This window comes from Pseudomonas sp. H3_D04 (assembly GCF_054669175.1).
Genome location: NZ_CP162801.1, coordinates 4910120 through 4967790, shown reverse-complemented (window position 1 = coordinate 4967790; position 57671 = coordinate 4910120). Strand labels below are relative to the sequence as shown.

Sequence of the window (57671 nt, the reverse complement as noted above, 5' to 3'; positions counted from 1 at the left end):
CTGGCAATGGCTGGATCAAACCTTCAACTACGGCATCAACACCGGGATCGGCGTCGAAGTGCTGGGCGGTGACGAATTGGCCCTCACCGTTGGCTACCAATCCGCGCCACAAGGCGGGGACGGTCAGGCGGGCGGAACACTGGGTGTGAGCTACGGCGTGCGATTCGGACGCTGATCATGAAATGTTTACGGGAGAAAAACTGATGCAAGCAATTCGTAATCTGAGCCTGGCTCTGGCAGTCCTGTTCGTCGCCGGTTGCGCCAGCTTCACCGGCGACACCAGCCCGAACTTTGCGCGTACTGCGAAGTGGGGCACCGTGCCGATGATCAACTACTCGCAAACCCCGCAAGCCGGCGAACGCGCCGAGCAGATCCTGCTCAGCGTGCTCAGCAGTCACGGTCTGCAACCACGGGTTTACCCGGTCAGTACTCAGGGCGAACAAGCACTGATGGACGACAACGAACGTTTGGCCGGCGCCCTCGATTGGGCACGTGATCAGAAGCTTGATTACGTGGTCGCTGGCAGCGTTGAAGAGTGGCAGTACAAGAACGGTCTGGACGGCGAACCGGCAGTGGGCATCAGCCTGCGCGTGCTCGAGGCCAGCAGCGGTCGTGTGCTCTGGAGCAAGAGCGGCGCGCGTGCGGGCTGGTCCCGTGAAAGCCTCGCCGGCACCGCGCAAACGGTGCTCGACACACTTGTTGGCGCCCTTCGGTTCGAGTGAATGCAATGAATTCTCCTCACATGGATTACAGCCTCGCGCCGCGTGCCAGCGGCCCGGTGTCTTGGCTGGAAACGCTGTTGGTCACCGGCGCGGCGATTGGCCTGGGCTTGTGGCTGACCCCGCAAGACCCGTTGCAAATGCACGCCGGTTTCCCTTGGCCGGTGCTGGCGCCGCTGCTGTTGGGTGTGCGTTATGGTTTTGTGCGTGGCCTGCTCAGTGCGGGCCTGTTGGTGGCGGCGCTGTTTGCGCTGCGCTATATCGGGCATGAAGCCTACGCGCAGCTTGATCCGTCGTTTATTGTCGGCGTGCTGGTCAGCGGCATGCTGGTGGGCGAGGTTCGCGATCTGTGGGAACGGCGCTTGCAGCGTCTGCAGATGGCCAACGATTACCGCCAGTATCGACTCGACGAATTTACCCGCGCGCACCAGATTTTGCGGGTCTCCCACGACCTGCTGGAGCAGCGCGTGGCGGGCAGCGATCAAAGCTTGCGCAGTTCGTTGCTGGGCTTGCGCGACAAACTGCGGGTGATGCCGGACGAAGGCGATGCACTGGCCGCGCTGGCCGACCCGATCGTGGCCATGCTCGGTCAGTACGGTGCGCTGCGCGTGGCCGGGCTGTATCGCGTCGATGAACGCGAAGAGAACGTGTTGCCCGAAGCCCTGGCGACCATCGGCGTCATGGGGCCGTTGGGCACCGAAGACGGTCTGGTCAAGCTGTGCCTGGAACGTGGTGAGCTGGTCAGCGTGCGTCAGGAACTGATTGATGCCGGCAGCTCGGCGCAATTCTCGTCATTGCAGGCCTGCATTCCGCTGATCGATGCCGAAGGTCGTTTGCTGGCGATTCTGGCGGTGCGGCAGATGCCGTTCTTCGCCTTCCAGGATCGCACGCTGAGCTTGTTGGCTTTGCTCGCCGGGCACATCGCCGACCTGCTGCGCCGCGACCCGCAAGTGCTGCAACTGGCCGACGCCGATGCGCAGCAGTTCACGCTGCAACTCAAGCGTTCGCTGGTGGATGTCGAGCAGCACAAACTGGCGGCCGGCCTTTTTGCCTTCGAATTGACCCGCCCCAACGATGAGCTGTCGCGCCTGTTCGAGCGCAGCCAGCGTGGCCTCGACCTGCAATTGCCGCTGCGTAATAACCGCGATCATCAGCTGTTGCTGGTGCTGTTGCCGTTGACCAGTCCGCAAGGCACCGAAGGTTATCTGGCGCGGATGAACCTGATGCTGCACGAGCACTTTGGCATTGAAAGCAGCCTCGACAGCCTCGGCGTGCGCGTGTTGCCGTTCAACCTGGAGCCTGGCTGTGAACGCAACGGGCTGCGTAATTTCCTGTTCAACGAGTGTGGCCTGAATGATCAGCAAGTGGCTGTTTAGCGGAGCCTTGTTGTTAGAGGCGGGCAGTTGGGCCAGCTTGTGGCTCACCGCGCCCGAGTTGCAACAATTGCTGGTGTTCACCCTCAGCCACGGCCTGGCGTGCGTGATGTTGTGCGCGGCCGTGTGGCTGTTGCTGCCGGCGCGCTACCGTTCGCCGCTGCCGTGGAGCCCGCTGTTTATCTTCAGCCTGGCGTTCTTCGTGCCGGTGCTCGGCGCGGTCGGCGTGGTGGCGGCGATTTTCCCGGCGCTGTACCTGCCGCGCAAACGCGACAAGCAAGCCTGGCAAGCGGTGGGCATCCCGAAACTGCCGTTCCGCGCGCAATTGCAACTGCACTCGCCGATCTTTGCCGATGGCGGTTTGCAGGACGTGTTGCGCCATGCCCCGGATCCGGATCAGCGTCTGGCCGCCCTCTTGGCGACTCGGCGCATGCCCGGCAAAGAAGCGGTGCCGATCCTCAAACTGGCCCTCGGTGACCCGAGTGACGATGTGCGGCTGCTGGCGTATTCGATGCTCGACAAGCAGGAAAGCGACATCAACCTGCACATCCAGATCGCGCTCGGCGAACTGGTCAACGCCAACGCCAAAACGGCGGGTGCGCTGCACGGCCGGCTGGCGCGCTGGTATTGGGAGCTGGCTTATCTGGGCCTGGCGCAAGGCAGCGTACTTGATCACGTGCTGACCCAGGCCAGCGAACATGCCGAGCAAGGCTTGAAAGCGGGCGAGGGTGGTGAGCTGTTCCTGCTGGCCGGGCGCATCGCGCTGGAGCGTGGCGATGTCGAGCGTGCCGAAGTGCTGCTGAGTCAGGCTCAAGAGAACGGCATGGGCGCGGCGCAGGTGCTGCCGTTTCGCGCCGAGCTGGCGTTCGAGGCCGGTCGTTACCACGAAATTCCCGGTTTGCTCGCCCGTCTTCCCGAGGAAACCCGTCAGCGGCCGCCGTTCGCCGCATTGGTCAGGAGCTGGACATGAGTCACAAGGAACAGGCACCGGTTGCCGACATCTGTCTGCTGCTCGAAGGCACCTGGCCTTACGTGCGTGGCGGCGTTTCCAGCTGGATTCACCAGATGATCCTCGGCCTGCCGGAACTGACCTTTTCGGTGATGTTCATCGGCGGCCAGCGTCAGGCCTATCCGACCCGGCGCTACGAAATACCGGCCAACGTGCTGCACATCGAAGAAGTGTTCCTCGAAGATGCGACCCATCCGACCAACACGCACGTAGAGCCGCGCGAGGCTGACCCGCAGCAATTGCAGGATTTGTATCGCTTCCTGCATCACCCGGATGCGCCAGACCCGGCCCTGGGCGAACGCTTGCTCGACTGCATCGCCCAGGGCCACATGACCCTCGACGACGTGCTGCGCAGCCGTGCCAGTTGGGAGTCGCTGAGCGAAGGCTATCGCCAGCATTGCGCCGATCCGTCCTTCGTCAATTATTTCTGGACCTTGCGCGCGATGCAGTCGCCGTTGCTGATGCTCGCCGAAGCCGCGCAACGGATGCCGAAGGCGCGGGTGCTGCATTCGATTTCCACCGGGTACGCGGGCTTTCTGGGTTGCATCCTCAAGCAGCGTTGGAATTGCACCTACTTGCTCAGCGAACACGGGATCTACACCAAGGAACGCAAGATCGACCTGGCCCAGGCCAGCTGGATCGCCGAGAGTTCCGGTCAGGCGCTGAACCGCAGCCTCGATGCCGGCTCGGGTTATATCCGAACCTTGTGGGTGCGATTCTTCGAGCGCATTGGTCAACTGACCTACAACAGCGCCGACAACATCATCGCGCTCTACGACGGCAACCGTCAGCGCCAGATCAAGGACGGCGCCCTCGCGACCCGCACCCAGGTCATTCCGAATGGCATCGACCTGCCGATGTGGACCGCAGCGCTGGAATCCCGCGCTCACGGCATTGCGCCTGTGGTCGGTTTGATCGGCCGTGTAGTGCCGATCAAGGACGTGAAAACCTATCTGCGTGCGATGCGCGGCGTGATCAGCGCGATGCCGCAAGCCGAGGGCTGGATTGTCGGCCCGGAAGAGGAAGACCCGGAATACGTCAGCGAATGCCGCAGCCTGATGGCCAGTCTGGGCCTGGAAGGCAAGGTGCATTTCCTCGGCTTCCAGCGCATTCAGGACATCCTGCCCAAACTCGGCCTGATGGTGCTGACCTCGATCAGTGAAGCGCAGCCGCTGGTGATCCTCGAAGCCTGGGCCGCCGGTACGCCGGTAGTCAGCAGCGACGTGGGTTCGTGCCGCGAGTTGATCGAAGGCGGCAGTGCCGAAGACCGTGACCTCGGACACGCCGGCAAAGTGGTGGCGATTGCCGACCCACAAGCCACGTGCGCCGCGATCCTTGAACTGTTGCGCAGCCCGCGACGCTGGCAGGCCGCCCAGGCCAGCGGCTTGTTGCGGGTCAATCGTTATTACACCGAAGCCTTGATGCTGCAGCGTTACCGCGACCTGTATCAAGCCGCCATGGAGAACAGCTAAATGGCCGGTATTGGCTTTGAACTGCGAAAAATCCTTTCGCGTGATTCCTACACGGCGACCTTGCACGCCTACGTCTACGCCGGGCTGATCAGCTCCGGGCCGTGGGTGTTGTCGATCATCAGTGTCATGCTGGTGGGCATCATCAGCATCGGCCTGTTGCTGCCGAACATGCTGGTCGGGCAGTTCCTGGTGACGGTGACGTACCTGATGGCCACTTCGTTGATCCTGACGGGCGGCTTGCAGCTGTTCTTCACGCGCTTCGTCTCCGACCGTTTGTTCGAGCACAAGTACGATCAGATCCTGCCCAACCTGTTGGGGGTGTTGTTGCTGGTCACCCTCGGCGCCGGGTTGTTGGGGATCGTCGTGTTGGGCTTGTTGTTCGATGAACCGCTGATTTACCGCGTACTGGTGTTGGCGAACTTCGTGGTGCTGTGCAACTTGTGGCTGGTGATCATCTTCCTCTCGGGGATGAAGGCCTATAACCGCATTCTGCTGGTGATGCTGGTGGGTTACACGCTGATGGTCGCGAGCGCCTACCTGTTGAGCTTTTTGCAGATGCCGGGCTTGCTGCTGGCGCTGTTGATCGGGCACAGCACGCTGCTGTTCCTCTTCCTCTACGACATCCTGCGCGAGTACCGCGCCGAGAAACTGATCGCCTTCGATTTCCTCGACCGGCGCAACGTGTTCCTCAGCCTGCTGGCCACCGGTTTCTTCTACAACCTGGGGATCTGGATCGACAAGTTCCTGTTCTGGTTCAATCCCGGCACCTCCAACGAAATCGTTGGCCCGCTGCGCGCTTCGATCCTCTACGACTTGCCGATCTTCCTCGCGTATCTGGCGATCATCCCCGGCATGGCGGTGTTTCTGGTGCGCATCGAGACCGACTTTGCCGAGTGGTACGACCGTCTGTTCCGGGCGATCCGCGAAGGTGAAACCCTGCAACACATCGGGCAACTGAAAACCGAGATGACCTTGTCGATCCGCCAGGGCCTGCTGGAAATCTGCAAGGTGCAGGGGCTGACGGCGGTGCTGTTATTCCTGTTCGCGCCGCGCCTGCTGGAATGGCTGGGTATCTCCAGTTATTACCTGCCGCTGTTCTACATCGACCTGATTGGTGTGAGCATCCAGGTGGTGTTCATGGCGTTGCTCAACGTGTTCTTCTACCTCGACAAGCGCACCGTGGTGCTGGAGCTGTGTGTGCTGTTTGCGGTGTTGAACGCGATGCTGACGTTGTTCAGCATGTACCTGGGGCCAAGCTTCTTCGGGTATGGGTTTACGCTGTCGTTGCTGATTTGTGTATTGCTGGGTTTGCACAGGCTTTCGACGGCGCTGGAAGATCTGGAGTACGACACTTTCATGCTGTCTCGCTGACGTTACGGTTCAGGCAAAAAAAGGCACTGGCGATCATCGCCAGTGCCTTTTTTTTGTCCGACTGACGTCACTTGTCAGCCGGAGTTGCGCTGCTAGGCTTGTTCAGCCGGACCTTTCCGGCATGCCCATTATCTGCTTCAGACTGTAGAACGTTGTTCGCGGGGACCACATGTTTTTCAACTGGAGGTTTTCCCATGAGACTGCAGCTATTCAATGCCGCGATCATTGTCGCCAGCATGGCGGCCACCGACCCGTCTCTCGCCGGTGAAGCATCGACCGCATCCGCTTCACCCGACAAGACCCCGTCCACCCACGCAGCAAAACAGGAGATCAAGCTCACCCGCCTCACCCCCGAGTATTGGCGCGTCACCTTCCACAACCCGCCGTACAACATCTACGGCCCCGAGACCATGCCGCAACTGAATGAGGTCGTCACGGCCATCGAGACCGATCCGAAAGTGGTGGTCGTAGTCTTCGACAGTGACGTTCCAGACTTCTTCCTCACCCACTACGACTTCGTCCCGCCGCTGACCGACACCACCAGCCTGCCCAACGGCCCCACCGGCCTGCCACCGCTGCCCGATATGCTGGTTCGCTTGAGCAAGGCGCCCGTGGTCTCGATAGTGTCCATTCGCGGTCGCGCCACCGGCGTCGGTAGCGAACTGGCCCTGGCCAGCGACATGCGCTTCGCCAGCCGCGAAAAAGCCATCCTCTCGCAATGGGAAATCGGCGCCGCCCTGGTGCCCGGCGGCGGTCCGATGGCGCGCCTGCCACGGCTGATGGGCCGTGGGCGCGCGCTGGAAGTGCTGCTCACCGGCAACGACATCAATGGCGAACTCGCCGAACGCTACGGCTACGTCAACCGTGCGCTGCCCGATGCCGAACTCGATGCATTCGTCGACACCATGGCCCGGCGCATTGCCCGGTTCGACAAACAGTCGATCGCCGACATCAAGCGCCTGGTCGACGCCGCCAGCCTGCCACCCAACGAAGCCATCGCCGCCGAATGGGACGGTTTCATCGGCTCGGTCAAACGCCCGGCGGCGCAGCAACGCATCACCCAACTGATGGAGCTTGGCCTGCAGAAAAAAGCCGATGTCGAAAAACGCCTGGCGCACTACACCGGCACCCTGGGCGAGGCCTCGAAATGAGCTCGCCGTCGTTCAATCCTGATCAGGAGTCACTGTCATGAGTGCTGCACTGGAAACCGTTCTCTACACCGCAAAAACCCACACAGTCGGCGGCCGCACCGGCACCGGCAAATCCAGCGACGGCGAGCTGGACGTCAAATTCAGCTCGCCCGGCTCGGGCAAGCCGGGCACCAATCCGGAGCAACTGTTTGCGCTGGGGTATTCCGCCTGCTTCATCGGCGCGATACAGGTGGCGGCGGGCAAGATGAAGATCAAATTGCCGGAAGACACGTCTGTGGATGCCGAAGTGGATCTGGGCAAAACCGGCGCTGGGGACTTTCAGTTGGCGGTCCGGTTGAACGTCAACTTTCCCGGGTTGGAAGAGAGGGTGAAACGGGAACTGGCTGAGGCTGCGCACGAGATGTGCCCGTATTCGCGGATGACGCGGGGGCATGTGTCGGTGGATTTGAAGGTGCTTTGAGTCCCGCCACCCACCGGACTAATGTGGGAGCGAGCCTGCTCGCGAATACGGTTTGTCATTCAACAACAATGTCGACTGATTCGCCAATTTCGTGAGCAAGCCCGCTCCCACAGGGGGATCAACTGCGTGGTGAAGATCTCGGCACTTCAACGTTATCCAGCATCCGATTCACCGCCAGTTCAGCCAGCATCACAATCTGCTGAATCGCCATCGCCGTGTGTCGATGCGGACCTTCCAGATACCCCGCAAAATCACCCGCCATCACACTGGCCTGGGCCAACGATTCACAGGTATGGGCGAGCAGGTCTTCGTCCTTGATATCCGGCGCAACGAGAAACATCGTGCTCGGCTTGCGGGCCATGGGGGATTTCAGGGCGCAGGGGTTCAGGTAGTGATCGAGCGCACGGTCGGCGGCTTCGTGGAGTTTTTTTGAATCGATGGATTCGTAGGGGGAAACGTCGTCCGGGGCGGGCGGGTTTGGTGTTTCTTTGATCATGGTGTAACTCCTTCTGCGTAATGGAGCTACCAATCTTTCGTTCCAAGCGAAAGGGTGGCAGCTATGCGCGGGCTGGAAACCGAGGCAGAAGGAGCCCGGCAGACCCGAAGGTCTCCCTCGCACAGCCGCCATAATGGAGAACTGCAATCAAAAAATCGCCGCAGTATCCCATTTGTTGAGCTGTTACGCCTTCAATACCTCGGGTTTCCAGGCCCGGTCGCTGATGTGCAGCGACCCACAAAGCCTATCCGCTGCGCTTCCTACCCGACAACCGCCGGAACCCGTCGGAAACGTCCCTGAAAATCACAGCGTCTGTAGGACCCAACCCGGATTTTTGTTTAAAAATGCTTCCAGGGTCAGAAGTTTCTGTCGGCCCCTGGCCTGGTTCGAAGCCCCTGCGCGAAATTTCAACCCGCCCACATTCCAGCACTCCCACGACTTCGTATAACTGCCAAGCGAAGGCGAGCCGCTTATTCGGCTTATGATCCTGCGTAAACGTCGTTTAATAAGGAGGTCCCGATGGCCACTGCACATGTTTTCATCGCCGTCAGTCTGGACGGCTTCATCGCCCGGCCAGATGGCGACATCGACTGGCTCCTGCAACGTGATGATCCAACTGAAGATCATGGCTACTCTGCCTTCATCGCCGACAAGGAGGTCATCGTGATGGGGCGGGGAAGCTATGAGAAGGTGCTGACCTTCGACACATGGTTTTACGACCGGCCCGTCGTGGTGCTTTCTGCACAGCTGGCCAATTCGCCGGTGCCCGAGGCCCTGAAGGGCAAGCTGCGTTTCTCGAACCTTGCCCCCAGGGACGCGATGGCGGAACTGGCGAGGCAGGGCGTGCATCGGGTCTATGTCGATGGCGGGCGGTTGGTGCAATCCTTCCTGCGCGATGGATTAGTCGCCGATATGGTGATTACCACCGTACCCGTGCTGATCGGATCGGGAAGGCCATTGTTCGGAGCCCTTCAGCAGGACATTGGATTGAAACTGGTATCCAGCCGCAGCTTTCCTTCAGGTCTGGTGCAGTCCACCTATCGGTTGGCGCCATGACCCGCTCATAGTGCTAACGAGGTGGCAGGCACGCGTTTCAGGTCGCTTCGCAGCCGCCACCGCCCATCCGACAGGTCCACAGGCAGGGAGTGCACTGATTCTCGCGGTGTTGACGGGACAGAACGAGAACTGGCGTATACGAGCGCATGAGCATGTGACGCGCTGGATTTTCAGGCACAAAAAAAGACGTCCGTGGACGTCTTTAGATGTTGAAGTGGTGGGCCGGGGTAATTTGAATTCGTTCGGTAGGCTATTGATTCATAAAATTAATATCGAGTTGATTTTCTTAGTTGGAATACCAATTGGAATACCGTGCGAATTCAGTTTGCATTCGATCTAATCACCGATTGCATTGGAGTTGACCTGCACGCTTCGTAACCAAGGTTGGCATCGAACTGCTCGAGACGCGACCAGCAAGGGCCACCAAACGTCGACAACGTTTCTGGAACAGCGGTGCTTCTGACTGTGCGTTTCGGCCCATTTGCCAGCGTCCATCTTTGGCCGACTTTGTTTAGAAAGTCGGCTTGTGGTTAGCTTTTTATTGGCCTGTGTTTTTAAAAAAAATGATTTAGGTTTTTTGAAAAGCGTTCTGACCCCCCATTTTCTCACCCACTTTTTGCGCTTTTCACCTGATTTTTTCCGGCAAAAAACCGGCTTTTTTTGGGGTTCAGCCTACGGCTTTTTCGTGAGGCTGAACCCCGAATAATGACATTCAATCCGCAGGGGTGTCAGTCGCTGCTGTACTCGGCAAGTCGGCTCTCAAAGTATTGCGCGGTCTCTTGATCGGTACAGTGCAGGTAGCAGCCTTTCATCCCGCGGGTCATCAGTGTTCGATACGTGTTTTTGATGATCAGATCTGTCTCCTGCTGCGCCAGAGCAGGTTGCTCTTTCATTAACTTCTTCCAGCCACGAATCGATTTGTCGTACTTGTCTCGCTCATGCGGTGACGTCACCACCTGGCCATCACGCACGATCAAATCCGGTCCTATGATCACTCCAATATAATCCACCTCTAGCCCTTGGCAGGTGTGGATGCAGCCGACCTGCTCAATGGAGTTTTCCGCAATGATCCACAAGCTGCCATCCTGATCCAGGTTCCATTGGCGTGCGTAGTCATCGCCGATAACGATGTCGGCGGCCTTGGAGTCTTTCTTGCTAAGCCAAGGCCAGCAGTAACCCGCGACAACGCGAGCCTTGTTTCCGTGGTTCTTCTGCTCGATAGCCGTGTGCATCGCTTGAGCGGTGTCGAACACCTTGAACTCATACTCGCTGGTATCGAGTAGCGGGTTGGCTGTCGCGTGAATCCCCAGTACGTCATCCAACCACGCCAAGTAGCCATCAGAGCCACTGCAACGGAACTGGGAAGACAGTATGTATTCCTCCACGGTTGCGCCTTTGGCTTTGGCAAAGGCGCGGATAGCCTGCTTACTGCCAATGTCGTTCAAGGTTACGCGCTGGTCTTCGTCGATGAAGAAAACCGAGCATTTTGCTGATTCGATCAGCTCCTTGATCTGGTTCTCACCCAGGTTTCCGTAAAGCCCGCTTTTCTCATTGAGCCTGTGAGCTTCGTCAATGATGAGTGCGCCATACGTATTGGGCTCGGTATCGATGAAGGCTCCCGAGCCGGAAAAAAAATTGGAGAAGTGGCTACGTTTGACAGTACCAACCAATTTGCTCTCGTATACCTTGCGTGGCGCAGCATTTTTCGAGACGTATTTGCTGAACAGCTTCAAGGCGGTGAGTCTTACCAGTAAGTTGATTGCCAATACGGTTTTTCCGGTTCCCGGACCGCCCTCGATGATTAGCACCTTTGGCACTTCGATAGAGGCCTCACTTGCCGCAGCGAGCGCCGACTCGAAGATTGCCTTTTGATCATCGATCAATACGAACTCAGGCTTGCCTTTCATTAGTCCGCTCAGCGCATCAGCCAGCGCTTTGGACGGGCGAATCTTCCCGTTGGCGAGTTCGTAAAGCACCTCCTTGTTGTCGCCATGAATGATGTGCTTCTTGAGGAAACTTCGCAGTTTTGCAAGCTCTTGGGGGCCTTTGAGGAACAAGGGGGCTTTGCTGGTATAGGCTTCGTAGTGTGCTGAGTTGATGATGCCGTCGCTGACATAGTTATGGAGGTAGGCACAGGGGCGTACTTCTATGCTTTTGTCGTAGACGGCTTCGTTGAAGCCCTCCAGCAGCGCGGCATACGACCAGACTTGGTAGGACGGATGAATGGTCTCGACAAGGCCACCACCTAGCGCCGTTTTGACAATCGCATCCTTGGTGGTTGCGCTGGCCTTGCTCCATTGCTTCAGCTCGATCAGTACCGCGTTTTTGGCCTGATTCTCATCGCGACCTGTCAGCAAAAAATCGATTCGTTTCGATGACTGAGGGATGTGCAGCTCAATGGCCAGGCCGGCGTCGTTGGGTAGACCGTCGTCTCGAAGCACCTTGGCCATATAAGTCAGTGAACCCTGCCAGGATCTGATCTCCGATGCGCCTACCTTCTTACCGGTGGCTTCTTTGAAGTGCCTGAGGATCACATCTTCAATATCGTCGTTATCGCTGTCTTTGAGGAATTGCTGTTTGGTCGCAGCGTAAACGATCACGAGTGGTCCTTAGAGCCCAATGGGTCAGAGTTGGTCGTACTTTTTGCTGGTGCTTTTCGCTTTGTCGACAGGGTATTTCTGCCCATTCAGGGCGAGCTTGCTTGTCACCGCTTCGTTGAGATCGACGCCCAGCACACTTGCCAAGCGGACCAAGTACATGAGCACGTCAGCCAGTTCGTCCTTCACGGCTTGAGCGGTTTCGGGACGCTTTGCTGCACCCGTTGAATCGGCCTCGCTCATCCATTGGAAAATTTCGCAGAGTTCACCCATCTCACCTGTGAGTGCCATGAGGAGGTTCTTGGGTGAGTGAAACTGCTGCCAGTCGCGATCATCGGCAAAGCGCTGCAGCGATGCGGCAAGACGCTCCACATCAATCAACTGCTCGGAAATGTCATCTACCTTGCTCACAGACTCGCCTCTATGTTGCCACAGTAATTTGACCGAAAAGCTTGGTCAGAAATATAGACGTGGATTGTAAGAGTATTCCCTTTTCACGGCAGATTTTTAGCTGATTTTACTCGACGGGCGGCAGCCCATTCAGGCAGCGTTGCGAGAATGACCGATGCTACTTCTATTAGCAGAATCGGCCAGTGTGTGACTGTGGTCGGAATTAATAGGCTTTTTTAGATGGTTAATCGGGAGTGGGGATGTTAATCAATTACAGGAAATAACGGTGTCCATCTTATTTTCGAGCTCTGACCTAACCAGAGGATTGGCAAGGTTGTTTTAGGCACGCTATATGGAAATACGAGCAGTCTTTGAAAGTCAGAAAAGCCTAGTGAACTTTGGACTCTTCTATCGTCATCCCATTCCTTTTTTTCCGCCATTTTGCCCAACAGATCGTAACCGATCTCCGAACAGAACTGCTTTAGCTCATTTCTTTCCTCCATGCTCTCCCACGGAACCGAGCTGGCTGAAGAAAAGGCTTTTGATTTCGAAGGTTCTGGGATTGCGTATAGGATTTCAAATTTTATTCTAGAGTCGCGTAGTTTTGACAGTTCTTCGGTCATGCGTTCAACGGCTATGTCGCACGCCAAGCAGTACGTAAAAACTAATGTTCTTTTGCATACTGTATTTTGTTGGGCGCTCGAAAGCGGCTCACAATGCTTTGTGTGATGGGGTTTTAATAAGCGCTCCCCCATGAGCTCTTGCATGATGTGGATAGATTGCGTGCCGCTTAAGGCGCAGTCATCTACGAAATATATTCTGCCCCCTGTTTTTGTCAATTTTAGTGCGTGAGACAGGTCGTCAGCAAAGACTATATTGTTGAGGGTTGAATGTGAAACAAGATAATTGATTATAGCGGTGCTTCCGGTTCTATCCCCTAATGGTGAAACGACTATTTTTCCAAACTCATCTGACTGTTGTTTTAGCAGTGTCTCAATAGCTTCGCCAAGCTGCCAAAGGGGATAAAATTTTAGGTGCGATAGGAGCTTTAGAGCAGATCTAATTCTTGCCGTGGTCTTGAACTGGACGAGGAAGTGCTCCATACGTTCCGCGGTAACAGGAATGCGGTAAGAGGAAAAACGTTTTACCAGATCAACAACAGATGATTTTTCACCGGGGGTAAGTCCCTTTAAAGCACGTCGTCCAACTGCCAGGTCGCTGTATCCCAAGGCTTCTAATTCGACGCGCTCTAAGAGCCACATAAAAACTTGCCCGGTTGTTATCAATCCAAGGCTGTTGCATGCGTTGTGTGCATCATTTAATAACGAATGTAGATCGCTGAAGGTGTTATGGCTGAAGCCGTATTTAGGTGAGAATGGTTCGTCTATCTTATAGAATCTCAAAAGAACATGAAGAGAGATTACAGAAAATAGCAGGCGCTCTTGGGGGTGAATGTTTAACCAGTGCGTCAAGCTTTGCTTTCTAAAGTAAATGAGATGATAGCAAAATACACCACTAGATAGGCCGGTCTTGCAGATTTCGCCAAGCAAAACGTATGCGAATAATATGTAGCTTTTAAATTCTGCTGAGCCAGATAGCAATGTGGAGGCAGGTAATATTTTGTCGAGACTTTGTATCAGAGTCTCGAAACGTTGCATGAGAATTTTTTGTTGCTCATTATCTAAATTGTTTGACCAATAATATATGGGCTGAATTAGCGCTGGGATCGCTATCGAGCTCAAGGATTGTGAGTCAACACACCTATCGTTTATACAGTCTTTTGCAAATTTCTCAAAATTATTTACTTGTTTTAGCAGTAGTTCGATTTTTATTTCGCTTGCCGGAAGTTGCATTAGGAATTGTGAGTAACGATCAAGGTCTCGAGTTTTTCCAAGCGATCCTGCTATCTTGGAAAAGGATTTTGCTAACTTAGATTGTCTGCTATCCAACAGGCGCTTAAATAGTTTGAATGTCAGTATCGCTTCGTCGTCATGCTTTGGAATTTCAGGTGCGGATGAGAAAATAGAAAAGTCGAAATTGAAATAGCTTCTAATGTCAAGGAATCGATGATCCCCCAGAATTTTTTCCTCAATATTGGTTGAAGAGTCGTCCGACAAACGCGAAGAGATTTCCATAAATTTAGCTGCCTTGGTGAGTTCTTGCGAGTTAATCGTAAGTGAATTTTAAATGTTACTCATCGATATCGTCGATCAACCCTTTTGCCAAGCCTCCTTCCCCACTTGAGCTGTAATGTGCAACGATGAACGTTTTAAATCTATTGATAAACGTATCAGGTACGTCATTGTCGACAATTATAATCTGGCAGGGGACCTGTTTTTCTTCTGCTTTATTTGCTAAAGCTAGCATGTGCTCGTAAATATTTTGATATTTTTGTGGATCGGAAATGCCTTCAGCGACGTCTTCTGATACGTTAGTTTCATCCGAATATTTTTCTTTTGTGGTTTTACCTAGGTATTTACCAACAGTGTCAATCACCAATAGCCTCGGATGGTTTATGTCGGAGTCGATAGCATATTCTAGTAATGAGATAAGGTGGCCGATAGACGCGATAGTTCTTAGGCCTCCTGAGGTGATTCGGTGGTAATCACGGCCGCGAATGACTGGTAGGAAAGTTTTTTCACTAACGCTGATGTCGTTCCGGTTTTTAATATTTACTCGTTTTAGATATGAGTTTAGATTGTCCCCCAGCGTACTTAGTACGGCAGACAAGCTTGGAGCAGCATCTCGTAGCTCCTGTAATTTAGTTTGGAGCTGCTCTATTGCACGCTGTGCTTGCGAGTACAAATCGTAAATTTTCTGCTGCTGGTTTCTGATTTTTAGGTTGTTGACAAGTTGAACTCGTAGTTGAGATTTGATCGATATCTCTTTGATCAAAGCGTCGCGTTGAGTCAGGTAGGGAGTTATCATCTGCTCACTTTCGGTATCCAGCATTTCTCTGGCCTTTATTAGGTCGTGCTGGATCGATGACAGTTGAGCGCTGAGTGGTCGCTGTTTTGTGGATAACTCTTCTATAAGCCCCTGAATGCTTCTCTTCCTTTTTTGAAGGGAGCTCATTTCGTTTGTTAATGTGTTGTCTTTAAACGAGTTGAAAGCAGTTTCCACAGTTGAGGGGGCCAGCAGTGTGTCACACACCGGGCAGGGGTTGCTTTCGGTAGTAAGCTCTCCGATCCGGGTTTGTGCACTTAAAATGCTATTAATTTTTGCGATGTCGTTTTCGTAATCATTCTTTAATCTAGTGTATCGATCAATTTGGTCTTTTGTTTTTAAGATGTCAATTGATACGCGCTTTTCATTAAGAGATAATAGGTCGAAAGCGGCTTTTATTGATTGATAACTCTCGGAGTTAGCAGTCATTTTGAAGTTAATAGTTTTTAATTCGACACTCAAGGCCTCGATGGTTTCGTCTATGCTGCTTATAGAGTCATCCAAAGAAACTTGATTGTCATAATCAGTTTCTCTTAAGAAGTCGGACACTGCTTTGTATTTGCTTAATAGGCTTGCCGATTCCTTTGCTTTAAAGGATATTTCGTGCTCTAGCTCGGTTATGCTGGAGTCCAGGACGTTGAATATGTATTTGAATACCTCTTTGTTTGTGGTGTATTTTATACCATTGCTCTGGTCTAGGAACCCTTTGCTGCCGACGTCGTCTTGACTCAGATAGATGTATTTAAACAGATTTCGAAAACTCAGTCGCTTCACCTCAGAGTCTATTTTTGAGGGGGCAACCTTTATTTGGACTTTAGGGAAATTCAGGCTATCCATCAAGAAGTCAGAAAAAAATCCGTCAGCACCGACTGCCGAGTTGAAGTTGGGGGCGTATTTTTGAGGGAAGTTTTTTGAACATTCGCTAAATATACATCTGTAAACTTCAATGTGCTTGCCAGGGTTAAATATGTCTCTTTTTATTGTGTGATCTATACCGTTGATCTCTAACTCAAGGGCTGCATATTCTACTGATGCGATAATTTCATCCGCCAGTTCAATGCTGCTGGCTCCGAGCAGATAATTTATGAACTCCAAGATACTTGATTTTCCCGTGTCGGAGTCGCCATAAATAATATTGACCCCCGGGTAAAAAGGTATGGAGTAGGTTTTGCGATAGCCGACCAAGTGAAGATGGTGAATGCTTAAGTATGAATGCATGTCAATTCCTTTTGAAAGTGATATTCAACCATGAATTTATTTTGGTCGTCGGTTGAGATTGTAGGGTTGCAACGCTTTCAATAATTTCTACAAGATCAAAGTAGTACTCTGTAGGGGCACTTTTTTTCTCAAGCGATTCAGAGAAGGTTAGACCCTTCTCGCTCATATAATATTTGATGCTATTTTGCTTTTCGTCGAAATGGCAGCCAAGTAATCCCCATGCGGCCATGTTCTTGAAAAGATATTTCAATTTGTCGCGGTCGAATAGTATATCTACGTTGTTGGACATGCTTTCTATGGTATGCGTGTACCTTGTATCAAGGGGTGCATACTGTTTACCTGCCAGCGTCAAAATTTCGTTTATTTTTGCAGGGTTTTTGATCAGATAGAGAAGCGCTTGGATTTTCTCAAAATCTAAGGCGTAACTGCCACGATTTGTAGTGGCGAGCCGAGTAAGTAATACAGTCAAAATGGTGATGTTTAAGCTAAAGTCTTCGTCAATGGGGATAAAAGGAAGTTCACTTTTCATAGCTCATCTCCTTTAAGCTTACCCAGATCCTCTAGAGTGGTTGTCGCTGACCAGACGATTTTAGCGTCATATTTGTTGGCGAGTTGATGAAGCATTCCCTTTTTATGTTCATCTTCTAGCTTTAACAGCATGCTTTTCAGGTAGCCGTCTTGAGATTCGAATATTTTTTGATGAAGTGATTGTACTAGTTGGGTTGGAGTGGTGTTGTGAGCGATATGGTATTCGTATTCTTGTCGATAAAGATTCTCAATTTTCTTATAAAGATCAAAAAGAAGTGCTCGATCATTTTCGCTTGTAAATATTTTTCTTGCTTCTTCTGCGTTGAAAAAATAAGACTTGGCATGCCCTGTTATAACTTCGTGGACATCGGCCAGTATTAATTTTAGTACGAAGAAGTGGTCGTCGTACTGCTTTTCATCAACGAAGTCCATTACCTTCAGCGGATCTTTTGCTAGGCTATCAAATTCATTGATGAATTTTACAATGGCGCCGTAAACAGTTTGGCTATTGTCCTTTGGTTTGCAAATGCTCGTGTGATCCTCGTCGACCGCTGTTGTGTCTTTTTTCTGGCAGTCAATCGGTAATGCGCTGCTTTTTTGAACAAATAGATCGTGTGCGCCATAGACGTACTTGGCGGGCGGTTTGTTTTGGGTTTTATTCCAGTCTCGATTGAGTTGGTCGATTGCGTTACTCAGTACCCCTAGATCTCCCAGTTGCACATTAGAGGAAATCATAGATGTTATGTTGGCAATCTTTGCGCCATTGTGTGGTACGGCTAGAGAGATGAATCCAGTGACTGCTGAGTGTTCGTCCTGAGTAAGCTGTTTTAATATACATGACTTGGAAACTAGCCCGCCCATGCTGTGGGCAATGATTACAATTCTTTTGTATTTTGAAAAATTGATTTCTAACTCTGATTTTAATAGTTCGGCTATTTCGTCAATCGGGAGATTCTTCTTAATTGATTTTAATGACCCGAAAAGCCGTGCGATCAAAGACTTCGAAGCGCCGTAAGTATTCGTAAATGTAGTGAAGTAATTAAAGCATGCGACATCGTAGTGTTGGAGTTCTTCTTCCTGACATAACAGCTTCGGAAATGACGTGTTTGCATCATACGACCAGGTATCAATACCTCCTTTCAGCCCATGCACAAATACAATCAAACTTGAGGTGTCGCCTCGCTTTACCCACTCCATCATGCTCATGAGTCATTCCCTGAGAACACAAAAAAATATTATTTTCCAACGTTAATAAATGGTAGCACGATGGGTTTGATGTCAAAAGGCTATGCAGGGGCTGTTTGTACCTTTGTCTGTCTGTCTCCGAGATAGGTAGCTAAGGCCCTCTTGACCGTTCGTGTTGTCAACGATGACAGGTAGCACTGTATGCATCAGCAGGGCATCGTCCCCACGGCGCGTGCTACCTCAGGCGCAGTGAGTAAAATTGATTTTGCTGTGTGATGTTTAAAAAAAGCGACAGTTCATCTATCGTCTGAACGTTGGCGCAGTCGATTGCTGACGCTCCTGACTGGATGATTATTTCCGGTAGGAACGTTAGCCTCGAATTGCCCCTGGTTTTTAAGATACTACGGCCGGCCGCTTCGATCGGTTCCTGCCTGTGATAACTGGTTGCTTAGGGAGCCAGAGCTTTTGCAATGAACCATGAAGTCCAGTGCCGTGTACTTTAGATTTCAGCGATCTTTGGCCTACGTTGGATGATCCACTTCATGGTCGCTGATCAATGATGCGTGCGTCTTAACAAAACTAGTCGGACGGTGAGTCGGTAGTAGTACCGAGTGTCATCAGAGTTGTTTCGCAGGCATTGATCAAAAAAACAGCGTATGTGCTTGTGTTTCCACGTCCACGGATTTTCGCATTGCCATCGCTGCTGAATTGCCGCTTGTATGATTCGGGCTTGACGTAGGTGTCGTTGCTGCGTGACTTTCGAGCCAGTCAATACGCCGCTCAGGAATAACGCCATGTTGAAGGGCTTGCTCACGCTCGACCTCCTATGTAGGCCGAAACCGCATCGATCTGGTTATGCCCGAGCTCAAGGCTGATCTGTTGGCGCGCCTGTTGATCAAGGTTGCGGTCAATGCGATAGCAGTGGCCACCATTGACCGGTGCGGCGTGGCCAGTGAGCTGTTCGTAACGCTCGCAGGCGTAGGCCGCGCGCAACTCATGAAAGCCCTTCAGCCTGTGTTCATGCAGCGTTTCGCGGGCAGGGAGCACGGTCTGTTGCAGGAACGCGGCGTAGCTTTCGTCTCGGGTCAGCAAGTTGCGGCTATGGGGGGCGATACATGACGAGCCAACTGCAGCGCCGCCTTCACCGCTTCATTGACCATAACCCATCGCGGCGCTGATGCCCCTGAACGGCTGCCTTTGGTGCCGTCCTGGATGTTGATGCGGCCTAAGTGTTCGGCTTCGCGTTGCAGTCGTGGCAGGTTAGCCAGGATCGCTTCGCGCAGGCACATACCGGTTGTTCGGGCCAACAGGACAATCGCGGTCACCCGCTCGTGTTGCTGTCCGCCAAGCGCCTCAATCACTCGCCGCACCTGTTGGTGGTCTTGGCCATCTGGCGCGCGGGTGCGTACGGTCGAACGCTTCTGTCCCAACGCCTGACTCGGGTTGGCGATCCTCACGTCCTGATCACCGCGCAGCGTGGCGAGGGTGCGGTTAACGCTGCGCAGGCGGTTCTGTGCGGTAGCGATGCAAAGTTCACCTTGCTGGATCTGCTGGCGCAGGTAAGCGGCGTAGCCTGCAGCGTTTGGTGATCGATCTGGCGCGCATCGTTGTAACCGGGGCCGTCCTCTGACCGACACCAACGCTCGAACGCTTGCCAGCGATCACCATGCGCTTTGACCGTGGCGAAGTGGCCACCGGCAAATAAATCCTTGAGAGCTTGCGGGCCGGCGTAGCTCATCTGGCGGCCATAGCCAAAGTTGCGACCATCACGCCGACCGACCAGTGCCATCGTCATCACCGTTTTCGTTTGTTTGTAGAAAGAGCAGCAGGGCTTTCCAGTGAGGGCTGACCCTGTCCAGCTGCTGCCAGTGTGTTGGGCGGATCAGGAGGGCGTTCTCTTGATGTTGCAGCAGTGCCCCTTCACACGCAGTTGCTCAATCAGCAAGGCGAGGTGAGCAGGGTCCAGGGGCGGGGTGGCGACTGCGGCGACAACCCGCGTCGTTTCTGGCCTGGGGCGTGGTGACAGGGCCGAGACAAAGGCGGCGACACACCGCGCTTCTGGCTGCGGTTGATGTTGCGCCTGGTAGCGGCGTACCGCGTCATTGAGGCGAAACATGGCGGACCTCGAAGGTTCTTCCATCGCGGCTGTTCAGCCAGCTGTGAGTGATCAGCTCGACGAATAAAGAGGCGGTATGGTCAGCGCTCTTGCGGGCAAAACGAGGACCGTTGCGATTGACGTCACGGACAGTGAAGTGGGTTCAGCCTTTCTGTACCAGCCAGCGCAGCAGCCGATCCGCTTCCTCGCGTCGACTATTGACCGGCTCTTGTTCGGTCAATCGTTTCACGGCTTCGAGGCTCTCTTGGGCCTCGATTGGGCGAAGGATCTTGATAACCATCAGAGCAGTGATTAGTCGAACTCACCGTCTTGCCCGTCGCCAATAGTCGCAAAAAAATCACCTGTCGAAGGACAGGTGACTTTCGTGGTTTCAATAATTACTAAGAAAACTATAAGAAGACTTTCATCGCCCCGATCAAGATGCCGATCGTCACTGCGAGCATGGAAGCCATGCGAATGGACAACTTGAGATCCGATTTAGCAATTTCTGCGGTCAGTCGATGATCAATTTTAGATATCTCGGAGGTCAGCCGATGATCAGTCTTAGCCAACTCAGTAGTCAGTCGCTGCTCTAGATTGGTGAGATCACTTTTCGTCGCGAGTAGTGTGAGCATGTCAGATTCCAATGCTTGGATAACAGCTTCGGCTTTGAGCTCAGGTACGTCGATTGCGCGCAATGCCTGATACATCGCCAGTTCCATTTTCATTAAGGCCTCCTAAAACAAAAAAAGGCCTTCCCCACGACGGGAAAGACCCGTCGTGGGTGGGAAAGTCATGCTTCCATCGACATTCAAGTCGACTGTCCGCGCTGCCGGAAGCTATGCGGTCATTTGGTGGATCCTGCTGAGAACCGCAGCGCCGTCTTGAAGATCCTGGCGGCTTGGGGTGCTGAACGAGTCAGCTAGATGCGTAGCAAAAATGCCCCTGAGGCCTTTTGCTGTCAATCAGGTAATCGGTTTTCGACTGTTTCCTAATGTTGTGGGAGCCTTCTCACTGCCTGCGCTCACCACCACTTTCAGCTTCGGGTTGTTGAGTATGACGTCGAAAACCTCGAATTATCGGCCGAGGTAAATCGAGGTAATTTGTGTTCTCTCATGCCCGAGTTCACGGCTGATAATTTGTCGAGCGGTACGGTCTTGAGAACGCTGCATTGGGGTCAATTCCTTGGACGTTATCCCCCCAGCCGCCGGTGCCTTCCATCCTGTCAACGCTACGTAACGGCTTTGTGCATAATGATGACGTAGCCCATGCATGTGGCTCAGGCCTGCTGCCTTGCACTGACCATCGTAGGTGTTTCTCTGCTGAATATACGTTTTGTGAGCCGGGATTAATGAGCTGGCTCCCGCTAACTGGTGTGCCGCGTTCAGCACCTCGCGCTGTTGCGAAGTAGTGATCGGAACAGAGCGATCTCGCCCACCCTTCGTCCATGAGCCTTTGAGGAGAATTTGATCTCCTTGATCCGCATACTTGGGCTGAAATTTGATCGCTTCTTCACGGCGTAGTCCAAACGCCGACTGAAGCTGGAGACTCATGCGCACATGGGCATCGGTGATCTTGCCAAGGTCTGTACCCAGTTCCTGAGCTTTGCTGACGTTAGTGACGAAGCGCCGGTCGGCCACACCCAACTGCGTATTGTCCGCGGGGAGAATGCCAGCCTTGCCGATCTTTTCAGCCCACCATCGAAGGTGCGCAAGCCGATTTTTGATGGTGCCAACTGACAGGCCTTCGCCTTGCCATCGATCCAGCAGTGCCTGTACGTGTTTGCCCTTGAGCGAGGGGGCTTTCATCTGACGGAAGCCAACCTCACTCAGCTGGCGAGCGATCAGTCCCAATGAGCGGATACGATCGGCTTGAGTGTTGTGACTGCCATCGCGATTGCGCCGGCAAAGTTGCCGCAGGGTGTAGGTCAAATCGTCCATATCCCATCCACTCACTAGCTTTGTTTTGTGCTGTTGTCCTGTCCTGAAAATCATTGGTAAGTGTTGGTGCCAACTCGCTATGCGAGATCCCCGAAGGGCAGGGGCATGGTGTTCAGGAAACACCGGTATCTCGGCTGAGACGTCCGTCTTCCTTCCTGCTGGAAGGTCGGACGGAGATGGAGCGGGATGAGTTAGTTTTTAATGTTGATGAGTACTCCAAGGAATGGATGGGATTGTTAAGTTGAAGCAGGCGGCATTGCGCAAAGGTCCGCTATTTGGGACAGCGTAGTAGCGGCATGTTAGAGAATAGGTCTACAGACAAAGGCGGCTCCGTCCCATGGGTATGGGGCGGTATGCTTCTGGAACCTTGCATACCTGGCTAACTCCATCCTGCTGGATCAGCGCTCGCAGGAGTCTTACGCTGTTGGGATGACGACTCTCGAACCTGTCGTCTTAGGTTTTTGCTGGGCCAGTCTATGGGGGCATCATCATGTATGCCGCACGTTTTAGGATTCAGGATTTGCCCGTGATGTTGAGGCGTCGGCGGGGCCGTCACTGCGGATTGCAGTGACGGCCCGGTTCATGTGAGTTGCGCGTTTTCGGGTAGGGGCATACATATCATTGCCTTAGGGACTGACGCGGCCTTCGGCCTTGTCGGCTCCCTGCTCAGGGGCGGCATGGTTCCCATGCCACGCCTGCGCAGGGACCTGTGAGGAAGAAGGAGCAGGGCACCGTAAAGCCTCCCTGTCCGCCAGTGTTGGCGCGCAGGCGCAAGTCCCTGTCAGACAGTCCCGTGGCGATTATCCTCCGAGCCTGAACCTGAAAGTCGGTTTTGAACGGGCGAATTTTTTCGCGTGATTCCAATAGGTTGCGTCGCAAATCACTTTGCGCTAGTTTTGCCACACGTCGCTACATGGTCGACGGGCTGCCCACCCCTTGAGGCCTCACCGGCCGCAGCTAACCGCATCGAACCATGATCATCACAGCAATCTCTTGACCTGAGCCTCTTCCGGGCATCGGGGATGGCGGGTGGGCGTCTCCGATGTCGCTCCTTGGGAGCAACGGAGAACTTATGGTACCGACTACACGCCGCGAAACTATCAAAGTGCAGGCTAAGCAACTGCGCGATTTGTTCGATATCGACCTGACAACTGCCAAATACGTTTTAGCGCGCGGCCCCTATGGCTGTGCCGATTGGGCGGATTTGTGTACCCGACTCGAACAGGAGCCCCCTCTTCAAGGTTCGCTGCAACTGGCCGAACTGCCCCAGTCCCTGGATGCAACAGCATATCTGGCCAAGCATCTATGCACGTTGGCGGCCTCGGTCAGCCAACTGATCATCACTAACCGCAATTTGCCAGAGCTCTGTGAAGCGCTGCGGAAAGTATTCGCGGTACCGGGCAACCCAGTGACACTGCAGGACGTTTTGCAGGCCATCACGCCAAGTGAGTGGCTACCCACCGACATGGGGCCTGACCCACTGGCGGTGATTCAAAGTCGAGTCTGCGTTAACGGGAAGGATCTACTGCTGTTGGGAACCCGGATTTTCTGGCCGCGGTTATTTGCCTTTGACGCAGAGATAACTGTCGAGCCAGTGACTGCAGAGCCCTTTGGTGACGACCTGAAAATCATGTGGGAGGTCGCTCCTTGGTATCAGGCAAGCCGAGACTATCTGTTCGAATATCAACGTGGAGACGACTGGGACGACCTGCCAGACTTCGTGGAACCGCTGATTCCCGAATCTGCGCGGATGCAAATGCATGCCCGGTGGTTCGCCCAGTGCCTGAAAGAGTGGCCGCAGGAGCGCCGCTACAATGACGAGGGAGAGGAGTTCATTCCGTTCCTCTACAAGGGGCACGCGTACTTGGTGTTCGGCGTGCCCTGCGCCGAACCTGTGATACACCCGCCGTTGCGCCGCCAGTACATCCAGTTCCCTGACGAAGACAATAACTGCTCTCAAGTCATTGTGCTCGGTGGTCAGTTGGTGCAGATCGAGATGCTGATCGTGTCTAAACCAACACAACACCAGTATTGGGATTACGCAGACTATCACCAGGCGTTATGCAATGGATTGCTGGATGGCGCGGCGGCCGCAGGCTGGATCAGCGCGCCCCTGCACGGTTGGGGTGACCTGTTATTCATCAGCCCCGCCTGTCGCTCAACTCTGGAGCGCCAACTGCGAGTGGAGATCAAGCCCGAGCCCAATGAAACGCTCCTGACCCTGCAGACTGACAATCCAAGCCTTGCCATGGAAGTGCTGGAGCGGGTGCACAAAGGGGATTTCATTCGCTACGAGCACGCAACGTTCGGTGCGCACTACGCCATGCGCATTGACTTGCCGGCGGACCACGCCTGCGTTGATCTGAGCCTGTCGATGAACTGTATCGAACAGACAGTCTTTCACAGTGCCCACCTGATCAGCCGGCGCGTGATCCAAAACGATGGGGACAAGCAGATGCTGTACTGCGATATTGAACAGGCCTTGCTCAAACTGGTGGAGCGCCAACCGCTGAAGTTGCTGAAAAAAGCCATCCGCGAAGGGCAGGTCCTGCGCGTCCAAGGGCTGTCCGAACAGCTAAAGGCAGCACCAACGTTGCAGGCCAGTGGATCAATGTTCGATCCGACCTCCAACGGAGTGGTTAACCCTCTAGAGGAGTCGCTGTTTGATGGTGACGAGGAGTTGACCTTCCACTCGATCCGCTATCAACGCAGTAACCTCTAACCAAGTGTCCAGCGACGCGGTGAATGCCGCGTTGCTGGACAACCGAGCCGTGGCTCAAATCGCTGCGAAAAGATGAACAGAGTAATAGCATGCACGCGTAAGCCCGCATCGACCAAAAGTGGTCATCCAAGTTAGGCAGCTATCGGCCATTAGCGGACGGTCGCTCTACATCCGCTTCCGCCCTACCAAAATGAACATCAGCGTTTTCCTACGAATATCAGGAAACAGTCTCTTTGTTGCTAAGCCATGAATCGTCTGCTTGCATACACGCCCCGCGGTCAGTATTTAGGTCAAGGAGACAATAATGAAAACCATGGTAGTCGGGGCAAGCAAGGGGTTGGGCAGAGCCCTGATTGACGGATTGGGCGAGCATGGGGACACCTTGATTGGTGTCTCTCGCACCCGTCCCAAAAACCTTACACATAACGCCGGTATCGTTGTGCGTTGGGTGGAAGCAGACCTTGGTGAACCCGCACAGGCTGCTCAGATAATCGAGCAGGCCGTAGTGGATGGCGGGCTTGATACGCTGATCTACAATTTAGGAATATGGGAAGAGTTTGCGTTTGATCCCGCATACAACTTCCTGGTTGACAACGACGACCAAGTTGAGGCTATCGTCAGCTGTAATATCACTTCGACGATAGTGCTGATAAAGCGGCTGCTTCCAGTTCTGCTCAGAAGTGCTAACCCAAGGATCATATTGACCGGCTCGACTTCTGGCTTGCCGCAAAGTGGACGACCAGAAGTCACCTTTGGAGCCTCCAAGTTCGCGTTGCGTGGTATTGCCGATGCACTACGCGAAGGGTACAGGCATCAACGCCTGGGAGTGACCTGTTTAAACTTGGGCTATCTGAATACCGAAGATCCAATGAGCACCCCGAGGGTGATTGCCGAGCAACGCGGTGAAGGCAACTCAATTCCCGTGCATGACGTCGTACAGGTAGTCCGCATGGCCTTGAGCCTGTCTTCAGCAAGCTTCGTCAAGGAGCTCACTTTGCCCGCGATATTCGATGAGCGCTTCTGATGATGGGCCAATCCCTAAGCCAGAAGATGACAAAAAACTACGCACGGCTTACGTCTATATTGATGTTTACACTGTCACACCAATGTTGCAAAAACCTGTTGGCAGAACCGTGTTTGGCTAAGTTCGGGCCTCATCAATGACCTCGACAGGTCGAAAACAGTAGCTAGTGAGCAGCAGCCTTCGGCCATAAGCAGACAGTCGGATAAACCAGTCAGGGGTTGAGATGAATCGGGCATTGTTAGCAAGAAAAAGAGAAAGTGGGACTGATTTGTTTTTTTGGAGAGAGGAATCATGTCCTTATCGGCAATAATATTTTCATCAGAGCAATTGGGCGTCGGAGACTTTAAAGAAGTCATATTGGCCGATGGTGGGCATGTAAGTTCCGGCAAGCCTTTTCGGGGTAGCATCAGTGAGGGTGATTCAGATATTTGGTTAGCTTTGCTTTCAAAGGATGTTATTGACGAGTTTTACGATGCTGAAGACCTTCAAGAATGGGAGGATGTCTTGGGGGCCGTGCCGCAGGTGATGATTGAGGTTAATCTTGATCATACTGAACATGCGAAATTAATGTATTTAAAGGTTTTTTTGAGCTTTGCCAAAGCTTGGCCGTGTATTTTGCATGACGTAGACGACGCTGTTCTTTCCTATAGTTCAGTTCTAGAGAAATATAAAGCTCTTTTGGGATAGAAGTTAGCCATCAGGGCAACTCGCTAGCAGGGCATACATCGACCGCTTTTGGCCGTTTTCTGTCTGTCACTGAACGTTGAAAACGCCCCGAAGCTGACAATGGCTATATCCCCAGAGTGATTCTCGTGCGAAACGACCAAGGCGTTATAGAAATTAATCCTGAGGCTTATCTGCGGGGGGGGGTGCGTACTGAGTTGCTCGGTGATTAGCCGGACTAACAGATCATGCAGCGGGCTTAGATCCAGCTTTCCTGTAGGCAGGGACGCATCAACACGCTGTAGTGCATCGACGTATTCATCTCGGTTGCGACAAATCAGCTCAGGAAGGATCGTAGTCCCTGGTAGCCAGCTTCCGGACTTCACACACAACACGAAATAGCAGGCAGCCCTAGCTGTTCGACCGTTGCCATTGATAAACGGGTGAATGTGGTTTAGTCGCCAAAGCACGTATGCCGTTAGCGTCACTGGATCGGATTGCTCCCAGCTCCTGTTCACTATATTCACAAAATCGTCCATGAGCGCCTCGACACGGTAGTGCTCGGGGGGCATATGATTGCCTACGACGACTTGGCAAGGACGGTACTCGCCTGCATTTGTATGCAGGCAAGTAATTGCATGAAAATTCAATGCCTTGATGATGTGGTTCGACAGAAACGCTCGGTCCACAGCCAATGCTGCACCCACTATAGACCGCAAAAAGTCGTACTGCCGATTGCCATTGGAGACTTCCAGTTCTTGGTAGACTGGATTTTGCTCGGTGTTTCCGCATAGCTCGAAGAGGATCAACGTTTCGCCCCTTCGACTCCTTCCTGCTCAAAGATTAGCTTGCGAACCTGTTCGCGGGTTATGCCGTTCTTCGAGCCAACAGACCCGTAAACGAACGATACACGCTGTTCCAATACTTCTTCGGCCGTCTGCTTATGTTGCGCAGCCCCTTTGAGCGCAAGCAACAGATCTGGGCTCGTATTCAAGTCCAAGAAATTCTTTGCCACGTTGACCTCCTTTGCGCTGATTGACCTATTCATTCGACACCGGTGCACGCCTGATGTCCTCTTTATTTATCGATCCCGCTGACAAATAGCGCAAGAAAATTTACGTTCCCGGCGCCAGACACCGATGCGGGGGGCCGATAGGCTATGCAGCAGATTGTAGCCTGTTCTCACGCTTTGCCTCTGTGCGTTTTAGTACCTACTGTCGATCTGTAACGCCGATGAGAACCGCCAAGGGCCTGCATCGCTCCGACCACGCGCAGCCCTTTGCAGACAATATGGCGGGCAGGCTTTAACCGGTTCGACGCGACCCATTCGTCCCTCGTCTGTCCACGGTCTGCTTTTGGCCGATTGCTGCCCCTAGCCACGCATGCACCTCTAGCTAGGCGCCGCGCTTAGTCAACACTGTCTGCGGGATCCAGTGCCTGATACCTGAGCGAAAAAAACCACCTGTCCTAGAACAGATGGTTTCTGATTTTGCTGGAAGAGAGACTTTGTCAGTGGATAAACGCAATCCCGGCGAAGAGAATCGCCACCGCAAGGGAGAGCATCACGCCAATATCTATAGTGAGACTCACCCGAAGCCGGGATAGCTCTGCCCGAAATTGTGCGAAGTCGGAATCAGATGTACCTGCAGTAGATAAATGCATATCAGAATCCATGGCTTGGATAACTGCTTCGATTTTCTGCTCAGGCACGTTAATCGCCTTTAGGGCTTTGTACATTGCCAGTCGATTTTTCATTAAGGCCTCCAAAATTAAAAAAGGCCTGCCCCAAGACGGGGAAGCCCGTCTTGGGTGGGGGAACATCATGCTTCCGTCGACATACAGGTCGACTGTCCGCGCTTCCGGAAGCGATGCGTTTTGGGAGGATCCTGCGGGAAACCGCAGTGCCGTCTCGAAGATCCTGGCGGCTAGTGTGAGCTTGTAAATTGCATTCACTGGCAGTTGCCGTCAATCCGAAAACCGGCTATCGAGTGCTCCCTAATGTTGGGCGCAGGGTTGTCTGCATCCGATACTTTCGTCTTCTGAATTTGGCGTAGCCCGCAAGCCTTGGATCAGTCAGCAGTTGGAGATAGCCAACGTCATGGTTCTCACGCTGATCGATCCTCACCCTAGACATCATTTTCATTCGTTTGAAGGAAGAGAAGCATAGCTTTCCAGTGGACGTTGATTTGCTCCAACTGGTGCCAGTGTCTCGGTCGGATGTGCAGAGTTTTTTTATGGTGGCGCAACTCCACTCCGTCATTGCACAACTGCTGGATCAGCAGTTTGATGTCGGCAGGGTCTGAGTTGGGTGTGGCGACAGCGGCGACACTGGCGACAACCTGCGGAATGCCATGGTTGGCATCTGGCGACAGCTTGGCGACGGACGTGGCGACACACCGCAGGACAGGGCGCATCTGATTTTTTGACTGAAAGCGGCGTACTGCGTCATTCAGACGGAACACGACACACCTCGAAAGTCTTGGCGTCTTGGCATTTCACACAGTTCGCTGTGAGTAACTCAACGAGCAGCGTGGCAGTGTGATCACGGCTTTTGCGTGCAAAGCGAGGGCCGTTGCGATTGATGTCTCGGATGGTAAAGCGGGTCCAGCCTTTCTGTTTCAGCCAGCGTAACAAACGATCTGCTTCCTCCCGTAGGGTGTTAACCGGTTCTTGCTCAGTCAGGCGTTGAATCTCGGCGAGGTAATAGTCCATTAGCGTTGAAGCGCGCTGAATATGCTCTTCATTCAAGGCAGTTGCTTCTTCGATTACTGCCAGAACCCCCGCGATGCGCAGTACATTGGCTGCAGCTTTACTTGCGACGGATTGAACGCCTGCTAGCTCGCCGAACTCGCCAGACTGGCACTCTATGGTGTCGTGAATATCAATCCAGGCCACGCGAGCGCTGTGCGTGAGTTCCATTGTCGTGAGCTTGAGTGATCCGTCCTTGTTGGTCGCTAACGGTTTCTTCAGCAGATCAGTGATATGCGATTGGTAGCGTTGGATCTTGGGGTCTTGCGTCAGATCTACCGCCTTGTACAGGCGCTGACCGATCAAACGTTCAGGCCAACTGATCAGGAATCTGCCGAGCACACCTTGGCCATTGATCATTGGATCTTTGAGGAATTGGTGAGCCAGGCACGGCTGCAGCATCAGATGCATGCTGAGACGACGATCATAGGCTCGCAGGCTTTCCCCGGGCGTGGACCGTGTCCGGTCAATGGGACTGCCATCCCAGATTTTCGACAGCGTGGTGATTGCTTTGAGCTGGTTCTCTTTACTCATGGTGCTGCCACCGAGGAATTGACCACCTTCGTCATTGAACACGCCCATGCTTGGTAGCCCATAACACAAGTTTTTTGTGAGGCCTTCGATGGTAGGGTCGGTGGAAATCAGTCTGGGCTGGACGGGGTCGGAGAGTTCACAGATTTCATGCTTTGCCTGTCGCTGAGCCTTGGCCGCAAGGCGGATGGCAGATTGGTAAGCATTGAGCTTTTCCGTGTACACAGACCACTGCTCTCGCTCCCAGTTATGTGCTGCAGAGAGAGCTTGATGGTCCACTGCACTTTTACGGTCGCCTGATGATGCGACCGTTAGCAAATACAGAGACAGCGGATAGGTGCGGCCATCGAGTTGTACGTTGCCGTGGCCTTGAGTCACTAGAGCCGCAGTGGCCAGCACCGATTGTGCTGCCATGGCTATCGGTGCGCCGATGACCTCTGCCATCCGTTCTACCGCGCCTCCCAGGAGTTCACCGAGTGCTTCGACCGGGTAGGTCAATGGTTGGGGCCGATAATCCAAGAGAGGGCGCGGTGGATCGCATTTTTCGCACAATTGCATCGACAACAATCTCCTAGGACGTCAGTTTTTTCATCGTTACTGAGGAGAAAGCATGCCGATGCGTCGTAGTTTCAACGCTCTACAACCGCTCGGAATCTTTGTTAACTGCTCCTCGTGAGGTGTTGGTGTACCCCGCGCTCGACTCGCGATCAACCTGAAGATCGGAGATGTGCAATTCACGTAGAAGACCTTGGATCTCGGTGGCTCTAAATAGATTTATGACCATTTGTAAGATCGTCGAGCGAGCCACTTCAAGCGTTGCTGCGAAGCCTTCCCGACCGCAGCGGCGTTAGCGGAAAAGTAGGATCGATACTTGTGGTGTTGTGGTGGCGACGGCTGCCAGTGTGTCGCCTCGCACGTGGTCAGAGGCGACGAGGGTTGTCGCCGCTGTCGCCGTCGTCGCCATCAAGTTGACTCTGATTAACGAATCGAGACGACTTTCTGGCTTCTGTTTTCATGGATTGCTGCTATTGAAAAGTCACCCGTGGCCGCCTTTTGAATGTGCTCGCTCCACCAGGCCATCATTGGGCGTCGACGCTCAATGTAGTCCGCGCGGTTGTAAGCGCTTCTAACCTCATCTTTGTCGACATGAGCCAGGGCAACCTCAATCAGTTCGGCGTCCCAGGCATGCTCGTTCAGGATGGTGCTCGCCATGGAGCGCATTCCATGGCTTACGAGTCGCCCCTCAAACCCCATCCTTTTCAGCGCCATGTTGGCGGTCTGGCTGTTGCAATGAGTGCGGGGATTACGGTCGGCGGGAAACACGTATTCCCTGTGTCCGCTGTAGGGCTTGATCGCTTCCAGAAGCGCCAGAGCGTGCTCTGTGAGCGGGATGATGTGTGTGCGGCGTTTCTTCATGCGCTCCGCTGGGATCGTCCAGATCTTCTTATTGGGGTCGATGTCAGCCCATCGGGTGGTCGCAGCTTCTGCTGGCCGAGTCATCGTGTGGAGCTGCCATTCGATGAGGCATCGGGTGGTTCTTTTGATGCTGGCGTTGGCAATTGCCACCATGAGTTCATTGAGCTCATCGGGGGGCAAAGCCGCCATATTTTTCTTCTTTGGTTTTTTGAAGACCGATCGAATTCCGCTCAGGGGGTTGGCATGAATGAGTCCGTAGTTCACCCCGTAAGTCATGATTTCGTTGAGGCGTTGGGTCAGGCGCTTGACCGTTTCCAAGCTGCCTTTGGTTTCAAGCGGCCTAAGCAACTTGATGACCTGAGGCGCGCTGATTTCAGAAATCGGGGTCGCTTGTAGATCCGGGAAGATGTGCAGCGTGAGCGAGCGCCAAATGTCTTCAGCGTAGGCGGTGGTCACGGAGTCTTTCTTGAGTTCAAACCAGGCTGTCGCGACGTTTTGAAAGGTGTGCTCTGTCGCAGCTTTTTTTGCTTGGCGATCTGCATCGCGTTGCTCTTTCGGGTCCAGTCCCTGGGCAACCAGCTCCCTGGCTTCAACCGTGCGTTTACGCGCATGAGCCAGGCTGAGCTCCGGGAATGTTCCCAGTCCCATGTTGATCCGTTTCTTGGTGACGGGATGGATGTAGTTGAAATTCCAAAGCCTCGAACCGTTGGTTCGGACTCGTAACTGAAGGCCATCGCCGTCGGTCAATGTGTAGTCTTTGTCCTTGGGCTTGGCGGCTTTGATTTTTAGGTCTGAAAGGCGTGTGGCTCGGGCTCCCATGGGTACTCCAACGCTGTTTGTGTATTCCAAAATTTACCAGTCACGGGCTTGGAATACGCCTTGGAATACATTTCAAAATGGATCTGCCTGAAGCGCTGTGGAGCTCAATGGCCCTGAAATCCCCGTATTTACTGGATTTCAGGCACAAAAAAAGACGTCCGTGGACGTCTTTAGATGATGAAGTGGTGGAGCCGGGGGGATTTGAACCCCCGTCCGCCAGTACTCCGCTGTCGGTACTACATGCGTAGCCGTTTCTATTAAGTTAACCCTCAGCGACCCGAAGGGCAGGGTGCTTTGGGCGAGTTGTGTAAGTTTTAGCCGCTTCGTCCACAACGTACTGCACGGCGATTCTGTTCTATATGACAATCACTTTGGGTTTACAGACATCCCCTGATGATTGCTGGACCCGAAGGTACCAGGAGGGAAGGGCTAAGGCTGCTTACGCAGCGAGAGCGTATTCCCCGTAGGTTTCGTCATTGGCAACTATAGAAAGTTGCAACAGTGGATTTACGAGTTCTGTTACCAACTCGGCATGCACCTAAAGTTTCGCAACCGGCGTCGAATCCTAAACGGCCCCGAGCCTGTTGCTCGGTGAATCAAAGTGAGCAACAAGCCTGCGCATTGTACGCCAACACGCGTGAGAAGGCCAACCCGAAGGTTGGCCGCGAGTGGTTATGGGTTGGGTTCGCTGCTCAGTTTGTCAGCGCCAATGCCTGGATGGCCTCGGTGGCGCATTTTTTGTCGTCCCCGGCGGCTTTTGAAGTTTTGGCGCTGGCCAGCAGTCTTTTGATCTCCGGTGCGTTGGTGGAGGTCGCTGGTAGCGCATTCACTTTGGCTTCGAGTTCCTGCAGTTTGCTCGTGCAAAGGTCGTTGTCCGCTGCAAATACGGGAGAGGCCAACACTGCAGCAGACATGAACAAACCCGCGAGTGCGGTACGTTTCATGGATATCTCCTTGTACTGATGGTCTCGGTGCTGCCGTATGAGCGGGCGGCTCGGGCGAGTCCGAAAAATAAGCCACGATTGATTAGGGCCTACCTAAAAGACTACGACACCGCGCAGAAATTCGGTTTTTTCAGAATGGCTATGAAAAAACTGTTTGATAGTCGGTGGGTGCAGTGGCACTAAAAATGGGGGCAATTGCCTCTGTATCGCGGGTGGGGTTGTGTAAGTTTTAGCCGCTTGAACCGGCGTCAAATCCTGAACGGCCCCGAGCCTGTTGCTCTGTGATTCAAAGTGAACAACACGCCCGCGCCGTGCGCGCAACCGCGGTGAATAAGGCCAACCCGAAGGTTGGCCTGGTCACACGGGATTACTTGTTGGTTGGGTTTCGCGTTTGAATTTTCTCAAGCAAACCGCTAGTGATTCCAACGCACCCCTTGTCGTCCCCTGCGGCTTGGGCTGCTTTTGCTTTGTCCAAACCGGCTTGTATGTTGTCCTTGGCGTTTTCTGATGTGGCGGGATCAGAGTCCAGTACCTGCTGAATTTGGCTTATGTTTTGTTTGCAAAGGTCTTTATCTGCCGCAAACACCGGCGAGGCCAACAGTGCGGTGGTGATGAACAATCCAGCAATTGCAGAGTGCTTCATGGGTATCTCCTTGCGCATGAGGGCTCGGTGCTGCCGGTGAAGTAGGCTGCTGGCCGAGGTGGTTATAAGCCCGTTCACAGGGCCTAGCTAAATGACTATAGCCGCATGCTGGAGTTCGGTTTTTTTTTGAAGGCGTGTCGAGAAGATTGGCGCAACAGCAGTGCATGAAAAAGGGGCGAAATCGCCCCATTTTCACCAAAGTGCCCTCAAGCCGGACGCACTTGCGTCACACGATCCACCAAGTAAACCAGACCGTGATAGTCGATCCCGCCATGTTGGCTCAGGCCGATTTCGCAGGTGCGGCTGGTGGAAATGCCTTCTGCGCAGAACTGCACGGCGTCTTTCAAGCTGCGCAGTGAGTGAGCGTTCAGTTCGGGGGTGGTGAAGCCCTTGTCCCCTGCAAAACCACAGCAGTGAATGCCCTCTGGAATGACCACGTTTTTGCTGCATTTACGCGCCAGATCAATCAGCGCCTGACTCTCGCCAAGGTGCTGGGTGCTGCAAGTGACGTGCACCGCGATCGGCGCTTCCTGCGGTGTGAAATCCAGGCGATCCATCAAATGCGTACGGATGAATCGCACCGGGTCGTAAAGGTCGAGTCGGACTTCGCCCAAATCCTGAACCAGCCGTAACGTGCACGGGCTGGTGTCGCAATAGATCGGATCGAGCCCGCCGCGACTGGCGTGCAGCAATGCGCCGATCAGTTCCTGGCGTTTGTGCTCGGCCTGTTCCGCATAGCCTTTGGAGGCAAATGGCTGACCGCAGCAGAGGCTGTCCTGATTGTCGGGAAAGACGACCTGGTAACCGGCTTTTTCCAGCAGCCCACGGGTTTTGTCATACAGCGACATCTGCTCTTTATCACCCGCCGCCGGGCCCATGACCCGCGAGACGCACGCCGCCAGATACACTACACGAGGGCGTTGGTCCGATACGACCGGGCTGAAACGAATGGCTTTTTCTGGCTGCGGCATAGCGTTGGTCCATTGCGGGACCTGACCTTTGGACAACTTGGTCAACGTCGCCGACAGCTTCGCCAGGCGCGGTGCGCCCAGCAGCATCCGCGCACCATTGGCGACATGCAGGGTGAAACGCGCGCCTTGCAGTGCCGTGGCGAAATTGCCTTCAAGCCAGTTGGCGGTTTTCGTATGCGTCGCCTTGCGGCCGCGAAGCTTTTTCACCAGTTCGCCGGTGTTGATGCCTACAGGGCAACGTTGTGCACACAAACCGGTGGCGGCGCAGGTGTCGATGCCTTGGTATTCGTAGGCGGCTTCAAGTTCGGCGGTGTCGACGCCTGCGCGTTTCTTCGCCTGAATATCGCGCCAGATCACGATGCGCTGGCGCGGGCTCAGGGTCAGTCCTTTCGACGGGCAGACCGGTTCGCAGAAACCGCACTCGATGCACTTATCCACAATCTCGTCGGCGGCCGGCAGCGGTTTCAGGTGCTTGAGGTGGATCTGCGGATCTTCGCTGAGCACCACGTCCGGGTTGAGGATGCCATTAGGGTCGAGCAGACGTTTGAGTTGCCACATCAGTTGATAGGCATCGCTGCCCCATTCCAGCTCGACAAAGGGCGCCATGTTGCGGCCGGTACCGTGTTCGGCCTTCAGCGAACCGCCAAACTCCACCGCCACCAACTGCGCCACGTCGTCCATGAATGCCTGGTAGCGTGCGACTTCTTCCGGGTTGTTGAAGCCTTGGGTGAAGACGAAGTGCAGATTGCCTTCCAGGGCATGGCCGAAGAGGATCGCCTCGTCGTAGTGGTGTTTGTCGAACAGCTCGATCAGGCGGTTAACGCCAATGGCCAGCTGTTCGACCGGGAAGGTCACGTCTTCGATGATCACCGTGGTGCCGGTTTTGCGCACCGCACCGACGGCAGGGAAGGTGTCTTTGCGGATCGCCCAAAGTCGAGCGTTTTCCACGGGGTCCTCGGTGAAGTCGACTTGTTTTTCCACCGGGAAAGAAGTCAGCGACGCCATGATCTGCGCCAGTTGTTCCTGTAGCAAAGTGGACGATGCGGCTCGGGATTCGATCAGCAAGGCGCAGGCATTGTTCGACAGCTGTTGTACGAAAGCGGGCATGCCGGGTTTGTCCTGCACCGAGCGCAGGCTGCGACGGTCCAGCAGTTCCACGGCGGACACCGGCTGGCTTTTCAGCACGGTGACGGCGTTGCAGCAGGTCTCCACATCCGGAAACACGATCAGCGCCGAAGCCTTGTTCGGGTGGTCGATGACCGTGTCGTAGGTCACCGCGCTGATGAAGCCGAGCGTGCCTTCGGAGCCCACCAGCAAATGGCTCAAGATATCCACAGGCTCGTCAAAATCCACCAGCGCATTGAGTGACAGGCCGGTGGTATTTTTCAGGCGGTACTTGTGGCGGATTCTCGCAGCCAGTTCGGCATTGGCGCGGGTTTCGCGGCCCAATGTCGCCAGACGTTCAAGCAGCGCGGCGTGGCTCTGGTGAAACGCGGCAACGCTCGCCGGATCTTCGGTATCGAGACGGCTGCCGTCGGCCAGGACCAGACGAATACCGGCCAGCGTGTGGTAGGTGTTCTGCGCGGTGCCGCAGCACATGCCGCTGGCGTTGTTGGCGACGATGCCGCCGATTTTGCAGGCGTTGATCGAGGCCGGATCTGGACCAATCTTGCGCCCGAACGGCGCCAGCCAGGCGTTGGCCTGCGCGCCGATCACGCCCGGTTGCAGGCGGATTTGCGTGCCTTGACCGCGGATCTCGCGACCGTTCCAGTTATCCCCAAGCACGATCAGCACCGAATCGCTGATGGCCTGGCCGGACAGGCTGGTACCAGCCGCGCGGAAGGTCACCGGGACCTGGTCACGTTGCGCCAGTTTCAGTAGCGCCACCACTTCGTCTTCGGACTCGACACGGATCACCAGTTTCGGAATCAGTCGATAAAAACTGGCGTCGGTGCCGAAGGCCAATGTCGACAATGGGTCGTCGAAGCGCCGCTCTTGGGGGATCAGTTGCTGCGCATCTCGCAGGAAAGCCGCCGGTAGAGTCATTGGTCCTCCAGAATCAAAACCACCAGGTCTTTCGGACCGTGCGCACCGTAGGCCAGGACTTGCTCGATGTCGGCCGTTTTCGACGGGCCGGACACCAGCAGCGCGTTGGTCGGCATGCCTTTCGCCCAGTCGAATTCCTGTTGGACCTGATAGAAGTTGTCGCGAATTTCACTGGCTTTCAGCAGGGCAAAATGCACGGGCGGAACCAGGCTCATCAAGCGCGGTTCCTCCCGTGTTGGCCAGAGAATCAGACTTCCGGTGGCGGCAATTGCGCCGAGGGTGGTGGTCAGGCTGGCCGGGGTGTCGTTGAACAGCTCGGCTTTCCACTCTTCAACCGGACGGTCGTAGGACTTGAGTGTCGGTAGATCAGGATTATTCGCCCAGTGTTGCGTGACGCGTTGCCCATGAGGCGTAGTCGGCGCGATCAACAAGCTCGGCAACTGACGGTCTCGCAACAACTGTGCGAGCAACGCCGGCCAACCTTCGCCGGACGTGAGGTGGATCTCGGTGTGCACCGCTTCCATCAGTTTGCGCAATTGCGGGATGCGTTGCTCGGCGGTGTAGGTGTAAGGCGCAGTCACCAGCTCGACGTCGAATTCGTCGGGCACGGGCGTGGTGCCTGTCAGACTTTTCCGTAGCTTGGCGAGGATGTTTTGCTTGGCGCTCATCAACGATCTCCCTGTTTGGCCAGATGCTCACGGGCCATGTCATGCAGTGAGCGGGCAGCGGGTTTCGGTGCGCTGTGGTTTTGCGTCCACGGGCCAACATTGTTCGGTGCCAGGGCACGCAGTCGTGTGGCGACAAAGCCGAACAGACGATACAGCGTCGGCGAGCTGTTGAGTCTGGCCCAGGCGTTCCAGATAAAACGTTCCTTGCGCGAATATTTGCTGCCCTGACCGCGCATGACTTGATGCGCACTGTCCGGGGCTTTGACGTTCTCTTCCCGCAGGCGACGCAGCAGTGCCGGGATCGGAATTTTTACCGGGCAAACTTCACCGCAAGCACCGCAGAGCGACGATGCGCTCGGATGGTCCGGGACGTTCGCCAGGCCGACCATGTGCGGGGTGATGATTTTTCCGATGGGCCCAGGGTAAACCTCCCCATAGGCGTGACCGCCAATTCGGGTGTACACCGGGCAATGATTCATACAGGCACCGCAGCGGATGCAGTTCAGGGTCTGGCGCAATTCGCTGTCGGCGAAGGCCTGGCTGCGACCGTTGTCGAGCAGGACCAGATGCACTTCCTGCGGACCGTCGAGTTCATGTTCCTTGCGCGGGCCGGAGATCATGTTGACGTAGGTGGTGATCGGCTGGCCGAGGGCCGAGCGGGTCAACAGCGACAGCAGCGGGACCACGTCGCGCAGGTTTTCCACGACTTTTTCGATGCCGGTCACCGCGATGTGCACTGGCGGCACCGTGGTGGTCATGCGGCCGTTGCCTTCGTTTTCCACCAGCAGCAAGGTGCCGGTTTCGGCCACGGCGAAGTTGACGCCAGAAACGCCAATGTCCGCTTCGAAGAATTTCTGTCGCAAGACTTTGCGACCGATCTGAATGAGTTGGTCAACGTCCTTGGTGTATTCCACGCCAAGTTTGTCGTGGAACAAGGACGCGACCTGACCGGCATTCTTGTGGATCGCCGGCATAATAATGTGTGAAGGCTTCTCGTGATCGAGCTGGACGATGTACTCCCCCATGTCCGACTCCAGGCATTCAATGCCTTGAGCTTCGAGGACATGGTTCATTTCCATCTCTTCGCTGACCATCGATTTGCCCTTGATCACTTGCCGCCCCTCGTGAGCGCGGATGATCGAGAGGACGATGCCATTGGCCTCGTCCACCGTTTCCGCCCAGTGCACTGTCACACCGTTGCGGGTCAGGTTCTGTTCCAGCTGCTCGAGCAGGTCGGGCAACTTGGATAACGCACGGGCACGGACTGCATTGCCCAGCGCTCGTAAATGTTCTCTTTCATGGGCATCGCTGAAGGACGCTGCCCGTTTTGTCATCAGAGAATCCATCGCAGTACGAAAGTTGTTTCGCAGCTGCTTGTCACCCAATGCCTTGTGAGCCCGGGTGCGAAAGTCTTCTTCCACGGCAACCGTAGGAATAATCGCGGAAGCGTTCACAGAACACCTCCGGTTCGCTGCCAAAGGAAACTGGCCAGGTGTTGGCCGCGCAACGCTTCCTTCTGTTTCTCCAGCGAGCCGTTGATGTTCATCAGGCAACCACAATCGGCACTGAGGACCTTGTGTGCGCCGGATTCCTTCAACGACCTTGTCTTGTCAGCCACCATCGCGCCGGAAATATCTGGCATACGGACGCTGAACGTTCCACCAAAGCCACAGCATTCACTTTCGTGGCTGTGGTCGACTCGCTCCACGTTGCTCAGTTGCGACAACAACTCGCGACCGTGCAAGTGGGTGTTCATTTCACGCCGTGCCGAACACGAGGTGTGCAACGCCACTTTTACCGGCTCGCCGCCGTCCTTGAGCTGCACCTTGCAGACAAACAGCAGGAACTCGGCCAGTTCGTAAGTCCGGGCCGCCAGCGCCTGAACCTGCTTCAACGTCTGCGGCTCGTCCTTGAACAAGTCGGCGTAGTGTTCGCGCAACATCCCGGCACAGGATCCCGACGGCACCACCACCGGGTAATCCCCGGCGAACAGCGCCAGTTGCGAGCGCGCCACGGTCCTTGCCTGCTCGGTGTAACCCGAGGTGTAGGCCGGTTGTCCGCAGCAGCTCTGCCCTTGCGGGTACTCGACACGGATACCTTCGCGTTCCAGCAAGTGAATCGCGTCCATCCCGGCTTCGGGGTAGAACAAGTCCACCACGCAGGTCCCGAACAGGTAGACCCGTGACGGTTTCTCGCTGGGGTATTGCCGAGGCTCGGGCAGTGGCGGGGCGACGCGGGTCGCATTCGGCACGGCGTTGTAAAAAAGCTCGCTCATCAGGCGTGTCTCCGGGTGGACCCGGTTATCCGTCTGCTGAGGCTGCTGAATATAGAGAGGGAAACTTTCAGCAGCCTTACAGACCGGGTTGTGAATAGCTGACGCCGGAATCGTGGTCCGGCGTCGGTTTTTTCGATGTGGCTTGTAGTCCCTAGTGCACCAACATGCCAGTGAGCCAGTAGGCCTGGATGTAGGTGATCAGGCCGACGATGGTTGCAAAGAACAGACTGTGCTTGAGGGTGAAGCGGAACAGGTCCGATTCCTTGCCCACCAGACCGGTGGCGGCGCAGGCCACGGCGATCGATTGCGGCGAGATCATCTTGCCGGTCACGCCGCCGCTGGTGTTCGCCGCGACTAACAGCACATCGCTCACGCCGATCTGGTGCGCAGTGGTTGCTTGCAACGAACTGAACAGCGCGTTGGACGAGGTGTCGGACCCGGTCAGGAACACGCCCAGCCAGCCGAGGAATGGCGAGAAGAACGGGAATGCCGCGCCAGTGCCTGCCAATACCAGTGCCATGGTCGAAGACATGCCCGAGTAGTTGGTGACGAAGGCGAACGCCAACACCATGCCGATCGACAGAATCGGCCAGCGCAGCTCGTAGAAGGTCTCTTTCAAAGTGGTAAGACCAGTTTTGATGTTGATCTTCAGCACCAGCATCGAGATCAGCGCGGAGAAGAAAATCGCCGTGCCGGTCGCGGAAATCGGATCGAGTTTGAACACCGCTGTAATGGCAGTCGGCGCAGTCACGATCGGTGCGACCTTGATCACCATCTGATCCAGGTGCGGGATGGCGAAGTTGAACACCCAGCTGTACATCGAACCGCCAGCGGCGAACATGGCCTTGAACGGTTTCAGGGTCCAGATGGTGACCAGCACGGTGAGGATCAGGAACGGCGACCAGGCTTTGACGATTTCGAACAGGCTGTAAGGCGACGCCACGCTGGTGCGCGGCTGGCCGAAACCACCGGCGCTGGCGGTCACAACGGAGGCCGAGACGGCACCGGCGATGTGTTGGCCGGCGGCGCGTTTTGGCTGCCAGACTTTCAGGAACAGCGTCAGGGAAATCAGGCTGGCCAGGGCCGAGGTGATGTCCGGCAACTCAGGGCCGATGAAGTTCGACGTGAAGTATTGGGTGATGGCAAAGCTCAAGCCGGCCACCAGCGCAGCAGGCCAGGTTTCCCGAACGCCGCGCAGGCCGTCCATCATGAACACCAGCCAGAACGGCACGAACAGCGACAGCAACGGCAGTTGGCGGCCGGTCATGGCGCCGATCTTGAACGCGTCAATGCCGGTCACTTGCCCGGCCACGATGATCGGAATCCCCAGGGCACCGAAGGCCACTGGCGCGGTGTTGGCGATCAGGCACAGGCCAGCGGCGTACAGTGGGTTGAAGCCCAGTCCTACAAGCAGCGCGGCGGTAATCGCTACCGGTGCACCGAAACCAGCGGCACCTTCCAGGAACGCACCGAAGCAGAAACCGATCAGCAGCACCTGCAAACGCTGGTCGTCGGTGATCGACAATACCGAGCTGCGGATCACTTCGAACTGACCACTCTTGACCGTCAGTTTGTAGAGGAACACGGCCGCGACAATGATCCAGGCAATCGGCCACAGACCGTAGGCAAAGCCATAGCCTGCGGCGGCGAAGGCCATATCGACCGGCATCTGGAAGGCAAAGATCGCAACGGCGATGGACAACGCCAGGGTGATGCTGCCGGCCACATGGCCTTTGAGGCGGAACACCGCCAACGCCAGGAAGAAAAACACGATGGGAATAACGGCCGCGAGCGCGGAAACGCCAAGGCTGCCGAGCGGGGTATAGAGCTGTTGCCAGGTTTGCATATGGGGTGGCCCCTAATTGTTGTTGGTCAGGCACTGGTCAGCGTTCTTGGATAATTGGTAATACCAATTTACAATCGCTGTTGGCTAGGGTAAAAGCCTTGTATGCGGTGTGTCAATTTGTCGCCCTAAAACTTTTGTCGAATAAGTGCTGAATAGTGGGCGTGATCCGCTTTAACAAATGCCGTCTGGTAGGTGCTGGCACAGCGCCGATAGGCCAGAATAGAGGGCCCGGCGAGCCGTCGGGACCGTGGAGAATTGAGTTATGGGGTTTGATCAGATTCGTCAGCGCCGTTTGTCTGACGATATTGTCGAGCAACTCGAGGGGATGATCCTCGAAGGCACGTTGAAGTCTGGCGAGCGCTTGCCGGCCGAGCGCGCGTTGGCCGAGCAGTTCGGCGTGTCACGCCCCTCGTTGCGCGAGGCGATTCAGAAACTGGCGGCCAAAGGCTTGTTGGTCAGTCGCCAGGGCGGCGGCAATTATGTGGTGGAGTCGCTGGGTTCAACCTTCAGCGATCCACTGTTGCATCTGCTGGAAAGCAACCCGGAAGCCCAGCGCGATCTGCTGGAATTTCGTCATACGCTGGAAGCGTCCTGCGCCTATTACGCGGCGCTGCGCGCCACGGATGTCGATCGCGAGCGACTGACGGCGGCATTCAATGAATTGCAGGACTGCTACACGCGTCACGATGAGGTGAGTCGGGCGGAAGAGGGCGCGGCGGATGCGAAATTTCATTTGGCGATTGCCGAAGCCAGTCACAACGCTGTGTTGCTGCACACCATTCGCGGGCTGTTCGATCTGCTCAAGCGCAACGTGGTGACCAACATTGGCGGCATGTACAAGCAGCGCACGGAAACCCGCGACATGCTGATCACGCAACATCGGGAGCTGTACCTGGCGATTATCGAAGGGCGGGCGGAACAGGCGCGGGAAGTCTCCAGCCGACATATTTTGTATGTGCAGGAAGTGCTGGAAGAAGTGCGTCAGGAAGTGCAGCGCATGGCCCGGGCGGAGCGGCGCAAGGGGATGTAGCCATGATCGTCCCCACGCTCCGCGTGGGAACGATCATCAGACCGAAAGATTAATCTTCCTTGCCCTTGTTGCGCACCGCACGCTGCAACTCGCGACCGGCGTCGCGTTCGCGTTCGGTATCACGCTTGTCGTATTCCTTCTTGCCCTTGCCCAGAGCGATCTCGCACTTGACCATGTGCTTGCTCCAGTACCAGGACAGGCACACGCAGGCATAGCCTTTTTGCTGCACGGCGGCGGCCAGCTTTTCAAGCTCGCGGCGGTTGAGCAACAATTTGCGGGTGCGGGTCGGATCGGCGATGACGTGGGTGCTGGCGGTCATCAGCGGCGTAATGTGGCTGCCGAGCAGCCAGGCTTCGCCATCCTTGAGCAGCACGTAACTGTCAACCAGTTGCAGCTTGCTTGCCCGCAGACTTTTTACTTCCCAGCCGGCCAGGACCAGACCAGCCTCGAACTTATGCTCGATGAAGTAATCGTGTCGCGCCTTTTTGTTTTGCGCGATGGTCCCTGTTGGGTGTTTCTTCTGTTTAGCCATAGGGGCGGCATTATAGGGAGTTGCACGCGAGTCGGCTACGGTATCGCTACGTGCTTGAGCAGGTTGATTGAATCCCGGACAATGCGGCCTCTTTTTTGAACGCTTGGGCGTGATAACGATGTCGACAGACAAGGTTTCTGTCCACGGCAGTTGGGCTAGCCGCTGGGTCTTCATACTCGCCGCGACCGGTTCGGCCGTGGGCCTGGGTAGTATCTGGAAATTCCCGTACATGGTCGGCGTCTACGGGGGCGGCGCCTTCGTGCTGATGTTCCTGGCCTGTATCGCGCTGATCGGCGTGCCGGTCATGCTGGCCGAAACCCTGATCGGCCGCCGCGCGCGGCAGAGTCCGGCCAACGCCTTGAAGGTGCTGGCGGTGGAGGCGGGGCATTCGGGCAAGTGGTCCTGGGGCGCATTCGCCGGGATGATCACGGCGTTGCTGATCCTGTCTTTCTATAGTGTGGTCGGCGGCTGGTCGCTGGATTACATCATCGACATGGGCCGTGGCGACTTCCAGGGCGCAACGCCCGATCAGGTCGGCGCGTACTTTGGCAATGTGATCGCCGATCCGTGGCGCCTGACACTTTGGCACACGATTTTCATGCTGCTGTCTGCCGTCGTCATCGCCAAAGGCGTGGTCGCCGGGCTTGAACGCAGCCTGCGGATCATGATGCCGCTGCTTTTCGTGATGATTCTGGTGCTGCTGGGCTACAGCATGACCACCGGGCATTTCATGGAAGGCGTGCACTTCATGTTCGACTTCCACCCGGAAAAAGTCCTCGACGGCTTGTTGCCGGCCATGGGGCACGCGTTCTTCTCCCTGAGTGTGGGCGTTGGTTCGATCATGATTTACGGCGCTTACATGCCCAAGCATTCGTCGATCTCCGGCACCGTGGTCGGCGTGGCGCTGCTCGACACCTTCGTTTCCCTGGTGGCTGGTCTGGCATTGTTTCCGATTGTGTTCGCTGCGGGCTTGAACCCGAGCGAAGGCCCGGGCCTGATGTTTGTCAGCCTGCCGTTCGCCTTCGGTAACGTAGCGTTCGGCCAGTTGATGGGCGTAGTGTTCTTCGTACTGGTCGCGGTGGCTGCCTGGAGCTCGGCGATTTCCCTGCTCGAGCCGATGGTGGCTTACCTGGTCGAGCGCACGAAAGTCAGTCGCGCCTGGGTGACTTTCTGGCTGGCGTTTATCTGCTGGTTCGTGGGGTTGGGCACGGTGTTTTCCTTCAATATCTGGAAGGAAGCCAAATTTTTCGTGAACGAAGGCGGGATGTTCCATCTCTATCAATGGGGTGCGGCAGGTGGCCTGGACTTCTTTGGCGTGATCGATTTCTTCACGTCGCGGATCATGTTGCCACTCGGTGGTTTGTGTTTCGTGGTGTTTGCGGGCTGGGTGATGGGGCGTGAAGCGGTGCGCGACGAGTTGTCGGTCCGCAACCCTGCGCTGTTCGCCCTGTCCTTGTTCTTGATGCGCTATGTGGCGCCCATCGGCATTCTCGTAGTGTTTGCCGCACAGCTGTGGGAAGTGACGCTGACATGACGACACACATTCAACGTTCGGCTCTGCTGCCTTACCCGGCGCAAGCGCTGTATGACCTGGTCAACGACGTGGCGCGTTACCCGGAATTTCTGCCGTGGTGTTCCACTGCTGAAGTGCTGGAAAGCACTCCCGAGCACATGCGTGCCAGCGTGGGCGTGGCCAAGGGTGGGTTGAGTCAGCATTTTGTTACCAGAAACACTTTAGTGCCCGGCCATTCAATCGAGATGAACCTCGAGGAAGGCCCTTTCACCCAGTTGCATGGCATTTGGGTGTTCAAGCCGTTGGGCGAAAAGGCCTGCAAGATCAGTCTGGACCTGTCCTTCGATTACGCCGGGCCGATTGTTCGCGCAACCTTGGGGCCGCTGTTCAATCAGGCCGCAAACACGTTGGTGGACGCGTTTTGCCAGCGCGCCAAACAAATGCATGGTTGAGTCGAAGGTTGACGTCGAGGTGGTCTACGCCGCAGTTGATCGTCAGGTGCTTCTCGCAGTGTCGGTGCCAGCAGGAACGACGGTGCGCGCGGCTTTGCTGGCGTCAGGCGTTGGCGAGACCTTCGCGGAGCTGGATCTGACCCATTGCCCGGTGGGGATCTTCGGTAAAGTAATTACTGATGCGGACACTCGTCCTGTCCAGGCGGGTGATCGCATCGAGATTTACCGGCCATTGCTGGCAGATCCGAAAGAGGTTCGTCGGCTGCGTGCCGCCAAGGCTGCTGAGGCCAAGGCCCGGAATCAGTAAGCCGCCCAAGCGCCAGACAATAAAAAACCCGGACATGCCGGGTTTTTTATTGCGTCGCAAATTATTGCGGCGAGGTTTCCAGCGGTTCTGGCGTCGGGACCGGAACGGTTTCTACACCGTCTACGTCCTTCTGGATCTGGTCCAGCAACGAGCCTGGCTTGACCGGTTTTTCCGGTTTCGGCTTCTCGGCGTTTTCTGCTGGTGCTGGTGCAGTGACTGTTGTGCCACTGTCCTTGCCGAGAATGGCTTCGTCGCGGCTCACGCCTGGCATGAAATCACCAGAGAGGCTGACAAGTTGGTCATTTGGGTTGAAGATAACGCTAATGCGTTCCTGTTGGCGTTCACCGCCACCCGGTTGCAGGCTGTACAGATAATCCCAGCGATCGGCATGGAACGTGTCGGTCAGCAGAGGGTTGCCCATGATAAACCGTACTTGCTTACGGGTCATTCCCGGGCGTAACTGGTTTATCATGTCCTGCGTGACGACATTGCCCTGCTGGATGTCGATTTTGTAAACCCCGGGGAATGAACAACCGGCGAGTGCGAGCAGTCCCACAAAGGTGAAACTGGTTAGCAAGAGCTTGGTGTTTTGCATCGGTGGGCGACTTCCACTATCTTGGCTGGGACAACGTAAACGCCGATCATACCCGCATTAAGAGAAGCTGCGAAGCAGCATCGCGAGAAAGCTGACCATGGTTGAAAATAGCGAACTACGCAAAGCCGGCCTCAAAGTGACCCTTCCACGGGTCAAAATTCTGCAAATGCTCGATTCCGCCGAGCAACGCCACATGAGTGCCGAGGATGTTTACAAGGCGCTGATGGAGGCTGGTGAGGACGTCGGTCTGGCCACGGTTTACCGTGTACTGACTCAGTTCGAGGCAGCTGGCCTTGTGGTGCGGCACAACTTCGACGGAGGCCATGCGGTCTTCGAGCTGGATGACGGCAAGCATCACGACCATATGGTCAACGTCGAAACCAGCGAAGTGATCGAATTCTTCGACGAAGAAATCGAGCGTCTGCAGAAAGCCATCGTCGATAAGTACGGCTTCGAGATGGTTGATCACAATCTGGTGCTGTACGTGCGCAAGAAAAAGTAAGCATGTCGCGCGAATTTTACATTCGCGAAACGAGCGAAGGCGACCCAAGGGTCGCCTTCGTGCTTTCTGCCGTCCTTAAATTTTTGCGGTGACGACCATTTTTTTCGCGTGAGCCAGGGATTCCTTGGTCAGATCGATGCCACCCAGCATCCGCGCTACTTCTTCGACGCGATCATTCTTGCTCAGTTTGGAAACAGCCGTGTGGGTCGCCTCTTCGCCGCGCACCTTGTGCACGAATAGATGTTGATGGCCCTGGGCGGCCACTTGCGGCAAGTGGGTCACTGTCAGCACCTGTCCGCGTTCACCGAGGCGACGTAGCAGTTGGCCAACGATCTCGGCGGTGGGGCCTCCGATGCCCACGTCCACCTCATCGAATACAAGTGTCGGCACTCGTGAGGTCTGCGCGGTGATCACCTGAATAGCCAGGCTGATTCGTGACAGTTCGCCACCCGAGGCCACTTTGGCCAAGGCTTTTAATGGCTGACCGGGGTTGGCGCTGACCAGCAGCTCGACCTGCTCCAGTCCATTAGGCAGCAGTTCGTCGCTGCTGTTAGGACGTAATTCGATAGTGAAGCGCCCGCCGGGCATGCCCAGTCGCTGGATTTCCTGTTCCACGGCGCTGGCCAGGCTGTTCGAGGCTTGATGGCGCAGGTCGCTTAGTTCTCGAGCCTTCTCCTGATAATGACGGGCATAAGAAGCCAGCTCATCGCTCAGTCGCTCGATGGATTCATCGTTGGCGTTCAGGGTTTCGATTTCATCCAGCAAGCGCTGCTGCATCTCGGCGACTTCGGTCGGCTGGATGCGGTGCTTGCGCGCCATGGTGTAGATCGCATCCAGGCGTTCTTCCAGGTATTGAAGGCGTGCCGGGTCGGCGTCGAAGTTGTCGAGAAAGCGGTTGAGCTCGCCCACGGCTTCTTCGACCTGTATCTGTGCGCTGGTCAGCAGGCTGCTGGCTTCACCCAGTGCGCCGATCGAGTTATTGACGCTCGATAGACGATTGAGGCTGGCGGTCAGCGCGTTCAGGACATTCCCGGAATCACTTTCGCTGCATTGCTCGACCACTTGCCGACAGATACCCAGCAGGGTTTCTGCGTTGGTGAGGTTCTTGTGCTCCTGTTCCAGGTGTTCCAGCTCGTTTTCGCCGAGGCCTAGGTTTTCCAGCTCTTCGAGCTGATAGCTGAGCAATTGATGGCGAGCGCGCTGCTCGTCGCCGGAATTGGAGAGGCGCTCCAGCTCCTGGCGAGTCTGGCGCCAGCGTTGGGCGGCCAGATGCACCTGGCGGGCAAGATCAGTGGCGCCGGCGTATTCGTCGAGCAAGCGGCGGTGAGTGTCGGTCTTGAGCAGGGATTGGTGTTCGTGCTGGCTGTGGATATCGATCAGCAGTTCGCCGAGGGCTTTGAGGTCGCCGAGCGGGCAGGGCGTGCCGTTGATATAGCCACGAGAGCGTCCTTCGGCGGTGATGACCCGTCGCAGGATGCACGGGCCGTCGCTTTCCAGGTCGCGCTCTGCCAGCCAGGCGCTGGCTTCCGGGATGTCGACCAGGTCGAAGGTTGCAAGGATGTCGGCCTTGTCGGCGCCGGGACGGACCACGCCGCTGTCGGCACGGTCGCCCAGGGTCAGGCCGAGGGCGTCGAGCATGATCGACTTGCCGGCACCGGTTTCCCCGGTTATCACGCTCATCCCGCGATCGAGCTCGAGATCGAGATGTTCAACGATGGCGTAGTTATGTACGGACAGGTGCACCAGCATAAAGGCCGCTCCCAGGCTTTAGGTCTGGTTATTTATACAGTGTTTTATTTGCGGCTGACAATGCCCCTGAAGTGCTCGATCGCCTCGGTCTGACGAAATGCCTGGTCGTCGCGTAATCACAATGCAGCGTTTTTTGTAGGGTTAATCGCAACCCGCCCCTTGAAGCTGATTTTTGCGGCCCCATATACCGGGACAGAAGCGCGAGTTGAGCTCGCGGACGTTATTGAAAGGAGAATTCTATGGCTGACGAACAGACAGTGGATACGCAAAATCTAGACGCCGATCAGGCTGCCCCGGATTCGGGTGATGAACTGGCGGCTCGCGTACAAGTGCTCGAGGAGCAATTGGCTGGCGCTCATGATCAAGCTTTGCGTGTAGCGGCTGATCTGCAGAACGTCCGCCGTCGAGCCGAGCAGGACGTAGAAAAAGCGCACAAATTCGCCCTGGAAAAATTTGCTGGCGATTTGTTGCCGATCATCGACAGCCTGGAGCGTGGCCTGGAGTTGTCCAACCCGGATGACGAAAGCATCCGCCCAATGCGCGAAGGCATCGAGCTGACCCTGAAAATGTTCCAGGACACCCTGAAGCGTTATCAGTTGGAAGTGATCGATCCGCATGGCGAGCCGTTCAATGCCGTTCAGCACCAGGCAATGGCCATGCAGGAAAGCGCCGACGTTGAGCCGAACAGCGTGCTCAAGGTGTTCCAGAAAGGGTATCAGCTCAACGGTCGTCTGCTGCGCCCGGCCATGGTTGTGGTGAGCAAGGCCCCTGCGCCAGTTTCGCCTTCTATTGATGAGCAGGCTTGAAATTAGCCACAAGGCCCCCATTTAGAAGTCAAGCGTTTAAGTGCTACCGCAGTTAGCCACCACTGCTGCGGCAACCAAATCCAAAAGTTTCGGGAGAATAAACATGGGCAAAATTATCGGTATCGACCTGGGGACTACCAACTCCTGCGTCTCCGTGCTTGAAAACGGCGTAGCCAAAGTTATCGAAAACGCTGAAGGCGCGCGTACCACGCCGTCGATCATCGCTTACGCCAACGACGGCGAAATCCTGGTTGGCCAGTCCGCCAAGCGTCAAGCTGTGACCAATCCGCATAACACCCTGTACGCGGTGAAGCGTCTGATCGGTCGTAAGTTCGACGAAGAAGTCGTACAGAAAGACATCAAGATGGTCCCGTACAAAATCGCCAAGGCTGACAACGGCGACGCATGGGTAGAAGTGAACGGCCAGAAAATGTCGCCGCCACAGATCTCGGCTGAAATTCTGAAGAAAATGAAGAAGACCGCCGAAGACTACCTCGGCGAGCCAGTGACCGAAGCGGTCATCACCGTTCCGGCTTACTTCAACGACAGCCAGCGTCAAGCCACCAAAGACGCCGGCCGTATTGCTGGCCTGGACGTAAAACGTATCATCAACGAACCGACCGCGGCCGCTCTGGCCTACGGTATGGACAAGGCGAAGGGCGATCACACCGTGATCGTTTACGACTTGGGCGGCGGTACCTTCGACGTTTCCGTGATCGAAATCGCTGAAGTCGATGGCGAGCACCAGTTCGAAGTATTGGCCACCAACGGTGACACTTTCCTGGGCGGTGAAGACTTTGACATTCGTCTGATCGACTACCTCGTCGACGAATTCAAGAAAGAAAGCGGCATGAACCTCAAAGGTGACCCGCTGGCCATGCAGCGCCTGAAAGAAGCCGCTGAAAAAGCCAAGATCGAACTGTCCTCGAGCATGTCGACTGATGTGAACCTGCCGTACATCACTGCAGACGCCACCGGTCCTAAGCACTTGAACGTGAAAATCTCCCGCGCCAAGCTCGAAGCGCTGGTAGAAGACCTGGTTCAGCGCACCATCGAACCTTGCCGCATCGCGCTGAAAGACTCCGGTATCGACGTTGGCGCCATCAACGACGTGATCCTGGTGGGCGGTCAGACCCGTATGCCACTGGTTCAGAAGTTGGTGACCGAGTTCTTCGGTAAAGAAGCACGTAAAGACGTGAACCCGGACGAAGCCGTTGCCATGGGTGCTGCTATCCAGGGTGCCGTACTGGCCGGTGACGTAAAAGACGTTCTGCTGCTCGACGTCAGCCCGCTGACCCTGGGTATCGAAACCATGGGTGGCGTGATGACCGCGCTGATCGAGAAAAACACCACGATTCCTACCAAGAAATCGCAAGTGTTCTCGACTGCCGACGACAATCAGGGCGCCGTGACCATTCACGTGCTGCAAGGTGAGCGTAAGCAAGCGGCACAGAACAAGTCCCTGGGCAAGTTCGACCTGGCCGAGATTCCACCAGCACCACGTGGCGTGCCACAAATTGAAGTGACCTTCGACATCGACGCCAACGGCATCCTGCACGTAGGCGCCAAAGACAAGGCCACCGGCAAGACTCAGTCGATCGTGATCAAGGCCAACTCCGGTCTGTCCGAGGAAGAGATTCAGCAGATGATTCGCGATGCTGAAGCCAACGCCGAAGAAGACAGCAAGTTCGAAGCACTGGCCGCAGCCCGCAACCAGGGCGATGCACTGGTTCACTCGACTCGCAAAATGGTCGCTGACGCTGGCGATAAAGTGACGGCTGAAGAGAAGACTGCAATCGAAGCCGCTGTTGTTGCTTTGGAAGCCGCTGTCAAAGGCGACGACAAGGCTGCAATCGAAGCCAAGGTTGAAGAGTTGTCCAAAGTCTCCGCTCCAGTGGCGCAGAAGATGTACGCCGAACAGGCCCAGCCTGCCGAAGGCGCGGCACCTAACGACGAAAAAGCCGAAAAAGCCGACGACGTTGTTGATGCCGAGTTCGAAGAAGTCAAAGACCACAAGTAAGTTGTTGGTCGCCCGGTTGACTGCCTTCTGGCGGTGACTGGTAGGATGTCGCCGCGCGGGAGCTTGCTCCCGCGTTGGCGTGTCTGGAGTTAGCGAATTTTTACAGCATGCGACAACGCTCGAATGCTGGCGGTATGGCCGGGAATGCTCCTGCTTCTCGAGCTGAAAGTACCGCATTGAATCAAAGACCAGGATCGTTGAATTGACGTGAGTTGGGTCCGGGCCTGTATTGGGGCTCAACGAGTTTGGCGAGGCTCAGGAGGGGTTTGCCGGACGTCCTTAAGAGTGCAAAGACTTATGGCAAAGCGTGACTATTACGAAATATTGGGTGTTGAGCGTGGTTCAAGCGAAGCAGACCTGAAAAAGGCCTACCGTCGCCTGGCGATGAAGCATCACCCGGACCGTAATCCCGATGACAAAGCGTCGGAAGAGATGTTCAAGGAGGCCAACGAGGCCTACGAAGTACTGTCCGATTCCAGCAAGCGCGCGGCCTACGACCAGTACGGTCATGCCGGCGTCGACCCGAGCATGGGTGGCGGCGGTGCCGGATTTGGCGGTCAGAACTTCTCCGACATCTTTGGTGATGTCTTCAGTGACTTCTTCGGTGGTGGTCGCGGCGGTGCCCGTGGCGGCGCTCAGCGCGGCAGCGACTTGCGTTACACCCTGGAGCTGAACCTGGAAGAAGCGGTGCGCGGCACGACCGTGAATATCCGCGTTCCGACACTGGTCAACTGCAAGCCCTGCGACGGCTCGGGTGCCAAGAAAGGCTCCTCGCCAGTGACCTGCCCGACATGCGGCGGTATTGGCCAGGTGCGCATGCAGCAGGGCTTCTTCTCGGTGCAGCAGACCTGCCCGCGTTGCCATGGCCAGGGCAAGATCATTTCCGACCCGTGCAACTCCTGCAACGGCGAAGGCCGCGTCGAAGAGTACAAAACCCTCTCGGTGAAAGTACCGGCCGGTGTGGATACCGGTGATCGCATTCGTCTGTCCGGCGAAGGCGAGGCGGGTGCGCAGGGTGGACCGACGGGCGATCTGTACGTGGTGATCAATGTGCGCGAGCACGCGATCTTCCAGCGCGACGGCAAGCACCTGTTCTGCGAGGTGCCGATCAGTTTTGTTGATGCTGCGCTGGGCGGCGAGCTGGAGATTCCGACCCTTGATGGTCGAGTCAAACTGAAAATCCCTGAAGGGACCCAGACCGGCAAGCAGTTCCGTGTTCGCGGCAAAGGCGTTGCGCCTGTGCGTGGCGGTGGAGCCGGTGACTTGATGTGCCGTGTGGCGGTCGAAACCCCGGTCAACCTGGGTCGTCGTCAGCGCGAATTGCTGGAAGAGTTCCGCAGCTCGCTGGCGGATGACAACAGCCATTCGCCGAAAACCACCGGTTGGTTCGAAGGCGTAAAGCGCTTCTTCGGCGATTTGTAAGGAGACAGGCATGCGACGTATTGCAGTGATGGGCGCCGCCGGGCGCATGGGCAAAACCCTGATCGAGGCCGTGCAGCAACAGCAGGGCGCGGGTCTGACGGCGGCCATTGATCGTCCGGACAGCTCGCTGGTCGGCGCAGATGCCGGCGAACTGGCTGCGCTGGGTCGTATCGGTGTGCCGCTGTCGGGTGATCTGGATCGCGTGGTCGACGAGTTCGACGTGCTGATCGACTTCACGCACCCGACGGTGACGCTGAAGAACCTCGCGTTCTGCCGCAAGCATCACAAGGCGATGATCATCGGTACCACCGGTTTCAGCGTTGAGGAGAAGCAGTTGCTGGCGGAAGCGGGCAAGGACATTCCGATTGTCTTCGCGGCCAACTTCAGCGTCGGCGTTAATCTTTGCCTGAAGCTGCTCGACACCGCTGCCCGGGTGCTGGGTGATGATGTCGATATCGAAATCACTGAAGCCCATCATCGGCATAAAGTCGATGCGCCGTCCGGTACTGCCGTGCGCATGGGTGAAGTCATTGCCGATGCGCTGGGGCGTGATCTGAAGAAGGTGGCGGTTTACGGTCGTGAAGGCCAGACCGGCGCCCGCGCTCGCGAAACCATCGGCTTCGCCACGGTGCGTGCCGGTGACATCGTCGGTGATCACACTGTGCTGTTCGCCGCTGATGGTGAGCGTGTCGAGATCACGCATAAAGCGTCCAGTCGCATGACCTTTGCCAAGGGTGCAGTACGTGCCGCCTTGTGGCTTGATGGGCGCGAGCCGGGTCTTTATGACATGCAAGACGTGCTCGACCTGCGTTAAGAAGTGCCTGAAATCGGGTTCAAACACGGCGTTTGAGCCCGGTTTTACTCCGCCAAGCGACGTCCTGTCGCATTCTCCGGCCTTTAAGGCTCATTGGCGGTAGACCGAAAATGCCTTTTTCTGTAAGCTACAGCTTTAGTGTGTTCACTAAAAGCGCGCAGAATAATTCAGTGAATGAGCGGGGTGACGTGTCCATACGTCACTCCGCTTTTTTACACCTGCGATCGCCCTTTCAGGCTTTATTTACGGGAGGTCTTCTTGACTAAGCCAGCCATACTCGCCCTTGCTGATGGCAGCATTTTTCGCGGCGAAGCAATTGGAGCCGACGGTCAAACCGTTGGTGAGGTGGTATTCAACACCGCCATGACCGGCTATCAGGAAATCCTTACCGATCCTTCCTACGCCCAACAGATCGTTACCCTGACTTACCCGCACATCGGCAACACCGGCACAACGCCGGAAGACGCCGAGTCCGACCGCGTATGGTCCGCTGGCCTGGTCATCCGTGACCTGCCACTGGTTGCGAGCAACTGGCGTAACACGATGTCCCTGTCCGACTACCTGAAAGCCAACAACGTAGTGGCAATCGCCGGTATCGATACTCGCCGCCTGACACGCATTTTGCGTGAAAAAGGCGCGCAGAACGGCTGCATCATGGCAGGTGACAACATCTCCGAAGAAGCCGCCATCGCCGCCGCCCAGGGTTTCCCTGGCCTCAAAGGCATGGACCTGGCGAAAGTCGTCAGCACCAAAGAGCAATACGAGTGGCGCTCGACTGTCTGGGATCTGAAAACCGACAGCCACGCGACCATCGAAGCCTCCGAGCTGCCCTACCACGTGGTTGCCTACGACTACGGCGTCAAGCTGAACATCCTGCGCATGCTGGTCGAGCGCGGTTGCCGCGTGACCGTGGTGCCGGCCCAGACTCCAGCCGCTGACGTTCTGGCGATGAAGCCGGACGGCGTGTTCCTGTCCAACGGACCTGGTGATCCGGAGCCTTGCGACTACGCGATCCAGGCGATCAAGGACGTGCTCGAAACCGAGATTCCGGTCTTCGGCATCTGCCTCGGCCACCAACTGCTGGCCCTGGCCTCCGGTGCCAAGACCCTGAAAATGGGCCACGGCCACCACGGTGCCAACCACCCGGTCCAGGATCTGGATACCGGTGTAGTGATGATCACCAGCCAGAACCACGGTTTTGCGGTAGACGAAGCGACCCTGCCGGCCAACGTTCGCGCGATTCACAAATCGCTGTTCGACGGCACCCTTCAAGGCATCGAGCGTACCGACAAAAGCGCCTTCAGCTTCCAGGGTCACCCTGAAGCCAGCCCTGGCCCGAACGACGTAGCGCCATTGTTCGATCGCTTCATCAACGAAATGGCCAAGCGACGCTAATCGCTCGCCTTGATGTTGCAAAGCTTGAGGGGCGGTCCCGAACATCGGCGGCCCCCCTCAAGGCTTCACAGATTGAACAAGACGGCTTGCCGACTGACCTGCGGATTTGAGTGACAAACCCATGCCAAAACGTACAGACATTAAAAGCATCCTGATTCTCGGCGCTGGCCCGATCGTGATCGGCCAGGCCTGCGAATTCGACTACTCCGGCGCCCAGGCCTGCAAAGCCCTGCGCGAGGAGGGCTACCGCGTCATCCTGGTGAACTCCAACCCAGCGACCATCATGACCGACCCGGATATGGCTGACGCCACCTACATCGAGCCGATCAAGTGGCAGACCGTTGCCAAGATCATCGAGAAAGAGCGTCCGGACGCGCTGCTGCCGACCATGGGTGGCCAGACTGCTCTGAACTGCGCCCTGGACCTGGAGCGCGAAGGCGTTCTGGAGAAGTTCGGCGTAGAGATGATCGGTGCCAACGCTGACACCATCGACAAGGCCGAAGACCGTTCGCGCTTCGACAAGGCGATGAAATCCATCGGCCTGGACTGCCCGCGTTCGGGTATCGCCCACAGCATGGAAGAGGCCAACGCAGTGCTCGAGAAGCTTGGCTTCCCGTGCATCATCCGTCCGTCCTTCACCATGGGAGGCACCGGTGGCGGTATCGCTTACAACCGCGAAGAGTTCGAAGAAATCTGCGCCCGCGGTCTCGACCTGTCGCCGACCAAGGAACTGCTGATCGATGAATCCCTGATCGGCTGGAAAGAGTATGAGATGGAGGTTGTCCGCGATAAGAAGGACAACTGCATCATCGTCTGCTCCATCGAAAACTTTGACCCGATGGGCGTGCACACCGGTGACTCGATCACCGTTGCTCCGGCACAAACCCTGACGGACAAGGAATACCAGATCATGCGTAACGCCTCTCTGGCGGTACTGCGCGAGATCGGCGTGGAAACCGGCGGCTCTAACGTCCAGTTCGGCATCTGCCCGGACACTGGCCGCATGGTAGTCATCGAGATGAACCCGCGTGTATCCCGCTCTTCGGCACTGGCCTCGAAAGCCACTGGTTTCCCGATTGCGCGTATCGCTGCCAAGCTGGCGATCGGCTACACCCTGGACGAACTGCAGAACGAAATCACCGGCGGCGCTACTCCTGCATCCTTCGAGCCGTCCATTGACTACGTCGTGACCAAGTTGCCACGCTTCGCCTTCGAGAAATTCCCGAAAGCCGACGCGCGCCTGACCACTCAAATGAAGTCGGTCGGTGAAGTCATGGCGATCGGCCGGACCTTCCAGGAATCCCTGCAGAAAGCTTTGCGCGGCCTGGAAGTGGGCGTTTGCGGCCTGGACGAGAAGCTCGACCTGAGCAATCCGGAAAGCATGAGCATCCTCAAGCGCGAACTGACCGTGCCGGGTGCCGAGCGTATCTGGTACGTGGCTGACGCGTTCCGCGCCGGTCTGTCGGTCGAAGACATCTTCGGCATGAACATGATCGACCCGTGGTTCCTGGTGCAGATCGAAGACCTGATCAAGGACGAAGAGAAGGTCAAGACCCTGGGTCTGGCTAGCATCGACCGCGACTTGATGTTCAAGCTCAAGCGCAAAGGCTTCTCCGACATGCGTCTGGCCAAGCTGCTGGGCGTGACCGAGAAGGCGCTGCGTCGCCACCGTCACAAGCTGGAAATCTTCCCGGTCTACAAGCGCGTTGACACCTGCGCGGCCGAGTTCGCCACCGACACCGCCTACATGTACTCGACTTACGAGGAAGAGTGCGAAGCCGCACCGACGGGCCGCGACAAGATCATGATCCTGGGCGGCGGTCCTAACCGCATCGGCCAAGGCATCGAGTTCGACTACTGCTGCGTACACGCGGCACTTGCCCTGCGCGCCGACGGTTACGAGACCATCATGGTCAATTGCAACCCGGAAACCGTTTCGACCGATTACGACACCTCCGATCGCCTGTACTTCGAGCCGGTGACCCTGGAAGACGTGCTGGAAATCTGCCGCGTCGAGAAGCCAAAAGGCGTGATCGTCCAGTACGGCGGCCAAACCCCGCTGAAACTGGCTCGCGCCCTGGAAGAAGCTGGCGTGCCAATCATCGGCACCAGCCCTGACGCCATCGACCGTGCCGAAGACCGTGAGCGTTTCCAGCAAATGGTTGAGCGCCTGAACCTGCGTCAGCCGCCAAACGCCACCGTGCGTAGCGAAGACGAAGCGATTCGTGCTGCCGCCAAGATCGGTTACCCGCTGGTGGTTCGTCCGTCCTATGTTTTGGGCGGTCGTGCGATGGAAATCGTCTACGAAGAAGAAGAACTCAAGCGCTACCTGCGCGATGCGGTGAAGGTGTCCAACGACAGCCCGGTGCTGCTCGACCACTTCCTCAACTGCGCCATCGAAATGGACGTGGATGCGGTCTGCGACGGCACCGACGTGGTGATCGGCGCGATCATGCAGCACATCGAGCAGGCCGGCGTTCACTCCGGTGACTCGGCGTGCTCCCTGCCGCCGTACTCGCTGCCTGCGCACATCCAGGACGAGATGCGCGAACAGGTCAAGAAAATGGCCTTGGAACTGGGCGTTGTCGGCCTGATGAACGTACAGTTGGCGCTGCAAGGCGAAGACATCTACGTCATTGAAGTCAACCCGCGCGCTTCCCGTACCGTACCGTTCGTGTCCAAGTGCATCGGTGTTTCCCTGGCCATGATCGCGGCACGCGTGATGGCCGGTAAAACCCTGAAAGAAATCGGCTTCACCAAAGAAATCATTCCGAACTTCTACAGCGTGAAAGAGGCGGTGTTCCCATTCGCCAAATTCCCTGGTGTGGACCCGATCCTGGGCCCAGAGATGAAGTCCACCGGTGAAGTGATGGGCGTGGGTGACACCTTCGGCGAAGCGTTCGCCAAGGCACAGATGGGCGCCAGCGAAGTGCTGCCGACCGGCGGCACCGCGTTCATCAGCGTGCGTGACGACGATAAGCCACTGGTTGCAGGCGTGGCCCGTGATCTGATCAACTTGGGCTTCGAAGTGGTCGCCACTGCCGGTACTGCCAAGCTGATCGAAGCCGCAGGCCTGAAAGTGCGCCGTGTGAATAAGGTGACCGAAGGTCGTCCGCACGTGGTCGACATGATCAAGAATGACGAAGTCACCCTGATCATCAACACCACCGAAGGTCGTCAGTCGATTGCTGATTCGTACTCCATTCGTCGTA

Annotated in this window: 49 protein-coding genes, 1 other RNA gene and 3 pseudogenes (2 of these 53 running past the window's edge); 23 read left to right on the top strand and 30 right to left on the bottom strand. The window is 55.8% G+C overall.

Features of this window, described 5'->3' with window-relative positions; translation table 11 throughout:
- The 8 genes from AB4N91_RS23040 to AB4N91_RS23005 form a co-directional block, all read left to right on the top strand.
- Positions 1 to 175 carry the end of a tetratricopeptide repeat protein gene (locus AB4N91_RS23040; protein WP_460111803.1) on the top strand. It extends 3419 nt beyond the left edge of the window, so only the last 175 of its 3594 coding nucleotides appear in the window; its start codon lies beyond the left edge, outside the window; its stop codon occupies positions 173 to 175.
- Positions 176 to 203: 28 nt separating this feature from the next.
- Entirely contained in the window at positions 204 to 722 is a 519-nt protein-coding gene (locus AB4N91_RS23035) for a hypothetical protein (RefSeq protein ID WP_010463662.1), read from the top strand.
- A gap of 5 nt (positions 723 to 727) precedes the next feature.
- A complete protein-coding gene (locus tag AB4N91_RS23030) occupies positions 728 to 2095 on the top strand; it encodes a PelD GGDEF domain-containing protein (protein WP_042932393.1) in 1368 nt (455 codons plus the stop codon).
- Positions 2073 to 3062 (top strand): tetratricopeptide repeat protein, encoded by a 990-nt coding sequence (locus tag AB4N91_RS23025; protein ID WP_010463659.1) that lies wholly within the window; start codon positions 2073 to 2075, stop codon positions 3060 to 3062. Before AB4N91_RS23030 ends, AB4N91_RS23025 begins: the two co-directional genes overlap by 23 nt.
- Complete coding sequence (gene pelF, locus AB4N91_RS23020) at positions 3059 to 4573, top strand: GT4 family glycosyltransferase PelF (RefSeq protein ID WP_010463656.1); 1515 nt, start codon at positions 3059 to 3061, stop codon at positions 4571 to 4573. Before AB4N91_RS23025 ends, pelF begins: the two co-directional genes overlap by 4 nt.
- Entirely contained in the window at positions 4574 to 5944 is a 1371-nt protein-coding gene (gene pelG / locus AB4N91_RS23015; RefSeq protein WP_010463655.1) for an exopolysaccharide Pel transporter PelG, read from the top strand. It begins immediately after the preceding gene.
- A 194-nt stretch (positions 5945 to 6138) separates the two neighbouring features.
- On the top strand, positions 6139 to 7095 hold the full coding sequence (locus tag AB4N91_RS23010; protein WP_172792225.1) for an enoyl-CoA hydratase/isomerase family protein: 957 nt from the start codon (positions 6139 to 6141) through the stop codon (positions 7093 to 7095).
- Between the two features lie 37 nt (positions 7096 to 7132).
- Positions 7133 to 7555 carry an organic hydroperoxide resistance protein gene (locus AB4N91_RS23005; RefSeq protein WP_010463651.1) on the top strand — a complete coding sequence of 141 codons (423 nt, stop codon included), beginning with the start codon at positions 7133 to 7135 and terminating at the stop codon, positions 7553 to 7555.
- 118 nt (positions 7556 to 7673) lie between these two features.
- Here AB4N91_RS23005 and AB4N91_RS23000 read toward each other — a convergent pair whose 3' ends face one another.
- A complete protein-coding gene (locus AB4N91_RS23000) occupies positions 7674 to 8051 on the bottom strand; it encodes a DUF6124 family protein (protein ID WP_010463649.1) in 378 nt (125 codons plus the stop codon).
- A 519-nt stretch (positions 8052 to 8570) separates the two neighbouring features.
- Between AB4N91_RS23000 and AB4N91_RS22995 the strand changes: the two genes are divergently transcribed.
- Positions 8571 to 9107: a dihydrofolate reductase family protein gene (locus AB4N91_RS22995; RefSeq protein ID WP_460111802.1), complete on the top strand. Its 537-nt coding sequence runs from the start codon at positions 8571 to 8573 to the stop codon at positions 9105 to 9107.
- 728 nt (positions 9108 to 9835) lie between these two features.
- On the opposite strand, the gene AB4N91_RS22990 is transcribed toward AB4N91_RS22995, so the two are convergent.
- The 12 genes and pseudogenes from AB4N91_RS22990 to AB4N91_RS22935 form a co-directional block, all read right to left on the bottom strand.
- The gene (locus tag AB4N91_RS22990; protein ID WP_460111801.1) at positions 9836 to 11707 is read right to left on the bottom strand and encodes a DNA/RNA helicase domain-containing protein; all 1872 of its coding nucleotides are present in this window, start codon (positions 11705 to 11707) and stop codon (positions 9836 to 9838) included.
- 24 nt (positions 11708 to 11731) lie between these two features.
- Positions 11732 to 12115 (bottom strand): nucleotide pyrophosphohydrolase, encoded by a 384-nt coding sequence (locus AB4N91_RS22985; RefSeq protein ID WP_460111800.1) that lies wholly within the window; start codon positions 12113 to 12115, stop codon positions 11732 to 11734.
- A gap of 242 nt (positions 12116 to 12357) precedes the next feature.
- The gene (locus AB4N91_RS22980; RefSeq protein WP_460111799.1) at positions 12358 to 14229 is read right to left on the bottom strand and encodes a phosphoribosyltransferase-like protein; all 1872 of its coding nucleotides are present in this window, start codon (positions 14227 to 14229) and stop codon (positions 12358 to 12360) included.
- A 55-nt stretch (positions 14230 to 14284) separates the two neighbouring features.
- Positions 14285 to 16258, bottom strand: coding sequence for an exonuclease SbcC (locus AB4N91_RS22975; RefSeq protein ID WP_460111798.1), 1974 nt, complete (start codon positions 16256 to 16258; stop codon positions 14285 to 14287).
- A gap of 1 nt (position 16259) precedes the next feature.
- Positions 16260 to 16787, bottom strand: coding sequence for an ABC-three component system middle component 4 (locus tag AB4N91_RS22970; RefSeq protein WP_460111797.1), 528 nt, complete (start codon positions 16785 to 16787; stop codon positions 16260 to 16262).
- Positions 16784 to 17992 carry an ABC-three component system protein gene (locus tag AB4N91_RS22965; protein WP_460111796.1) on the bottom strand — a complete coding sequence of 403 codons (1209 nt, stop codon included), beginning with the start codon at positions 17990 to 17992 and terminating at the stop codon, positions 16784 to 16786. Before AB4N91_RS22965 ends, AB4N91_RS22970 begins: the two co-directional genes overlap by 4 nt.
- Positions 17993 to 18524: 532 nt before the next feature.
- A complete protein-coding gene (locus tag AB4N91_RS22960) occupies positions 18525 to 18785 on the bottom strand; it encodes a hypothetical protein (RefSeq protein WP_460111795.1) in 261 nt (86 codons plus the stop codon).
- Positions 18782 to 19760: pseudogene (locus AB4N91_RS22955) on the bottom strand (integrase domain-containing protein). Before AB4N91_RS22955 ends, AB4N91_RS22960 begins: the two are co-directional and overlap by 4 nt.
- A pseudogene (locus AB4N91_RS22950) lies at positions 19738 to 20087 on the bottom strand (hypothetical protein). Before AB4N91_RS22950 ends, AB4N91_RS22955 begins: the two co-directional pseudogenes overlap by 23 nt.
- A pseudogene (locus tag AB4N91_RS22945) lies at positions 20071 to 20325 on the bottom strand (YfjI family protein); the annotation flags it as partial. The pseudogenes AB4N91_RS22950 and AB4N91_RS22945, both read right to left, overlap by 17 nt.
- A 151-nt stretch (positions 20326 to 20476) precedes the next feature.
- Positions 20477 to 20794, bottom strand: a complete 318-nt coding sequence (locus AB4N91_RS22940) for a hypothetical protein (protein ID WP_077747369.1) — start codon at positions 20792 to 20794, stop codon at positions 20477 to 20479.
- 348 nt (positions 20795 to 21142) lie between these two features.
- Positions 21143 to 22006 carry a phage integrase N-terminal domain-containing protein gene (locus AB4N91_RS22935; RefSeq protein WP_460111794.1) on the bottom strand — a complete coding sequence of 288 codons (864 nt, stop codon included), beginning with the start codon at positions 22004 to 22006 and terminating at the stop codon, positions 21143 to 21145.
- 1072 nt (positions 22007 to 23078) lie between these two features.
- Here AB4N91_RS22935 and AB4N91_RS22930 point away from each other — a divergent pair.
- From AB4N91_RS22930 to AB4N91_RS22920, 3 genes are all read left to right on the top strand, one after another.
- A complete protein-coding gene (locus AB4N91_RS22930) occupies positions 23079 to 24728 on the top strand; it encodes a hypothetical protein (RefSeq protein WP_460111793.1) in 1650 nt (549 codons plus the stop codon).
- 304 nt (positions 24729 to 25032) lie between these two features.
- Positions 25033 to 25752 carry an SDR family NAD(P)-dependent oxidoreductase gene (locus AB4N91_RS22925; RefSeq protein WP_460111792.1) on the top strand — a complete coding sequence of 240 codons (720 nt, stop codon included), beginning with the start codon at positions 25033 to 25035 and terminating at the stop codon, positions 25750 to 25752.
- 291 nt (positions 25753 to 26043) lie between these two features.
- The gene (locus AB4N91_RS22920) at positions 26044 to 26439 is read left to right on the top strand and encodes a hypothetical protein (protein WP_460111791.1); all 396 of its coding nucleotides are present in this window, start codon (positions 26044 to 26046) and stop codon (positions 26437 to 26439) included.
- 23 nt (positions 26440 to 26462) lie between these two features.
- On the opposite strand, the gene AB4N91_RS22915 is transcribed toward AB4N91_RS22920, so the two are convergent.
- The 14 genes from AB4N91_RS22915 to AB4N91_RS22850 form a co-directional block, all read right to left on the bottom strand.
- Positions 26463 to 27104, bottom strand: a complete 642-nt coding sequence (locus AB4N91_RS22915) for a Fic family protein (protein ID WP_460112678.1) — start codon at positions 27102 to 27104, stop codon at positions 26463 to 26465.
- A gap of 116 nt (positions 27105 to 27220) precedes the next feature.
- The gene (locus AB4N91_RS22910) at positions 27221 to 27430 is read right to left on the bottom strand and encodes a hypothetical protein (RefSeq protein ID WP_143519873.1); all 210 of its coding nucleotides are present in this window, start codon (positions 27428 to 27430) and stop codon (positions 27221 to 27223) included.
- A gap of 494 nt (positions 27431 to 27924) precedes the next feature.
- Positions 27925 to 28170 (bottom strand): hypothetical protein, encoded by a 246-nt coding sequence (locus AB4N91_RS22905; RefSeq protein ID WP_460111790.1) that lies wholly within the window; start codon positions 28168 to 28170, stop codon positions 27925 to 27927.
- 371 nt (positions 28171 to 28541) lie between these two features.
- Complete coding sequence (locus AB4N91_RS22900) at positions 28542 to 28877, bottom strand: hypothetical protein (protein ID WP_460111789.1); 336 nt, start codon at positions 28875 to 28877, stop codon at positions 28542 to 28544.
- Complete coding sequence (locus tag AB4N91_RS22895; RefSeq protein ID WP_460111788.1) at positions 28861 to 30252, bottom strand: YfjI family protein; 1392 nt, start codon at positions 30250 to 30252, stop codon at positions 28861 to 28863. Before AB4N91_RS22895 ends, AB4N91_RS22900 begins: the two co-directional genes overlap by 17 nt.
- 420 nt (positions 30253 to 30672) lie before the next feature.
- Positions 30673 to 31929 carry an integrase domain-containing protein gene (locus AB4N91_RS22890; RefSeq protein ID WP_460111787.1) on the bottom strand — a complete coding sequence of 419 codons (1257 nt, stop codon included), beginning with the start codon at positions 31927 to 31929 and terminating at the stop codon, positions 30673 to 30675.
- A 183-nt stretch (positions 31930 to 32112) separates the two neighbouring features.
- Positions 32113 to 32506, bottom strand: a transfer-messenger RNA (tmRNA) gene (gene ssrA / locus AB4N91_RS22885).
- A 115-nt stretch (positions 32507 to 32621) separates the two neighbouring features.
- Entirely contained in the window at positions 32622 to 32873 is a 252-nt protein-coding gene (locus AB4N91_RS22880) for a hypothetical protein (RefSeq protein ID WP_010463560.1), read from the bottom strand.
- A gap of 367 nt (positions 32874 to 33240) precedes the next feature.
- Positions 33241 to 33516 (bottom strand): hypothetical protein, encoded by a 276-nt coding sequence (locus AB4N91_RS22875; protein WP_010463558.1) that lies wholly within the window; start codon positions 33514 to 33516, stop codon positions 33241 to 33243.
- A 206-nt stretch (positions 33517 to 33722) separates the two neighbouring features.
- On the bottom strand, positions 33723 to 36533 hold the full coding sequence (locus tag AB4N91_RS22870; RefSeq protein ID WP_154503026.1) for an FAD-binding and (Fe-S)-binding domain-containing protein: 2811 nt from the start codon (positions 36531 to 36533) through the stop codon (positions 33723 to 33725).
- Positions 36530 to 37201 carry a LutC/YkgG family protein gene (locus tag AB4N91_RS22865; protein ID WP_154503028.1) on the bottom strand — a complete coding sequence of 224 codons (672 nt, stop codon included), beginning with the start codon at positions 37199 to 37201 and terminating at the stop codon, positions 36530 to 36532. Before AB4N91_RS22865 ends, AB4N91_RS22870 begins: the two co-directional genes overlap by 4 nt.
- Positions 37201 to 38655 carry a LutB/LldF family L-lactate oxidation iron-sulfur protein gene (locus AB4N91_RS22860; protein ID WP_010463552.1) on the bottom strand — a complete coding sequence of 485 codons (1455 nt, stop codon included), beginning with the start codon at positions 38653 to 38655 and terminating at the stop codon, positions 37201 to 37203. Before AB4N91_RS22860 ends, AB4N91_RS22865 begins: the two co-directional genes overlap by 1 nt.
- Entirely contained in the window at positions 38652 to 39476 is an 825-nt protein-coding gene (locus AB4N91_RS22855) for a (Fe-S)-binding protein (RefSeq protein WP_010463550.1), read from the bottom strand. The genes AB4N91_RS22860 and AB4N91_RS22855 overlap by 4 nt, the downstream gene beginning before the upstream one ends.
- 151 nt (positions 39477 to 39627) lie before the next feature.
- Positions 39628 to 41322: a lactate permease LctP family transporter gene (locus AB4N91_RS22850; protein ID WP_077747381.1), complete on the bottom strand. Its 1695-nt coding sequence runs from the start codon at positions 41320 to 41322 to the stop codon at positions 39628 to 39630.
- Between the two features lie 262 nt (positions 41323 to 41584).
- Between AB4N91_RS22850 and AB4N91_RS22845 the strand changes: the two genes are divergently transcribed.
- A complete protein-coding gene (locus tag AB4N91_RS22845; protein ID WP_010463546.1) occupies positions 41585 to 42352 on the top strand; it encodes a GntR family transcriptional regulator in 768 nt (255 codons plus the stop codon).
- A gap of 49 nt (positions 42353 to 42401) precedes the next feature.
- Here AB4N91_RS22845 and smpB read toward each other — a convergent pair whose 3' ends face one another.
- Positions 42402 to 42884, bottom strand: a complete 483-nt coding sequence (smpB, locus tag AB4N91_RS22840; protein ID WP_007900551.1) for an SsrA-binding protein SmpB — start codon at positions 42882 to 42884, stop codon at positions 42402 to 42404.
- A gap of 118 nt (positions 42885 to 43002) precedes the next feature.
- Between smpB and AB4N91_RS22835 the strand changes: the two genes are divergently transcribed.
- The 3 genes from AB4N91_RS22835 to AB4N91_RS22825 are packed head-to-tail and all read left to right on the top strand — an operon-like array spanning position 43003 to position 45156.
- Entirely contained in the window at positions 43003 to 44418 is a 1416-nt protein-coding gene (locus AB4N91_RS22835) for a sodium-dependent transporter (protein ID WP_460111786.1), read from the top strand.
- A complete protein-coding gene (locus AB4N91_RS22830) occupies positions 44415 to 44849 on the top strand; it encodes a type II toxin-antitoxin system RatA family toxin (RefSeq protein ID WP_010463538.1) in 435 nt (144 codons plus the stop codon). The genes AB4N91_RS22835 and AB4N91_RS22830 overlap by 4 nt, the downstream gene beginning before the upstream one ends.
- Positions 44842 to 45156: an RnfH family protein gene (locus AB4N91_RS22825; protein ID WP_102593595.1), complete on the top strand. Its 315-nt coding sequence runs from the start codon at positions 44842 to 44844 to the stop codon at positions 45154 to 45156. The genes AB4N91_RS22830 and AB4N91_RS22825 overlap by 8 nt, the downstream gene beginning before the upstream one ends.
- A 61-nt stretch (positions 45157 to 45217) precedes the next feature.
- Here AB4N91_RS22825 and AB4N91_RS22820 read toward each other — a convergent pair whose 3' ends face one another.
- Positions 45218 to 45751 (bottom strand): outer membrane protein assembly factor BamE, encoded by a 534-nt coding sequence (locus AB4N91_RS22820; protein ID WP_154911890.1) that lies wholly within the window; start codon positions 45749 to 45751, stop codon positions 45218 to 45220.
- Positions 45752 to 45848: 97 nt separating this feature from the next.
- Here AB4N91_RS22820 and fur point away from each other — a divergent pair, with 97 nt between their 5' ends.
- Positions 45849 to 46253 (top strand): ferric iron uptake transcriptional regulator, encoded by a 405-nt coding sequence (fur, locus tag AB4N91_RS22815; RefSeq protein ID WP_003197684.1) that lies wholly within the window; start codon positions 45849 to 45851, stop codon positions 46251 to 46253.
- Between the two features lie 75 nt (positions 46254 to 46328).
- Here fur and recN read toward each other — a convergent pair whose 3' ends face one another.
- Positions 46329 to 48002, bottom strand: a complete 1674-nt coding sequence (gene recN / locus AB4N91_RS22810; protein WP_145309772.1) for a DNA repair protein RecN — start codon at positions 48000 to 48002, stop codon at positions 46329 to 46331.
- 239 nt (positions 48003 to 48241) lie between these two features.
- On the opposite strand from recN, the gene grpE reads away from it, so the two are divergent.
- The 6 genes from grpE to carB form a co-directional block, all read left to right on the top strand.
- A complete protein-coding gene (grpE, locus tag AB4N91_RS22805; RefSeq protein WP_077747384.1) occupies positions 48242 to 48808 on the top strand; it encodes a nucleotide exchange factor GrpE in 567 nt (188 codons plus the stop codon).
- A 103-nt stretch (positions 48809 to 48911) separates the two neighbouring features.
- Positions 48912 to 50828 (top strand): molecular chaperone DnaK, encoded by a 1917-nt coding sequence (gene dnaK, locus AB4N91_RS22800; RefSeq protein WP_077747385.1) that lies wholly within the window; start codon positions 48912 to 48914, stop codon positions 50826 to 50828.
- Between the two features lie 297 nt (positions 50829 to 51125).
- Positions 51126 to 52250: a molecular chaperone DnaJ gene (gene dnaJ / locus AB4N91_RS22795; protein WP_010463516.1), complete on the top strand. Its 1125-nt coding sequence runs from the start codon at positions 51126 to 51128 to the stop codon at positions 52248 to 52250.
- A 10-nt stretch (positions 52251 to 52260) separates the two neighbouring features.
- Entirely contained in the window at positions 52261 to 53064 is an 804-nt protein-coding gene (dapB, locus tag AB4N91_RS22790) for a 4-hydroxy-tetrahydrodipicolinate reductase (RefSeq protein WP_010463514.1), read from the top strand.
- A 258-nt stretch (positions 53065 to 53322) separates the two neighbouring features.
- A complete protein-coding gene (carA, locus tag AB4N91_RS22785) occupies positions 53323 to 54459 on the top strand; it encodes a glutamine-hydrolyzing carbamoyl-phosphate synthase small subunit (RefSeq protein WP_010463512.1) in 1137 nt (378 codons plus the stop codon).
- 121 nt (positions 54460 to 54580) lie between these two features.
- Positions 54581 to 57671 carry the 5' portion of a carbamoyl-phosphate synthase large subunit gene (gene carB, locus AB4N91_RS22780; protein ID WP_010463509.1) on the top strand. The gene runs 131 nt beyond the window's last position, so the window shows 3091 of its 3222 coding nt (coding positions 1-3091); it begins with the start codon at positions 54581 to 54583; its stop codon lies beyond the right edge, outside the window.

Bases quoted from the DNA above. Each gene is read 5' to 3' on its own strand.
- recN (WP_145309772.1), bottom strand. From the start codon at position 48,002: ATGCTGGTGCACCTGTCCGTACATAACTACGCCATCGTTGAACATCTC.
- dnaJ (WP_010463516.1), top strand. From the start codon at position 51,126: ATGGCAAAGCGTGACTATTACGAAATATTGGGTGTTGAGCGTGGTTCA.
- dapB (WP_010463514.1), top strand. From the start codon at position 52,261: ATGCGACGTATTGCAGTGATGGGCGCCGCCGGGCGCATGGGCAAAACC.
- AB4N91_RS22820 (WP_154911890.1), bottom strand. From the start codon at position 45,751: ATGCAAAACACCAAGCTCTTGCTAACCAGTTTCACCTTTGTGGGACTG.
- AB4N91_RS22940 (WP_077747369.1), bottom strand. From the start codon at position 20,794: ATGAAAATGGAACTGGCGATGTATCAGGCATTGCGCGCAATCGACGTA.
- AB4N91_RS22980 (WP_460111799.1), bottom strand. From the start codon at position 14,229: ATGGAAATCTCTTCGCGTTTGTCGGACGACTCTTCAACCAATATTGAG.
- AB4N91_RS22930 (WP_460111793.1), top strand. From the start codon at position 23,079: ATGGTACCGACTACACGCCGCGAAACTATCAAAGTGCAGGCTAAGCAA.
- AB4N91_RS22890 (WP_460111787.1), bottom strand. From the start codon at position 31,929: ATGGGAGCCCGAGCCACACGCCTTTCAGACCTAAAAATCAAAGCCGCC.
- pelG (WP_010463655.1), top strand. From the start codon at position 4,574: ATGGCCGGTATTGGCTTTGAACTGCGAAAAATCCTTTCGCGTGATTCC.
- AB4N91_RS23005 (WP_010463651.1), top strand. From the start codon at position 7,133: ATGAGTGCTGCACTGGAAACCGTTCTCTACACCGCAAAAACCCACACA.
- AB4N91_RS22965 (WP_460111796.1), bottom strand. From the start codon at position 17,992: ATGAGCATGATGGAGTGGGTAAAGCGAGGCGACACCTCAAGTTTGATT.
- fur (WP_003197684.1), top strand. From the start codon at position 45,849: ATGGTTGAAAATAGCGAACTACGCAAAGCCGGCCTCAAAGTGACCCTT.
- AB4N91_RS22995 (WP_460111802.1), top strand. From the start codon at position 8,571: ATGGCCACTGCACATGTTTTCATCGCCGTCAGTCTGGACGGCTTCATC.
- AB4N91_RS22925 (WP_460111792.1), top strand. From the start codon at position 25,033: ATGAAAACCATGGTAGTCGGGGCAAGCAAGGGGTTGGGCAGAGCCCTG.
- AB4N91_RS22835 (WP_460111786.1), top strand. From the start codon at position 43,003: ATGTCGACAGACAAGGTTTCTGTCCACGGCAGTTGGGCTAGCCGCTGG.
- AB4N91_RS22850 (WP_077747381.1), bottom strand. From the start codon at position 41,322: ATGCAAACCTGGCAACAGCTCTATACCCCGCTCGGCAGCCTTGGCGTT.
- AB4N91_RS22880 (WP_010463560.1), bottom strand. From the start codon at position 32,873: ATGAAACGTACCGCACTCGCGGGTTTGTTCATGTCTGCTGCAGTGTTG.
- AB4N91_RS22875 (WP_010463558.1), bottom strand. From the start codon at position 33,516: ATGAAGCACTCTGCAATTGCTGGATTGTTCATCACCACCGCACTGTTG.
- AB4N91_RS22865 (WP_154503028.1), bottom strand. From the start codon at position 37,201: ATGAGCGCCAAGCAAAACATCCTCGCCAAGCTACGGAAAAGTCTGACA.
- AB4N91_RS23030 (WP_042932393.1), top strand. From the start codon at position 728: ATGAATTCTCCTCACATGGATTACAGCCTCGCGCCGCGTGCCAGCGGC.
- AB4N91_RS22845 (WP_010463546.1), top strand. From the start codon at position 41,585: ATGGGGTTTGATCAGATTCGTCAGCGCCGTTTGTCTGACGATATTGTC.
- AB4N91_RS22975 (WP_460111798.1), bottom strand. From the start codon at position 16,258: ATGCATTCATACTTAAGCATTCACCATCTTCACTTGGTCGGCTATCGC.
- grpE (WP_077747384.1), top strand. From the start codon at position 48,242: ATGGCTGACGAACAGACAGTGGATACGCAAAATCTAGACGCCGATCAG.
- smpB (WP_007900551.1), bottom strand. From the start codon at position 42,884: ATGGCTAAACAGAAGAAACACCCAACAGGGACCATCGCGCAAAACAAA.
- dnaK (WP_077747385.1), top strand. From the start codon at position 48,912: ATGGGCAAAATTATCGGTATCGACCTGGGGACTACCAACTCCTGCGTC.
- AB4N91_RS23000 (WP_010463649.1), bottom strand. From the start codon at position 8,051: ATGATCAAAGAAACACCAAACCCGCCCGCCCCGGACGACGTTTCCCCC.
- AB4N91_RS22855 (WP_010463550.1), bottom strand. From the start codon at position 39,476: ATGAGCGAGCTTTTTTACAACGCCGTGCCGAATGCGACCCGCGTCGCC.
- AB4N91_RS22920 (WP_460111791.1), top strand. From the start codon at position 26,044: ATGTCCTTATCGGCAATAATATTTTCATCAGAGCAATTGGGCGTCGGA.
- AB4N91_RS23035 (WP_010463662.1), top strand. From the start codon at position 204: ATGCAAGCAATTCGTAATCTGAGCCTGGCTCTGGCAGTCCTGTTCGTC.
- AB4N91_RS22970 (WP_460111797.1), bottom strand. From the start codon at position 16,787: ATGAAAAGTGAACTTCCTTTTATCCCCATTGACGAAGACTTTAGCTTA.
- AB4N91_RS22935 (WP_460111794.1), bottom strand. From the start codon at position 22,006: ATGGACGATTTGACCTACACCCTGCGGCAACTTTGCCGGCGCAATCGC.
- AB4N91_RS22830 (WP_010463538.1), top strand. From the start codon at position 44,415: ATGACGACACACATTCAACGTTCGGCTCTGCTGCCTTACCCGGCGCAA.
- AB4N91_RS22870 (WP_154503026.1), bottom strand. From the start codon at position 36,533: ATGACTCTACCGGCGGCTTTCCTGCGAGATGCGCAGCAACTGATCCCC.
- AB4N91_RS22905 (WP_460111790.1), bottom strand. From the start codon at position 28,170: ATGAAAAATCGACTGGCAATGTACAAAGCCCTAAAGGCGATTAACGTG.
- AB4N91_RS22825 (WP_102593595.1), top strand. From the start codon at position 44,842: ATGGTTGAGTCGAAGGTTGACGTCGAGGTGGTCTACGCCGCAGTTGAT.
- pelF (WP_010463656.1), top strand. From the start codon at position 3,059: ATGAGTCACAAGGAACAGGCACCGGTTGCCGACATCTGTCTGCTGCTC.
- AB4N91_RS22895 (WP_460111788.1), bottom strand. From the start codon at position 30,252: ATGCAATTGTGCGAAAAATGCGATCCACCGCGCCCTCTCTTGGATTAT.
- AB4N91_RS23010 (WP_172792225.1), top strand. From the start codon at position 6,139: ATGAGACTGCAGCTATTCAATGCCGCGATCATTGTCGCCAGCATGGCG.
- AB4N91_RS23025 (WP_010463659.1), top strand. From the start codon at position 2,073: ATGATCAGCAAGTGGCTGTTTAGCGGAGCCTTGTTGTTAGAGGCGGGC.